The organism is Pseudomonas sp. GM79 (assembly GCF_000282495.1).
In the GTDB taxonomy this organism is placed as follows: domain Bacteria; phylum Pseudomonadota; class Gammaproteobacteria; order Pseudomonadales; family Pseudomonadaceae; genus Aquipseudomonas.
This window is the reverse complement of sequence record NZ_AKJE01000083.1, coordinates 1-53,313: the sequence shown is the minus strand read 5'-3', so window position 1 is coordinate 53,313 and position 53,313 is coordinate 1. Positions and strand designations below refer to the sequence as shown.

Annotated in this window: 48 protein-coding genes, 2 tRNA genes and 2 pseudogenes; 30 read left to right on the top strand and 22 right to left on the bottom strand. The window is 59.0% G+C overall.

All coding sequences use genetic code 11. From position 1 onward, the window contains the following. Positions 1 to 98 precede the first annotated feature (98 nt). Positions 99 to 239, top strand: coding sequence for a hypothetical protein (locus tag PMI36_RS31540; protein WP_157214970.1), 141 nt, complete (start codon positions 99 to 101; stop codon positions 237 to 239). Here the strand turns inward: PMI36_RS31540 and PMI36_RS07335 are convergent. Continuing rightward, a complete protein-coding gene (locus PMI36_RS07335) occupies positions 221 to 805 on the bottom strand; it encodes a YajG family lipoprotein (protein ID WP_007905851.1) in 585 nt (194 codons plus the stop codon). The two genes, PMI36_RS31540 and PMI36_RS07335, sit on opposite strands and share 19 nt — an antisense overlap. Positions 806 to 1,010: 205 nt before the next feature. Here PMI36_RS07335 and PMI36_RS07340 point away from each other — a divergent pair, with 205 nt between their 5' ends. Together PMI36_RS07340 and mqo are read left to right on the top strand one after the other, a co-directional pair. Beyond that, positions 1,011 to 1,244, top strand: coding sequence for a hypothetical protein (locus tag PMI36_RS07340; RefSeq protein WP_008012002.1), 234 nt, complete (start codon positions 1,011 to 1,013; stop codon positions 1,242 to 1,244). A 741-nt stretch (positions 1,245 to 1,985) separates the two neighbouring features. After that, a complete protein-coding gene (gene mqo, locus PMI36_RS07345; protein ID WP_008074229.1) occupies positions 1,986 to 3,494 on the top strand; it encodes a malate dehydrogenase (quinone) in 1,509 nt (502 codons plus the stop codon). Positions 3,495 to 3,665: 171 nt separating this feature from the next. On the opposite strand, the gene PMI36_RS07350 is transcribed toward mqo, so the two are convergent. Both PMI36_RS07350 and PMI36_RS07355 read right to left on the bottom strand, forming a co-directional pair. Then, positions 3,666 to 3,953, bottom strand: coding sequence for a PA4642 family protein (locus tag PMI36_RS07350; RefSeq protein ID WP_008074228.1), 288 nt, complete (start codon positions 3,951 to 3,953; stop codon positions 3,666 to 3,668). 63 nt (positions 3,954 to 4,016) lie between these two features. Then, positions 4,017 to 4,502: a hypothetical protein gene (locus tag PMI36_RS07355; protein ID WP_007905843.1), complete on the bottom strand. Its 486-nt coding sequence runs from the start codon at positions 4,500 to 4,502 to the stop codon at positions 4,017 to 4,019. Positions 4,503 to 4,653: 151 nt separating this feature from the next. Here PMI36_RS07355 and dauA point away from each other — a divergent pair, with 151 nt between their 5' ends. After that, positions 4,654 to 6,375: a C4-dicarboxylic acid transporter DauA gene (gene dauA, locus PMI36_RS07360; RefSeq protein WP_008074227.1), complete on the top strand. Its 1,722-nt coding sequence runs from the start codon at positions 4,654 to 4,656 to the stop codon at positions 6,373 to 6,375. Between the two features lie 100 nt (positions 6,376 to 6,475). On the opposite strand, the gene PMI36_RS07365 is transcribed toward dauA, so the two are convergent. Further along, positions 6,476 to 7,033, bottom strand: a complete 558-nt coding sequence (locus PMI36_RS07365; RefSeq protein WP_008074226.1) for a hypoxanthine-guanine phosphoribosyltransferase — start codon at positions 7,031 to 7,033, stop codon at positions 6,476 to 6,478. Between the two features lie 177 nt (positions 7,034 to 7,210). Here PMI36_RS07365 and upp point away from each other — a divergent pair, with 177 nt between their 5' ends. Then, positions 7,211 to 7,849, top strand: a complete 639-nt coding sequence (gene upp, locus PMI36_RS07370; RefSeq protein ID WP_007905839.1) for a uracil phosphoribosyltransferase — start codon at positions 7,211 to 7,213, stop codon at positions 7,847 to 7,849. Between the two features lie 2 nt (positions 7,850 to 7,851). Then, positions 7,852 to 9,126 carry a uracil-xanthine permease family protein gene (locus tag PMI36_RS07375; protein ID WP_008074225.1) on the top strand — a complete coding sequence of 425 codons (1,275 nt, stop codon included), beginning with the start codon at positions 7,852 to 7,854 and terminating at the stop codon, positions 9,124 to 9,126. An 86-nt stretch (positions 9,127 to 9,212) separates the two neighbouring features. Here the strand turns inward: PMI36_RS07375 and hemH are convergent, their stop codons facing one another. Then, on the bottom strand, positions 9,213 to 10,235 hold the full coding sequence (gene hemH / locus PMI36_RS07380; RefSeq protein WP_008074224.1) for a ferrochelatase: 1,023 nt from the start codon (positions 10,233 to 10,235) through the stop codon (positions 9,213 to 9,215). An 8-nt stretch (positions 10,236 to 10,243) separates the two neighbouring features. Further along, on the bottom strand, positions 10,244 to 11,152 hold the full coding sequence (locus PMI36_RS07385) for a TIGR01777 family oxidoreductase (RefSeq protein WP_008074223.1): 909 nt from the start codon (positions 11,150 to 11,152) through the stop codon (positions 10,244 to 10,246). Between the two features lie 196 nt (positions 11,153 to 11,348). On the opposite strand from PMI36_RS07385, the gene PMI36_RS07390 reads away from it, so the two are divergent. From PMI36_RS07390 to PMI36_RS07415, 6 genes are all read left to right on the top strand, one after another. Continuing rightward, positions 11,349 to 12,335, top strand: coding sequence for an NAD(P)/FAD-dependent oxidoreductase (locus PMI36_RS07390; RefSeq protein ID WP_008074221.1), 987 nt, complete (start codon positions 11,349 to 11,351; stop codon positions 12,333 to 12,335). Positions 12,336 to 12,476: 141 nt separating this feature from the next. Continuing rightward, complete coding sequence (locus PMI36_RS07395; RefSeq protein ID WP_008074220.1) at positions 12,477 to 13,436, top strand: YbgA family protein; 960 nt, start codon at positions 12,477 to 12,479, stop codon at positions 13,434 to 13,436. Beyond that, the gene (locus PMI36_RS07400; RefSeq protein ID WP_008074219.1) at positions 13,436 to 14,377 is read left to right on the top strand and encodes a MerR family transcriptional regulator; all 942 of its coding nucleotides are present in this window, start codon (positions 13,436 to 13,438) and stop codon (positions 14,375 to 14,377) included. Before PMI36_RS07395 ends, PMI36_RS07400 begins: the two co-directional genes overlap by 1 nt. Before the next feature lie 32 nt (positions 14,378 to 14,409). Beyond that, entirely contained in the window at positions 14,410 to 15,858 is a 1,449-nt protein-coding gene (gene phrB / locus PMI36_RS07405) for a deoxyribodipyrimidine photo-lyase (protein ID WP_032830577.1), read from the top strand. 56 nt (positions 15,859 to 15,914) lie between these two features. Next, entirely contained in the window at positions 15,915 to 16,691 is a 777-nt protein-coding gene (locus PMI36_RS07410; RefSeq protein WP_008074215.1) for an SDR family NAD(P)-dependent oxidoreductase, read from the top strand. 60 nt (positions 16,692 to 16,751) lie between these two features. Next, a complete protein-coding gene (locus PMI36_RS07415; RefSeq protein ID WP_008074213.1) occupies positions 16,752 to 17,057 on the top strand; it encodes a YkgJ family cysteine cluster protein in 306 nt (101 codons plus the stop codon). A gap of 136 nt (positions 17,058 to 17,193) precedes the next feature. Here the strand turns inward: PMI36_RS07415 and PMI36_RS07420 are convergent, their stop codons facing one another. The 6 genes from PMI36_RS07420 to hemA all read right to left on the bottom strand — a co-directional run bounded on the left by PMI36_RS07420 (position 17,194) and on the right by hemA (position 22,564). Continuing rightward, the gene (locus tag PMI36_RS07420) at positions 17,194 to 17,712 is read right to left on the bottom strand and encodes an acyloxyacyl hydrolase (protein ID WP_008074211.1); all 519 of its coding nucleotides are present in this window, start codon (positions 17,710 to 17,712) and stop codon (positions 17,194 to 17,196) included. Between the two features lie 119 nt (positions 17,713 to 17,831). Next, positions 17,832 to 18,623, bottom strand: a complete 792-nt coding sequence (murI, locus tag PMI36_RS07425; protein ID WP_008074205.1) for a glutamate racemase — start codon at positions 18,621 to 18,623, stop codon at positions 17,832 to 17,834. After that, complete coding sequence (locus PMI36_RS07430; RefSeq protein WP_008074203.1) at positions 18,616 to 19,371, bottom strand: molybdopterin-synthase adenylyltransferase MoeB; 756 nt, start codon at positions 19,369 to 19,371, stop codon at positions 18,616 to 18,618. Before PMI36_RS07430 ends, murI begins: the two co-directional genes overlap by 8 nt. Next, entirely contained in the window at positions 19,365 to 20,195 is an 831-nt protein-coding gene (prmC, locus tag PMI36_RS07435) for a peptide chain release factor N(5)-glutamine methyltransferase (protein WP_008074200.1), read from the bottom strand. The genes PMI36_RS07430 and prmC overlap by 7 nt, the downstream gene beginning before the upstream one ends. Then, positions 20,196 to 21,278 carry a peptide chain release factor 1 gene (gene prfA, locus PMI36_RS07440; RefSeq protein ID WP_008074198.1) on the bottom strand — a complete coding sequence of 361 codons (1,083 nt, stop codon included), beginning with the start codon at positions 21,276 to 21,278 and terminating at the stop codon, positions 20,196 to 20,198. It abuts the gene before it with no gap. Next, positions 21,275 to 22,564 carry a glutamyl-tRNA reductase gene (hemA, locus tag PMI36_RS07445; RefSeq protein ID WP_008074196.1) on the bottom strand — a complete coding sequence of 430 codons (1,290 nt, stop codon included), beginning with the start codon at positions 22,562 to 22,564 and terminating at the stop codon, positions 21,275 to 21,277. Before hemA ends, prfA begins: the two co-directional genes overlap by 4 nt. Positions 22,565 to 22,799: 235 nt before the next feature. Here hemA and PMI36_RS07450 point away from each other — a divergent pair, with 235 nt between their 5' ends. The 9 genes from PMI36_RS07450 (at position 22,800) to PMI36_RS07490 (ending at position 31,034) form a co-directional block, all read left to right on the top strand. Then, entirely contained in the window at positions 22,800 to 24,524 is a 1,725-nt protein-coding gene (locus PMI36_RS07450; RefSeq protein ID WP_008074194.1) for a tetratricopeptide repeat protein, read from the top strand. A 4-nt stretch (positions 24,525 to 24,528) separates the two neighbouring features. After that, positions 24,529 to 25,146, top strand: a complete 618-nt coding sequence (gene lolB, locus PMI36_RS07455; RefSeq protein ID WP_008074188.1) for a lipoprotein insertase outer membrane protein LolB — start codon at positions 24,529 to 24,531, stop codon at positions 25,144 to 25,146. A gap of 2 nt (positions 25,147 to 25,148) precedes the next feature. Then, positions 25,149 to 26,000, top strand: a complete 852-nt coding sequence (gene ispE, locus PMI36_RS07460) for a 4-(cytidine 5'-diphospho)-2-C-methyl-D-erythritol kinase (RefSeq protein ID WP_008074186.1) — start codon at positions 25,149 to 25,151, stop codon at positions 25,998 to 26,000. A gap of 36 nt (positions 26,001 to 26,036) precedes the next feature. After that, positions 26,037 to 26,111: transfer RNA gene (locus tag PMI36_RS07465), tRNA-Gln, on the top strand. A gap of 46 nt (positions 26,112 to 26,157) precedes the next feature. Beyond that, positions 26,158 to 27,099 carry a ribose-phosphate pyrophosphokinase gene (locus PMI36_RS07470; RefSeq protein ID WP_003171603.1) on the top strand — a complete coding sequence of 314 codons (942 nt, stop codon included), beginning with the start codon at positions 26,158 to 26,160 and terminating at the stop codon, positions 27,097 to 27,099. Between the two features lie 141 nt (positions 27,100 to 27,240). Continuing rightward, entirely contained in the window at positions 27,241 to 27,840 is a 600-nt protein-coding gene (locus tag PMI36_RS07475; protein WP_008074180.1) for a 50S ribosomal protein L25/general stress protein Ctc, read from the top strand. A gap of 168 nt (positions 27,841 to 28,008) precedes the next feature. Further along, the gene (gene pth / locus PMI36_RS07480) at positions 28,009 to 28,593 is read left to right on the top strand and encodes an aminoacyl-tRNA hydrolase (RefSeq protein ID WP_008074178.1); all 585 of its coding nucleotides are present in this window, start codon (positions 28,009 to 28,011) and stop codon (positions 28,591 to 28,593) included. A 23-nt stretch (positions 28,594 to 28,616) separates the two neighbouring features. Next, complete coding sequence (gene ychF, locus PMI36_RS07485) at positions 28,617 to 29,717, top strand: redox-regulated ATPase YchF (RefSeq protein WP_007905794.1); 1,101 nt, start codon at positions 28,617 to 28,619, stop codon at positions 29,715 to 29,717. A 303-nt stretch (positions 29,718 to 30,020) separates the two neighbouring features. After that, positions 30,021 to 31,034: a 1-aminocyclopropane-1-carboxylate deaminase gene (locus PMI36_RS07490; RefSeq protein ID WP_008074175.1), complete on the top strand. Its 1,014-nt coding sequence runs from the start codon at positions 30,021 to 30,023 to the stop codon at positions 31,032 to 31,034. Positions 31,035 to 31,049: 15 nt separating this feature from the next. Here the strand turns inward: PMI36_RS07490 and PMI36_RS07495 are convergent, their stop codons facing one another. Further along, positions 31,050 to 32,267: an MFS transporter gene (locus PMI36_RS07495; protein ID WP_008074174.1), complete on the bottom strand. Its 1,218-nt coding sequence runs from the start codon at positions 32,265 to 32,267 to the stop codon at positions 31,050 to 31,052. A gap of 324 nt (positions 32,268 to 32,591) precedes the next feature. Here PMI36_RS07495 and PMI36_RS07500 point away from each other — a divergent pair, with 324 nt between their 5' ends. The 3 genes from PMI36_RS07500 (at position 32,592) to ggt (ending at position 36,836) form a co-directional block, all read left to right on the top strand. Then, positions 32,592 to 34,649: a methyl-accepting chemotaxis protein gene (locus tag PMI36_RS07500; RefSeq protein WP_008074172.1), complete on the top strand. Its 2,058-nt coding sequence runs from the start codon at positions 32,592 to 32,594 to the stop codon at positions 34,647 to 34,649. A gap of 116 nt (positions 34,650 to 34,765) precedes the next feature. Further along, positions 34,766 to 34,842: transfer RNA gene (locus tag PMI36_RS07505), tRNA-Met, on the top strand. Positions 34,843 to 34,991: 149 nt separating this feature from the next. Beyond that, a complete protein-coding gene (gene ggt / locus PMI36_RS07510) occupies positions 34,992 to 36,836 on the top strand; it encodes a gamma-glutamyltransferase (protein ID WP_032830576.1) in 1,845 nt (614 codons plus the stop codon). A gap of 129 nt (positions 36,837 to 36,965) precedes the next feature. Here the strand turns inward: ggt and PMI36_RS32515 are convergent. From PMI36_RS32515 to PMI36_RS07520, 3 genes and pseudogenes are all read right to left on the bottom strand, one after another. Then, positions 36,966 to 37,397, bottom strand: a pseudogene (locus PMI36_RS32515) (methyl-accepting chemotaxis protein); the annotation flags it as partial. 108 nt (positions 37,398 to 37,505) lie between these two features. Beyond that, positions 37,506 to 38,192 (bottom strand): annotated as a pseudogene (locus PMI36_RS32510) (PAS domain-containing protein); the annotation flags it as partial. A 208-nt stretch (positions 38,193 to 38,400) separates the two neighbouring features. Next, entirely contained in the window at positions 38,401 to 39,714 is a 1,314-nt protein-coding gene (locus PMI36_RS07520; protein ID WP_008074159.1) for an MFS transporter, read from the bottom strand. A 281-nt stretch (positions 39,715 to 39,995) separates the two neighbouring features. On the opposite strand from PMI36_RS07520, the gene PMI36_RS07525 reads away from it, so the two are divergent. Both PMI36_RS07525 and PMI36_RS07530 read left to right on the top strand, forming a co-directional pair. Continuing rightward, positions 39,996 to 41,171 (top strand): hypothetical protein, encoded by a 1,176-nt coding sequence (locus tag PMI36_RS07525; protein ID WP_008074157.1) that lies wholly within the window; start codon positions 39,996 to 39,998, stop codon positions 41,169 to 41,171. A gap of 179 nt (positions 41,172 to 41,350) precedes the next feature. Beyond that, the gene (locus PMI36_RS07530; protein WP_008074155.1) at positions 41,351 to 41,875 is read left to right on the top strand and encodes an SET domain-containing protein-lysine N-methyltransferase; all 525 of its coding nucleotides are present in this window, start codon (positions 41,351 to 41,353) and stop codon (positions 41,873 to 41,875) included. Between the two features lie 7 nt (positions 41,876 to 41,882). On the opposite strand, the gene can is transcribed toward PMI36_RS07530, so the two are convergent. Further along, positions 41,883 to 42,527 carry a carbonate dehydratase gene (can, locus tag PMI36_RS07535; RefSeq protein ID WP_008074153.1) on the bottom strand — a complete coding sequence of 215 codons (645 nt, stop codon included), beginning with the start codon at positions 42,525 to 42,527 and terminating at the stop codon, positions 41,883 to 41,885. A 183-nt stretch (positions 42,528 to 42,710) separates the two neighbouring features. On the opposite strand from can, the gene PMI36_RS07540 reads away from it, so the two are divergent. Further along, the gene (locus PMI36_RS07540; RefSeq protein ID WP_008074152.1) at positions 42,711 to 43,115 is read left to right on the top strand and encodes a hypothetical protein; all 405 of its coding nucleotides are present in this window, start codon (positions 42,711 to 42,713) and stop codon (positions 43,113 to 43,115) included. A gap of 101 nt (positions 43,116 to 43,216) precedes the next feature. Here the strand turns inward: PMI36_RS07540 and rimI are convergent, their stop codons facing one another. Next, complete coding sequence (rimI, locus tag PMI36_RS07545) at positions 43,217 to 43,669, bottom strand: ribosomal protein S18-alanine N-acetyltransferase (protein WP_007896888.1); 453 nt, start codon at positions 43,667 to 43,669, stop codon at positions 43,217 to 43,219. Then, positions 43,662 to 44,402, bottom strand: a complete 741-nt coding sequence (locus PMI36_RS07550) for a hypothetical protein (protein ID WP_008074149.1) — start codon at positions 44,400 to 44,402, stop codon at positions 43,662 to 43,664. Before PMI36_RS07550 ends, rimI begins: the two co-directional genes overlap by 8 nt. A 206-nt stretch (positions 44,403 to 44,608) precedes the next feature. Between PMI36_RS07550 and mksB the strand changes: the two genes are divergently transcribed. From mksB to mksF, 3 genes are read left to right on the top strand one after another with little or no spacing between them, the layout of a single operon-like run. Beyond that, positions 44,609 to 45,886, top strand: coding sequence for an Mks condensin complex protein MksB (gene mksB, locus PMI36_RS07555; protein ID WP_008074147.1), 1,278 nt, complete (start codon positions 44,609 to 44,611; stop codon positions 45,884 to 45,886). Beyond that, positions 45,876 to 46,577: an Mks condensin complex protein MksE gene (gene mksE / locus PMI36_RS07560; RefSeq protein WP_008074145.1), complete on the top strand. Its 702-nt coding sequence runs from the start codon at positions 45,876 to 45,878 to the stop codon at positions 46,575 to 46,577. Before mksB ends, mksE begins: the two co-directional genes overlap by 11 nt. Then, complete coding sequence (mksF, locus tag PMI36_RS07565) at positions 46,574 to 49,414, top strand: Mks condensin complex protein MksF (RefSeq protein ID WP_008074143.1); 2,841 nt, start codon at positions 46,574 to 46,576, stop codon at positions 49,412 to 49,414. Before mksE ends, mksF begins: the two co-directional genes overlap by 4 nt. 222 nt (positions 49,415 to 49,636) lie before the next feature. Here mksF and PMI36_RS07570 read toward each other — a convergent pair whose 3' ends face one another. The 3 genes from PMI36_RS07570 to PMI36_RS07580 are packed head-to-tail and all read right to left on the bottom strand — an operon-like array spanning position 49,637 to position 53,202. Further along, positions 49,637 to 51,940, bottom strand: a complete 2,304-nt coding sequence (locus PMI36_RS07570; RefSeq protein WP_008074141.1) for a PqiB family protein — start codon at positions 51,938 to 51,940, stop codon at positions 49,637 to 49,639. Next, complete coding sequence (locus tag PMI36_RS07575) at positions 51,933 to 52,556, bottom strand: paraquat-inducible protein A (protein WP_007896874.1); 624 nt, start codon at positions 52,554 to 52,556, stop codon at positions 51,933 to 51,935. Before PMI36_RS07575 ends, PMI36_RS07570 begins: the two co-directional genes overlap by 8 nt. Next, a complete protein-coding gene (locus PMI36_RS07580; protein WP_008074140.1) occupies positions 52,543 to 53,202 on the bottom strand; it encodes a paraquat-inducible protein A in 660 nt (219 codons plus the stop codon). Before PMI36_RS07580 ends, PMI36_RS07575 begins: the two co-directional genes overlap by 14 nt. Positions 53,203 to 53,313: the final 111 nt, after the last annotated feature.

Here is a 53,313-nt window from a genome sequence, read left to right as displayed (position 1 = left end):
CGCTTGGGGCGAGACCTTTTGGGTACTTTTGGGGCGTTTGCCAAAAGTGCCTCGCCGTAAGGGCGAAACCCTAAGCCGCCGTTACCGCAGCAACGGATATGTACACCACCAACCAAAACATGGTCGGCCCACAGGCCGCCATGGCAATCAAGACCGCAAAGGACACAAAAAAACCCGGCGCCATCACTGACACCGGGTTCTTTAAACAAGAAGCAAACCGTTACTCGGCAAGCACCTGACCAATCGTCGGGTCCTTGAACAAGCGGGTCAACGCATCACTCAACACATCACTGACCAGCTTGGTATTGGTTTCCTGATTCGGCGCCATGCCAAAACGCTGATCGAGCGACGCGCCGTAGCGACCGCTATAACGACGGTTGGCATTCTGCACATCCGAACGGAACGTCGCGCCAATCGTTGCCTCAGTCACATACAGGCCTTCCTTGGGCGACTGATACTTCAGCTCGGCCAGGGTCACCGTCAATTGCGGTGCATTCAGCGCATTGGCCGTCGGGGTAAAGCCCAGCAAGCGCACGGCCGCTTCAGCCTGAGCCTGCAACTTCGGCAGAATCTGCGCGCCCTGCACGGTGATTGCACTGGTCTCCGGATACAGACCACCACGAGTCCCCAGCGTTGGCGACGGACGACCGTCCACCACACGCACCACCACCGGCTGGCCACGGCCGACCGGCGCCAGCTGAGCTGTCAGCTTGGGTTCCGGGTTCAGTTGTTGCGGGCTGTGGGCGCAGCCGACGAGGGTCAAACTGGTCACAGTGATCAAACCGAACAACAGGCGTTGCAACATGCTCTTCTCTCCAGAATCAGGCACAAACAGGCCCGCAGTATAGCGGTGCGCCACTGCGGCGAACTAGCTTCGCACAACGATTACTGAAATCTCTGACAAACACGGCGTAGCGCGGTTCCTGTCACACATCTGTCACCGACCTTACACATGCATGTCATGGCTCATTGGCAACCTTCACAGCAGTCACCCCACAAGGTACTTTGCCATGCGTTTTCTCATCTCAATGTTCGCGCCACGTCCACTGCATCGCTGTTTTGCCCTGCTCGACCGCGATGGCCGCTGCCAGGCATTCAAACAGTGCAGCCTGCAGCCCATGGGCGATGGTTGGGTCGAAATCGAAGAAATCCGCCTCAACTGGCTGCACCATCCCCTGCCCGCCAGCGCCCGTGTCAGCCAGCGCCAGCCACGTGCGCGCGCACAACAACTGTTGACCACCTGACCGGACGCCTAATAAAAGTCATTAAACACGACCATTTCCCTGCGTTTCTTAGATACAATCTCCCCCCGATTATAAGGACGTCTCCTGATCGGGCCTCGCAGCATCGTCAATGCCTCGGTATTGGCACCCCCGCACCGCCCACAGAGAGCCGCCCACACAGATCGAGTGAAGCTGGCGCGCTTGCTGTTCCCTAAGCAAAAACACCACTTTTCGCGAATCTGCAGAGCTGTCATTACGCTCGGTTACTGAGCTGTTTGCCCGTTTTGCTTGTCATGTATCCCATGGCGGCAATCCATCCGGGCACGGTGCCAGGCTGGGACAGCCCTTTTTTGAGGTTCACGTCTTCAAAAGAGCGTGAAAAAAACGGGTTTTCACAACTTCACAAGAGTGTGGCGAGCAAATGAATAGTTTTGCGTCTGAACATGCACCATTAGCGTCTACAACAGCCCAACGACACAGGACCGAGTATTCCTTGAACACCGGAGCCTGAAGCCTGTCCGCTACGGATTTGGTTGCACAAACGGATGTCTCGACCATAAGTCGAATTGCCAGCTGCGTGCCGAAATGAGTTCATGTGACTCTTGAAGCCAGGCCGCATGCATCCGTCGAAGTTGCAAAAAATTGCGAAGATTCGGACATGGCGATCCTGGCCATGGGTACCTGGGGCATCACTGACATCGCCCCGGAACGCCTGGCAGCTATGCCGACAATTTGGTGCTGCAGATTTTGGAGACGCGTTAAATGGCGCATAACGAAGCAGTCGACGTAGTACTGGTTGGGGCCGGCATCATGAGTGCCACCCTTGCGGTACTGCTCAAAGAGCTCGACCCCGCGATCAAGCTGGAAGTCGTCGAGCTGATGGATTCCGGTGCCGCGGAGAGTTCCAATCCGTGGAACAACGCCGGTACCGGTCACGCCGGGCTGTGTGAGCTGAACTACACGCCGCAGGCCGCCGACGGCACCGTCGACATCAAGAAAGCCGTGCATATCAACACCCAGTTCGAGGTGTCGAAGCAGTTCTGGTCCTACCTGACCAAGAAAGGCACGTTCGGCTCGTGCAAGTCGTTCATCAGCCCGGTGCCGCACCTGAGCTTCGTGCAGGGCGACGACGGCGTCTCCTTCCTCAAGGAACGTTTCAAGACGCTGAGCAAACATCACGCCTTCTCGGACATGGAATACACCGAAGACAAGGCCAAAATGGCCGAGTGGATGCCGTTGATGATGCCGGGCCGCCCGGCTGACGAAGTCGTCGCCGCCACCCGCGTGATGAACGGTACCGACGTCAACTTCGGCGCCCTGACCAACCAATTGCTCACGCACCTGACCAGCGCACCCGATGCCCAGGTCAAGTACTGCAAGCGCGTCACCGGCCTGAAGCGCAACAACGGCGGCTGGACCGTCAGCATCAAGGACGTCAATACCGGCAACAGCCGTGATGTTGACGCCAAGTTCGTGTTCCTCGGCGCTGGCGGGGCGGCACTGCCGCTGTTGCAAGCCTCGGGCATCGAAGAAAGCAAAGGCTTCGGCGGCTTCCCGATCAGCGGCCAATGGCTGCGTTGCGACAACCCGGAGGTGGTCAAGCACCATCAGGCCAAGGTCTACAGCCAGGCGGCGGTCGGTTCGCCACCGATGTCCGTGCCGCACCTGGACACCCGAGTGGTCGATGGCAAGAAGTCCCTGCTGTTCGGGCCTTACGCCGGTTTCACCACCAAGTTCCTCAAGCATGGCTCGTTCATGGACCTGCCGATGTCAGTCCGCGCCGGCAACATCGGCCCGATGCTGGCCGTGGCCAAAAACAACATGGACCTGACCAAGTACCTGGTCAGCGAAGTGATGCAGTCGATGGAACAGCGCCTGGAATCCCTGCGTCGTTTCTACCCTGAAGCGAAAGCCGAAGACTGGCGCCTGGAAGTGGCCGGTCAACGGGTGCAGATCATCAAGAAAGACCCGAAGAAAGGCGGCGTTCTGCAGTTCGGTACCGAACTGGTCGCAGCCAGGGACGGTTCGCTTGCGGCACTGCTCGGCGCCTCGCCAGGCGCTTCGGTGACTGTTTCGATCATGCTTGAGCTGATCGAAAAATGCTTCCCGAACAAAGCCTCCGGTGAATGGGCTGCCAAACTGGCGGAAATTTTCCCGGCTCGGGAAAAAGTCCTGGAAACCGACGCTGCGCTGTATCGCAAGATCAATGCGCACAACAACGTCGCGCTGGAACTGGTTGAAGCCAGTAACGAGACCGAAAGCTACGCTTGATTCGGCCGCATAAAAAACGCCCCGTCCTCATTGAAGGCGGGGCGTTTTTTTGTGCCGCTAAAAAGATCGCAGCCTCGCTTCGCTCGACAGCTCCTACAGGTATGAGCGAACTATTTGTAGGAGCTGTCGAGCGAAGCGAGGCTGCGATCTTTTGATCCTGATCTTTTGATCTTAACCGCGAGCCTTGTCGATCAACTCGATGTATTCGGCCGCGTTGCGCTGATCCTTGATCAGGGCAACGAAGTCATTGCCGTGCACATCCTTGCCATCCAGGTCCAGACCAGCTTCAACAAAGAACGTCAGAAAACGCTCGAAGTCATCGATGCGCAGGCCACGGTAAGCCTTGATCAGTTTGTGCAGCGACGGTGAAGTGGCGTCGACCGGCTCAAAATCGAGGAACAGCTTGATCTGTGCATCGCCGATCTCGTCACCAATCACTTGCTTCTTATCTTTACGCATTGCCGACTCCAGCTCGCAGACATTTCACGGGGCGGGCAGTTTACCCCTGCCCGGGCGTAAGGCTCAACGCGGACGAACGCTGCCAGTGTGCAGATCGGCCCAGATATGGCCGTTGGCGTAGCTGAGGAACTGGCAATACACCGTGTCGTTGCGCAACAAGTCGATTACCACCCGGTACTGGGCCATTGGGTAGAAGAGCGTCAGGGTTTTGCTTTTTTCGTCGTAGATCGGCTTCTTCAGGCTTTTGCTTTCGCCATCGAAGTTGACCAGCACCTGGCTGATGGTCGCGCCCTTGTTCAAGGATTTGCCCTTGAGGCGGATCAGCAATGGCGATGTGACCGGGATCGGCTGTTGGTTGGACTGGCGCTGGCTGCCGATCACCACCGAATACTCGGTAACCTGCAACAGTTGCTGCTGCTCGGGCTCAGCGTCACGCAGGGTCAAGTCGTCCGGGGGCAAAAACTGCGAATGCATCGGCGACGGGGCTGCGGCCAGGGGCAGGCTGAGGGTCAGCAACAGGGCGGCGCAGCTGCGGATCAAAAGGCTCATGACAGGCTCCGGGGGCGGGGCCAAGCACTCTAGCATGAGGATCTACCCGGCGAATAACCGATCCAGGTCAATACTCTGGAAGACAAGGCTGGGCATACTGAAAGAGCTTTCAGCCCCATTTCGACAGTGCACCCTCTGTTGTGGAGTACCCATGTCATTCTCCATGCCCCTGTTATTCGCCGCCTGGCGTCAGACTTGGCGCGCAGGCTATAGCCTCAGACGTTTGCGCGGCGATATCAGCGCCGGGGTGACGGTCGGGATTATCGCCATCCCTCTGGCCATGGCCCTGGCGATTGCGGTGGGGGTAGCGCCCCAGCAAGGTCTGTATACGGTGCTGATCGCCGCGCCCCTGATCGCCCTGACGGGAGGCTCGCGCTTCAATGTCAGCGGGCCGACAGCCGCATTCGTGGTGATACTGCTGCCGATCAACCAACAATATGGTCTGGGTGGCCTGCTGCTTTGCACCATGCTAGCCGGGGCAATCCTGATTGCCTTGGGGCTGATTCGGGCCGGACGGCTGATTCAGTACATCCCTTACCCAGTGACCTTGGGCTTTACCGCCGGGATCGGTATTGTCATCGCCACCCTTCAATTAAAGGATTTGTTGGGCCTGAGTAACACCGGGCATGCCGAACATTACATCGAGCAATTAGGCGGGCTGCTCCAGGCGTTACCCAGCGCTCGTCTGGGGGACGGGATCATCGGTGTCATGTGCCTGGCGGTGCTGATCGTCTGGCCGCGTTTTGTGCCGAGGATTCCGGGGCATCTGGTGGCGCTGGCCGTCGGCGCATTGCTGGGGGTGGCACTGGAAAGCGGCGGGTTAGCGGTTGCGACGCTGGGGGAGCGCTTCAGCTATATCGTCGATGGCGTCAGCCATCCCGGCATACCGCCATTTCTGCCGAGCTTCGACTGGCCGTGGAATCTGCCGGGGCCCTACGGCCAGCCGCTGCACCTGTCTTACGACCTGATCCGCCAATTAATGGCGCCAGCCTTTGCCATCGCCATGCTCGGTGCCATCGAATCATTGTTGTGCGCGGTGGTGGCCGACGGCATGACGGGCAGCAAACACGACCCTAACGCCGAACTTCTGGGTCAAGGCCTGGGCAATCTGGTCGCACCGCTGTTCGGCGGCATTACCGCCACCGCGGCAATCGCCCGCAGCGCCACCAACGTGCGCAGCGGAGCGTTTTCGCCATTGGCGGCGATTATCCACAGTGCGGTGGTGTTGCTGGCGATACTCGCCCTCGCGCCCCTGTTCAGCTACTTGCCGATGGCGGCGCTGGCGGCATTGCTGGTGATGGTGGCGTGGAACATGAGCGAAGCCCGGCACGTCGTGCACACCTTGCGCATTGCACCGCGCAGCGATGTGCTGGTCTTGCTGACCTGCCTGAGCCTGACGGTGCTGTTCGACATGGTGCTGGCCGTCGCCGTCGGCCTGCTGCTGGCCGCCGGTTTGTTCATCAAACGCATGAGCGACCTCACGGACACCGCCGAACTGCCTCGCGAGTTCCATCAAGCCTTACAGGATATGCCGGAGCATGTTCGTTGCTATGCGATACGCGGGCCGCTGTTTTTCGGTGCTGCGGAAAAAGCCCTGGGCGTACTGCGCAAATTCAGCCCGGAGGTCAAAGTGGTGATTGTCGAGATGAGTGCCGTGCCCATGCTGGACATGACGGCGTTGGCGGCCTTCGACAATATCCTCAGGGATTACCGCACCGATGGCATCGGCCTGATTCTGGTCGGAACCGCTCCACGGGTACGCCTGAAACTCAGGCGCGCGGGCATCCATCGGGAACAGAGACAGTTGGCCTACGTGAATAATCTGGAACAGGCTCGACGCAAAAGCGAACGCTGGCTCGCCGGACAGGGCTGAGCGCGCAGTTCAAGCAAGCTGCGCACGCATCCCGATGTGAGGCCTTGCATTCAAGCCTCAACATACCTGGCGGCCAATCGCCCCCAGACAATCATCCTGTTTACATGCCTTTAACGGCAAAAATCCCGTTGGCGTTACGCCAGTAGCCTTTGTAGTCCATGCCGTAACCGAAGATGTAACGGTCGATGCACGGCAGGCCGACGAAATCGGCTTTCAGGTCCGGGCGAGCCTTGCGGTCGTGGTCCTTGTCGATCAGCACGGCGGTGTGCACTTTGCGGGCACCGGCGTGTTTGCAGAAGTCGATGATCGCGCCCAGGGTATGACCCTCGTCGAGGATGTCGTCGATGATCAGCACGTCACGGTCGATGAACGAAACTTCCGGCTTGGCTTTCCAGAACAGCTCGCCGCCGCTGGTTTCGTTGCGATAGCGAGTGGCGTGCAGGTAGGACGCTTCCAGCGGGAATTGCAGATGGGTGAGCAGCTTGCCGGCGAAAATCAGGCCGCCGTTCATCACACAGAACACCACCGGATTGCTTTCAGCCAGTTGTTCGTTGATGTGTGCACCGACGCGGGCGATGGCCGCCTCGACTTCAGCTTCGGTGTACAGGCAGTCAGCCTCTCGCATGATTTGACGGATATGCTCGAGATCAGCGGACATGGCGCTCTCCAAGGGGGTTTGAGGGGGAGGGACGGATTCGGAAAAGCGGGCAAAGGTACGCATCAAGCGAGGCCAGATCAAGCGTTTGTGGACTAACGTTCTGTATGTCTATAGGACAACACCCTCGGATAGATTAATCTAGGCCGGTTTTTTTGCCCGCCGCCGGAGCCTTTCCCCATGCCCATCCTTGAGATCCGCCATCCGCTGATCCGTCATAAACTTGGCCTTATGCGCCGCGCCGACATTAGCACGAAGAATTTCCGTGAGCTCGCTCAGGAAGTCGGCGCCCTGCTGACCTATGAAGCCACCAAAGACTTGCCGCTGGAAAGCTACGACATCGAAGGCTGGTGCGGCACGGTGTCGGTCGAGAAAATCGCCGGCAAGAAGATTACCGTGGTGCCGATCCTGCGTGCCGGTATCGGCATGCTCGAAGGCGTGCTCAGCCTGATCCCGGGCGCCAAAGTCAGCGCCGTGGGCGTGGCCCGCAACGAGGAAACCCTCGAAGCCCACACCTACCTTGAGAAACTGGTACCGGAAATCGACGAGCGTCTGGCGATGATCATCGACCCGATGCTCGCCACTGGTGGCTCGATGGTCGCCACTATCGACCTGCTGAAAAAGGCCGGTTGCAAGGACATCCGCGCGATGGTCCTGGTGGCTGCCCCTGAAGGCATCGCCGCTGTAGGCAAAGCTCACCCGGACGTGATGATCTACACCGCCTCCATTGACGAAAAACTCAACGAACACGGTTACATCATCCCAGGCTTGGGCGATGCCGGTGACAAGATCTTCGGCACCAAGCAGAAGGACGCTTGAGCATGCAGCAAGAGTTCAACGATCCGCTCTGGCGCACGGTGCTGTCGGGTGCACAGATGCTGTTCGTGGCCTTTGGCGCGCTGGTGTTGATGCCGTTGATCACCGGCCTCGACCCGAACGTGGCGCTGTTCACCGCAGGTTTGGGGACGATTCTGTTCCAGATCGTCACCGGGCGTCAGGTGCCGGTGTTCCTGGCATCGAGCTTCGCCTTCATCACGCCGATCATTCTCGCCAAGGGCCAGTTTGGCCTGGCGGCGACCATGGGCGGGGTGATGGCGGCCGGTTTCGTCTACACCTTCCTCGGCCTTGCCGTGAAGATCAAAGGCACCGGGTTCATCGACCGCCTGCTGCCACCGGTGGTGATTGGCCCGGTGATCATCTCCATCGGCCTGGCCATGGCACCGATCGCCGCCAACATGGCGATGGGCAAGGCTGGCGATGGCACTGAACTGATTCCTTACCAGACAGCGATGTTGATCTCGATGCCGGCGCTGCTGACCACCCTGATTGTCGCGGTGTTCGGCAAAGGCATTTTCCGCCTGGTGCCGATCATCTCCGGCGTATTGGTGGGTTTTGCCATGGCGTTCTACTTCGGTGTGGTCGACACCGCGAAGATTGCTGCTGCACCGTGGTTTGCGATTCCACAGTTCACGGCGCCGGAATTCAACTGGCAGGCGATTCTGTTCATCGTTCCGGTAGCCCTGGCCCCGGCCATCGAGCACATCGGCGGCGTGATTGCCGTGGGTAGCGTGACGGGGCGCGATTATTTGAAGAAGCCCGGCCTGCACCGCACATTGCTCGGCGATGGCATTGCCACCACCGCGGCCGGTCTGTTCGGCGGCCCGCCCAACACCACCTACGCCGAAGTGACTGGCGCGGTGATGCTGACCAAAAACTACAACCCCAAAATCATGACTTGGGCGGCGATCTTCGCAATCAGCCTGGCGTTCATCGGCAAGTTCGGCGCCCTGCTGCAAAGCATCCCGGTGCCGGTGATGGGCGGGATTCTCTGCCTGTTGTTCGGTTCGATTGCTGCGGTGGGGATGAACACCATGATTCGCCACAAGATCGACCTGGGCGAAGCACGCAATCTGGTGATTGTCTCGGTGACGCTGGTGTTCGGGATTGGCGGAGTGCTGATCGGCACCGGTACCGGCCCGGACGATTTCGGCCTCAAAGGCATCGCGCTGTGCGCGGTGGTGGCGATTGCGCTGAACCTGTTGCTGCCGGGCCATGACAGCTGGAAGCACAAGAAGGCGGATGAGCCGCTGATCTAAGCAGGTCTCAAGAACGCCATCGCGGGCAAGCCCGCTCCCACAAGGTCAGCGCAAAACCTGTGGGAGCGGGCTTGCCCGCGATGCTTTTAAAGGGCCAACGGCGCCCGTTCACACAATGCGTTCAACGCCTTGGCCCACTGCGCATCATCATTGAGGCACGGCACCAGCACCAACTCCTTCCCTCCCGCTTCGCGGAACTGCTCCTTCCCGCGATCACCGATCTCTTCCAGGGTTTCGATGCAATCGGCGACGAACGCCGGGCACATCACCAGGACTTTCTTCACGCCGCTTTTGGCCAACTCATCGAGGCGTGCTTCGGTGTAGGGTTCGATCCACTTGGCCCGGCCCAGACGCGACTGGAACGACACCGACCACTTGCCGTCCGGCAGGCCCATGCGCTTGGCAAACTCTGCGGCGGTGCGCAGACACTGACCGCGATAACAGGTCGCGACCACTTCCGGCGGCGCACCGGCGCAGCAATCGCCACCACCTTCGAAGCTGTGACCCGGATTGAGCTTCTTCAGGTGCCGCTCCGGCAAACCATGAAAGCTCAGCAGCAGGTGATCGTAAGCCTGCTGCAAATATGGCGTAGCGCTGGCCACCAGGGCATCGAGGTATTCTGGCTGATCGTAGAACGGCTGGAGGATCGAGAACTGCACGTCGAGTTTCTTCTCCCGCACCACCCGCTTGGCCTCTTCGATCACCGTGGTCACGGTGCTGTCGGCAAACTGCGGATAGAGCGGCGCCAGGGTGATTTTTTTGTGACCCTGAGCCGCCAGACGAATCAGCGTCGACTCAATGGATGGCTCGCCGTAGCGCATCGCCAGCTCCACCGGCCCGTGGGACCATTGCGCGGTCATGGCCCGTTGCAGACGACGGCTGAGCACCACCAGTGGCGAGCCGTCCGCCCACCAGATCGACGCATAAGCGTGGGCCGATTGCTCTGGGCGCTTGATCAGAATCAACGACACCAGTAAACGCCGCACCGGCCACGGCAGGTCGATCACATACGGGTCCATCAGAAATTGATTGAGGTAGCTGCGCACATCCGCCACCGAGGTGGAAGCGGGTGAACCCAGGTTGACCAGAAGCAACGCGTGATCGGTCATGCAACGTCCTATTTCTCAAGGCGGCTGGACACATCGTCCAACGCCGCGCGCAAATCAGTGAACTGGAAAGTGAAGCCCGCTTCCAGCAAGCGAGCCGGCATGGCCTTCTGGCCACCCAGCAGCAACAATGACAACTCGCCCAGGCCCACCTTCAACACGAGGGTTGGCATCGGCATGAACGCCGGACGATGCAACACGCTACCCAACGTTTGGGCGAATTCGCGATTGCGCACCGGCTTGGGCGCGCAGGCATTATATGGACCGCTGGCCTCATTGCGGTGTAGAAGAAAATCAATCAGGGCTATTTGATCCTTGATATGAATCCACGACATCCACTGCCGACCACTGCCGAGAGGCCCGCCCAGCCCCAGTTTGAATGGCAACAACAGCCGCGACAAAAAGCCGCCCTCGGCGGACAGCACCAACCCGGTACGAATGAGGATCACGCGAATGCCCAAGGCTTCGGCGCGTTGCGCGGTTTCCTCCCAGGCGACGCACAACTGGCTGGCGAAATCATCAATGACCGGTGGAGATTCTTCAGTCAACTCCCGCTCACCACCGTCGCCGTACCAACCGATCGCGGAGCCAGAAATCAATACCGTCGGTTTCTGCTCGCGGCTTTCGAGCCAGGCCAACAGGGTTTCGGTCAGGGTGATCCGGCTGCTCCACAACAACGCCTTGCGTTTGTGCGTCCAGAGCCGATCGGCAATCGGTGCGCCCGCGAGGTTGATAATTGCATCCACCGGTTCTTGACCCAGGTCCTCAAGCCGTGCGATTCCACGTACCTGAGTGCCACAGACTTTGGCGACTTTTGCAGGCGTGCGACTCCAGACCGTCAGGCGATGTCCCTGGCTCAACCAGTGTCGGCAGAGTTGACGTCCTATCAAACCAGTACCGCCGGTCAGCAATATGTGCATGACATCTTCCTCGCGTGGCGTTTTACCCTGATCACTAGTCTATTTTTATAAGCAGGGATCTTTGGTATTGGGCAGGCTCTGTGCTTAACAATAGGCCAAGCTGTCAGAACGAGGACGCTAAAAGTTATACCAAAAAACAATATTGTACAGGTTTGAACCACGGCGTAGTCTGTACAGAAAGGTAAACGAGGCCCCTATGACTGTACCTATCGCAATCATCGGCACCGGCATCGCCGGACTCTCAGCCGCCCAGGCCCTGACGGAGGCCGGGCATGTCGTTCAACTTTTCGATAAAAGCCGCGGCAGTGGCGGACGCATGTCGAGCAAGCGCAGCGATGCGGGTGCTCTGGACATGGGCGCGCAATATTTCACTGCTCGCGACCGCCGCTTCGTCACCGAAGTCCAGCGCTGGCAAACCAATGGTTGGGTCGCCGTATGGACGCCGCAGCTCTATACCTTCCACGGCGGCCAGCTCAGACCTTCGCCGGATGAACAGACACGCTGGGTCGGCACACCACGCATGAGCGCGATCACGCGCGGCCTGCTCGGTGATCTGGAAGTGCATTTCGCTTGCCGCATCACCGAGGTCTATCGCGGTGAAGAACATTGGCATCTGCAAGACGCCGAGGGCTTCACCCATGGCCCGTTCAGTCATGTTGTGATCGCCACGCCAGCCCCTCAGGCAACCGCGCTGCTGGCGACCGCACCGAAACTCGCCGGAGCCGCCGCCGGGGTAAAAATGGAACCCACCTGGGCCGTCGCACTGGCGTTCGACACGCCACTGGAAACCGCCATCGAAGGTTGCTTCGTGCAGGACAGTCCGCTGGACTGGCTGGCGCGCAACCGCAGCAAACCAGGACGCGACACCACCCTCGATACCTGGGTGCTGCATGCCACCAGTGCCTGGAGCCGGCAGCATATCGACCTGCCCAAGGAAGCGGTGATCGAGCAATTGCACGGTGCTTTCGCCGAGCTGCTGAACGATGCCATGCCTGCTCCGACCTTCAGCCTCGCTCACCGCTGGCTGTACGCCCGGCCGGCCAGCAGCCATGAATGGGGTGCCCTGGCTGATGCTGATCTGGGCCTGTATGTGTGCGGCGACTGGTGCCTGTCTGGCCGTGTCGAAGGTGCCTGGCTCAGTGGTCAGGAAGCAGCCCGCCGGCTGCATGAACACCTGCAGTGAATTGAATCGCTGCTGTCGACATGGGCAGCAGCACCGCAAAAAACTTATACAAAAACTTTGACTTGTACACCTTTGAATCTATGATGAAGTCATGTTGTACAGATCTAATAATCTGTACAGGTCTGGATTCGAGGCGCCCCGATGCCCCCTACAGCCATGAAACCCAAAATCGCCATCAGCGCTTGCCTGATGGGAGCCGAGGTGCGTTACAACGGTGGGCACAAGGCGTCACCTCTGTGCAGCCGCATCCTCTCTGACTATTTCGATTTCGTCCCGGTGTGCCCGGAAGTCGCCATTGGCCTGGGTATCCCTCGCGAACCGATCCGCCTGGTCGGCAACCCCGAGCACCCGGAGGCTGTCGGCACCGTCCACCCTGAGATCAACGTCACCCGACCTCTGGCCGAGCACGGTCAAAAAATGGCGCTGGAGCTGGATGACATCTGCGGCTATATCTTCATGCAGAAATCCCCTTCGTGCGGGCTGGAACGGGTCAAGGTCTACCACGCCAACGGCGCACCAGTGGACGGCGGTAGCCGTGGTATCTACGCCCAAGCCTTCTGTGCATTGCATCCTGATTTACCGGTGGAAGAAGACGGCCGCCTCAACGACCCGGTGCTGCGGGAAAACTTCCTCACCCGCGTGTTCGCCTACAGCGCCTGGCAGCAATTGCTGCAAACAGGCCTGACCCGGCGCGGCCTCATTGACTTTCACTCGCGCTACAAATACCTGCTGATGGCCCACAACCCGGTGCAATACAAAACCCTGGGCAACTTGTTGGGCAACATGGGGCAAACCGATCCGCAAGTGCTCGGCCCACGCTATTTCAGCGAGCTGATGGCGGCCCTGAAAAAGTGCGCCACACGCCGCACCCACACCAACGTGCTGCAGCACCTCAGCGGTTATCTCAAACAGGCCATCAGCACTGAAGACAAACAGGAAGTGCAGCACGTCATCGGCCAATACCGCAGGGGCATCGTGCCGCTGGTGGTGCCATTGATGTTGCTCAAACACTACTTTCGCCAATACCCGGATCCGTACATTGCGCAACAGGTTTACCTGCAACCGCACCCGGAAAACCTCAGCCTGCGAAACGCGATTTAATGAAAAATCCACCGGATTCCAGCGCCAGCGAAGACCTCGGCACTGACTTCAAGAAGGCCTTGGACGCTGGTTGGCTGCCCATTCGTGAAGTGTCCCGGCAGACCGGAGTCAATGCTGTCACCTTGCGCGCCTGGGAACGGCGCTATGGGCTGATTGTGCCCCAGCGTACGCCCAAGGGGCACCGGCTGTTCTGTGCCGAGCACGTGCAACGGATCCTGACGATCCTTACCTGGCTCAATCGCGGGGTGGCTGTCAGCCAGGTCAAACAATTGCTCGACACGCCACAGGGGCTTACCGCCCCCATCGGGAACGATTGGCTGGTGCTGCGCAAGTCATTGCTGCAAGCGGTCACTCAGCTGGCCGAACGCACCCTCGATGACACGGTAAATCAAGCGATGGCGCTGTATCCGCCACGCACCTTGTGTGAACAATTACTGATGCCGTTGCTGGCGGAACTGGAGCAACGCTGGCAAGGCCAGTTCGGCGCGCAAATGGAGCGGGTGTTTGTTTATTCCTGGTTGCGCAGCAAATTCGGCGCGAGGATCTACCATAACAACCGTCAGTTGCGCACCGCGCCGCTGTTGCTGATCAATTACTCGGACCTGCCACTGGAGCCTTATCTGTGGCTCACCGCCTGGCTGATCAGCAGCATCGATTGTCCGGTAGAAGTCTTCGACTGGCCGCTCCCCGCTGGCGAACTTGCGCTGGCGGTCGATCACCTGCAAGCCCGCGGCGTACTGCTGTATTCCAGCAAAGCCATGAATCTTTCACAGCTGACGAAACTTTTGAATGGCGTCAGCTGCCCAAAAATGATTGCCGGGGCAACGGTGTGCATCCACCACACCGAGTTATCCGCAAGAACCGCCGCCATTGCTGACTTGTCCCTGGCCGAAGACCCATTATCGGCTCATCAGGGCCTGATTCAGCGCGGGCTCATTTAATGGCGTATTTCAATGATCGTGCGGATACCACCATGCAATTGATCTGGCTGCGCAGCGACTTGCGTCTACACGACAACACCGCCCTCTCGGCCGCTGCAGCCCGCGGCCCGAGTGTGGCGGTGTATTTGCTGAGTCCGCAGCAATGGCTGGCGCATGACGATGCGCCGTGCAAAGTGGATTTCTGGCTGCGCAACCTTGGCGAGTTACGCCATGCGCTGGACGCCCTGAACATCCCGCTGCTGATTCGCAAGGCGTCCCGCTGGGATGAGGCACCGAAGGTCCTGCTCGAGTTGTGCCAGCAATTGAAAATCGGCGCAGTGCACGTCAACGAAGAGTACGGCATTCATGAAACCCGTCGTGATGCCGCGGTGGCCCAAATCCTGAAAGCCCAAGGCATCGACTTTTACAGCTATCTTGATCAATTGTTGCTCAAGCCTGGCACCGTGCTGACCAGAACCGGCACCTATTTCCAGGTCTTCAGCCAGTTCCGCAAGGTCTGCTACGAACGCTTGCATGCATCATTGCCGAGATTGGTTACCGCCCCCGCCATCCAGGCGCCGCTGGGTATCGCCAGTGACGAACCGCCCTCTCGTGTCGAGGGCTTCGACACGCCCAGCGACAGTTTGCGTGCTCTCTGGCCGGCCGGCGAAACTGAAGCCCGACGCCGCCTCGAGACTTTTACCGACACACAGATCGACTATTACCACAGCGAGCGTGATTTCCCGGCAAAACCCGGCACCAGCCAGCTCTCGGCCTATCTCACCGCCGGGGTCATCTCCCCTCGCCAGTGTCTGCACGCCGCGTTGCAAAGCAATCAGGGGGAATTCGAAAGCGGCAAGGTCGGTGCCGTCACCTGGATCAACGAGTTGCTGTGGCGAGAATTCTACAAACACATTCTGGTGGGCTACCCACGGGTTTCCCGGCACCGCGCCTTTCGCCCGGAAACCGAAGCCCTGGCCTGGCGTGATGCCCCGGAAGACCTCAAGGCCTGGCAACAAGGCCGTACCGGCCTGCCGATCATCGATGCCGCCATGCGCCAATTGCTGGAAACCGGCTGGATGCACAACCGTTTGCGCATGATCGTGGCAATGTTCCTGACCAAAAACCTGCTGATCGACTGGCGTGAAGGCGAGCGTTTCTTCATGCGGCATCTGATTGACGGCGATCTGGCGGCGAACAACGGTGGCTGGCAGTGGAGTTCGTCCACCGGCACCGATTCGGCACCCTACTTCCGGATTTTCAACCCCTTGAGCCAGTCGGAAAAATTCGACGCCGAAGGGGTTTTCATCAAACATTGGTTGCCGCAGATCAACGAAATGAATAAAAAAGACCTGCACAATCGCGCGAGACTCGACGGATTATTCGGTGTGACGGATTATCCATCGCCGATTGTCAACCTGAGCACTTCCCGCGAACGGGCCTTGGCCGCGTTCAAGAACCTGCCGTCGCGACAGGGTTTATCGCCACCGGAATCACCTTGATAGCGCAGTTTTACGTATGAACATGGGATTGAATCAGGAAGATAAAGGAGATTGAGATGAGTCGTACACCTCCAAGGCGATACTGGTTGACCGGCGCAAGCAACGGTATTGGTGCCGCGTTGGCCGAAGAAATACTGAAAACCGGTGCCCATCTGGCCGTCAGCTCCCGCTCATTGGCGCCATTGAAAGCCTTGTCTCAGCGTTATCCCGGGCAAGTGTTGGTGGTTGCCGGTGATTTGACCAACAGCCAACGGGTGCGCGAAATCGGCGAGCAGATTGCCAGCCAATGGGGCTCTCTGGATACCATGATCCTCAACGCGGGGACCTGCGAATACGTCGACGTCAATCAGTTCGACTCATCAATCATCGAGCACATCGTGCGTACCAACCTGCTTGCCAGCAGCTATTGCATCGAAGCTGCCCGCCCCCTGCTGCGAGCGGGCACTGCGCCGCATCTGGTGGCCCTGGCCAGCTCGGTGACCTACCTGCCTCTGCCACGGGCCGAAGCCTATGGCGATTCAAAGCCCGGATTGCGTCACCTTTTCGAATCCTTGCGCATCGACGTGGCGCCGGAAAACATCGAAATGACCGTAGTCAGCCCAGGGCTTATCGATACCCCCCTGAGCAACGAGGTTTCACAACACCTCGATTGGTCGGCGGACAAAGCTGCGCGGTACCTCTTCAACCTGCTCAAGCATCGGCCACTGGAGCTCCCTTTACCGGAACTGCTCATGCCTGTCCTTTGGCCTCTGCCGCAAAAGCCCGGCCAGAGGGGACTGGAAATCGGCAAGCGCATGGAGCGAAACAACCCGCCAATCGAAGATCTGCCGTGAAACTTGAGCGTCTGTCAGGCCTTTCACACAGCGCGGCCCCACTGGCTTACACTGCGCGCCATGAAAACTATTCCCCATACGCAAATCGCCGAACCGGCGATCACCTGCTCGACCTGCGCGGCCTGCTGCTGCCAGCTTGAAGTCATGTTGATCACCGACACCGGCGTGCCCGAGCGTTTTATCGATACCGATGATTGGGGCGGGGAAGTCATGCTGCGACTGGATGACGGCTGGTGCGCCGCGCTGGATCGCGACAGCATGATGTGCACCATCTACGAAAAACGTCCGCTGATTTGCCGGGAATTCGAAATGGGCGCACCGGAATGCATCACCGAACGCCAGGGGATTGCGACGGCGTATCGGTGAGCGAATACAGCAGGCCATGAAGATCCAATGTGGGAGCGGGCTTGCTCGCGAAAGCGGATTGTCAGTCAACATCAATGTTGAATGTTAAATCGCATTCGCGAGCAAGCCCGCTCCCACATTAAAAGTGCAGTAATGCTTACAACGGCATCGTGTAATGCAGCGAATAACTCTCTACACCATCGTTCGGGCTGCTGATCCCGGCATTGGAATAGTGCGTGGCGCGAATCCCGACTTCATGTCCGCCGGTAAAGCGCAGACCAAACCCGAAACGATCTTCGAACTGAAAGGCCCCGCCAAGTTTGTTGTCCTCGACTTCAGTGTTGGCAAACACCGCGATGCCGATACCCGCTTCAACGTAGGGTTTGATGGTCTGACCGGCAAACTCATACACCAGCACCGGCGAGAACGACACACTGTGATTGCTCGACGTTTCATCGCCCTCCCAGTAGGTGTAAGCACCGCTCCAGTAGCCGGTCAAGCGACCGATATCACTCTGCAGCCAACTCTTGTCCCAGTCGAATTGCATGCCCAGTCGGTAAGTCATGGTCGAATCGCTGGTCTGGCCGACCCCGAATTCCACCCCTGCTGCCTGCGCGGTAAAACTGTGCCCCATCAATGCGGTCGCAATCGCGGCCAAGCAGAATAGTCGCTTCATTAGAAACATCCTTTTCCGAACAATTTCGTATGGTTTTTATGCTGCCCAACAGACAAAGCTATAGAAGTTGAAGCTTGATCAGAAGTTCAGCTCAATTATTCGTGTCATCTCTTTTTTATCTACAAGTCGAAGCTTTGCACAACACCCGTCGAATGCCACAAAACCGGCAAGATATTTCTGAAATGTTCCGTATCCGCGCTCGACCAGAACCGGGTAGCGCGAGCAGGTCCCTCGGCCAGCAACTCACGCTCGGCCAACAATCGTTGAAGCTGCCGTGCCACAGCGGCACCGGTATCGATCAGGCTGATGCTCTGGGGGAGCATCTGCTTTAGCAGTGGCTTTAGAAAGGGATAATGCGTGCAGCCAAGAATGATCGTGTCTGCACCGGCAGCCAGCAGCGGATCGACATACCCTTGCAGCAACTGACGCAATGCCTCGCTGTGCAAATCGCCATTTTCAATCAGCTCCACCAGTCCGGGGCATGGTTGGGTGATGACTCGCACATCGACGGCGAAACGGTCGAGCAAGGCGGCGAACTTGGCACTCTGTAAAGTGCCGGTGGTGGCGAGTACGCCAACTACACCGCTGCGCGTCGCCGCAGCCGCCGGTTTGACCGCGGGCTCCATGCCGACAATGGGCCACTCGGGGAAATCGCGCCGCAAGTCCGCAACACCCGCGACGGTCGCGGTGTTGCAAGCGAGCACCAGCGCCTTGGCGCCCTGCTGCTGAAAAAATTGCGCCATGACACTGCAACGCTGACTGATGAATGCCGGTGATTTCTCACCGTAGGGAATATTCCCGCAATCGCCGAGGTACAAAAGAGACTCGTTGGGCAGCAACTGCTGGATCTCGGCCAGCACGGAAAGTCCACCGACGCCGGAATCGAATACAGCAATCGGCGCTTCACGCATGGCTTGACCCGCAGACGCTGCAGCCCGGATCACGCTTGACCCGCAATTCACGGAAGCGCGTGCCCAAGGCATCGATCAATAACAGGCGCCCCACCAGCGGCTCGCCGAACCCCACCAGCAATTTCAGCGCTTCGAGGGCTTGCAAGCTACCGACCAGGCCCACCAGCGGACCGAGTACGCCGGCCTCGCTGCAAGTCAGCTCGGCTTCGCTGCCGTGCCCGTATAAACAGTGGTAACACGGGCTTTCCGGACGGCGGGAGTCGAAGACCGACAATTGCCCTTCCAGCCGAATCGCCGCGCCGCTGACCAGCGGTTTGCGCGCAGCCACACACGCGGCGTTGACCGCTTCGCGGGTGGAAAAATTATCAGAACAGTCCAGCACCAGATCCACCGCCGCCACTGCCGCCGCCAAAGAGTCTTCATCCAGGGCGGTGCGATGGGCAATCAGCTGAATCTCGGGATTAATCGCGCTCAGGCGCTGGATCGCCGAATCGACCTTGCTCAGGCCGACGCTGTCGGTGTCGTGAACGATCTGACGTTGCAGATTGGTCAGGTCGACCGTGTCGAAGTCCGCCAGATGCAACTCACCGACACCGGCCGCCGCCAGGTACAGCGCCACCGGTGAGCCCAGACCTCCGAGGCCGACAATCAGCACACGGCTTTCCTTGAGCCGTAACTGGCCGTCGATGTCGACGTGTTGCAGAAGAATCTGCCGGCTATAGCGCAGTAATTCCTGATCATTCAGCACGGCAAGCGCCCCAGACTGATGCGTTCGTGACCGCCCAGATCGGTGCGGCTGTGGACCTCTTCAAAGCCGCGGGTCAGCAGCAAATCGCGCACGGCCTCGGCTTGATCGTAACCATGTTCGAGCATCAACCAGCCACCTGCCTCAAGATGATCCGGCGCCTGATCGACGATCAGACGTAAATCGTCGAGTCCATCGACGCCAGCCACCAGAGCACTGGCCGGTTCGAAGCGCACGTCGCCCTGCGCCAGATGCGGATCGGTCGAAGCAATGTAGGGCGGATTGCTGATGATCAATTGAAAGCGCTGGCCTTCCAAAGCACTGAACCAATGACTGCTCAGCACCGTGGCGTTGTTCAGGTGCAGCCGCTGGCGATTGCGCTCGGCCAGGGCGACGGCTTCCAGCACGCGATCCACGGCGGTGACTTTCCAGGCTGGACGCTCGCTGGCCAGCGCCAGGGCAATGGCGCCGCTGCCGGTGCCCAAATCGAGCACCAAGGCCTGTGTGGCCGGCAACAGTTGCAGCGCGGTCTCTACCAGTAATTCGGTGTCGGGACGCGGAATCAGCGTGTGGGGCGCGACCTCCAGGTCGAGCTTCCAGAAGCCCTGCTGCCCCAGAATGTAAGCCACCGGCTCACCACTACGGCGGCGTTGCAGGTACTCGGCAAATTTCAGTGCCGCTTCGCTCGGGACTATCCGCTCAGGCCAGGTGTGCAGAAAACTGCGGGATTTACCCAAGGCAGCCGCCAGCAGCAATTCGGCATCCAGACGCGCGGTGGGCGAGTCGGGCAAATCAGCGGCGCGCAACAAACTGGCAATGATCGTCATTTACTCACCTATCGCTGCCAATTGGTCGGCCTGGTACTCGGCCAACAGCGGTTCGATCACCGCATCCACGCCACCGGCGAGAATTTCGTCGAGCGAATACAGCGTCAGGTTGACCCGGTGGTCGGTGACCCGGCCCTGGGCAAAGTTGTAGGTGCGAATGCGCTCGGAGCGGTCACCGGAACCCACCAGCAATTTACGCTCGCTAGCGATGGCGTTCGCGGCGGCGCTGGTCTGCTGATCGTTAAGCTTGGCCGACAGCCAGGACATCGCCCGGGCGCGATTCTTGTGCTGGGAACGCTCTTCCTGGCACTCGACGACAATACCGGACGGCAAGTGCGTGATGCGGATCGCCGAGTCGGTCTTGTTGACGTGCTGACCACCGGCACCGGAGGAGCGATAGGTGTCGATCCGCAGGTCTGCCGGGTTGATCTCGATCGCTTCCTGCTCGTCCGGCTCGGGCAACACGGCCACGGTGCAGGCCGAGGTGTGGATGCGGCCCTGGGATTCAGTGGCCGGAACCCGCTGTACGCGATGCGCGCCGGATTCGAATTTCAGCTTGCCGTAAACGTTCTCGCCTTCGACCCGGGCAATGACTTCTTTATAGCCGCCGTGTTCGCCTTCATTCTCCGAGAGAATCTCTACTCGCCAGCCACGCCGTTCGGCGTAACGCGAATACATGCGGAACAGGTCGCCGGAGAAAATCGCTGCCTCGTCACCGCCGGTGCCGGCACGGATTTCGAGGAATACGTTGCGCCCGTCGTTCGGGTCTTTGGGCAGCAGCATGCGTTGCAGTTGGGCTTCGATTTCGATCAGCTGCTCTTTGGCTTCGCGGACTTCTTCCACGGCCATTTCGCGCATGTCCGGATCGCTGTCCTTGAGCAGCGCCTGAGCCCCTTCGAGGTCACCCTGCACTTTAAGCAGCTGTTTATAGGTGCCAACGATCGGCTCGACTTCCGCGTATTCCTTGGAATAGGTACGGAACTTGTTTTGATCGGAAATGACCTCGCCGTCGCCAAGCAGGGCGGTCAATTCCTCGAAACGGTCCTGGAGGATGTCCAGCTTATTGAGCAGTGACGCTTTCATTGCGGTTTCTTATCCGAAAAGCTATCCGATGAGCCCTCACCGAGGGCAAAGAGTTCCTGGGCCATGGCCAGCGCATCGAGGCGGCCTTCGGCAGAGAGCTTTTTCAACTGCACGCTCGGTGCGTGCAAGAGTTTATTGGTCAGGCCGCGGGCCAGTTGCACCAGCACGTCTTCGGCGCTGCTGCCATTGGCGAGCATGCGCTGGGCTTTTTGCAATTCTTCGTCACGCAGACGCTCGCTTTGTTGACGATAGGCCTTGAGCACATCCACCGCCGCCAGTTCGCGCAGGCGAACCATGAAATCTTCGGCTCCGACCGATACCATCTCTTCGGCGGCTTGGGCTGCGCCCTGACGGCTCTTGAGGTTTTCGGCGACCACTTCGTGGAGATCGTCGACGCTGTACAGGTAAACGTCGTCCAACTCACCGACTTCCGGTTCGATATCCCGAGGGACGGCGATATCCACCATGAAAATCGGCTTGTGCTTGCGCAATTTCAAGGCACTTTCCACCGCCCCTTTACCGAGAATCGGCAACTGGCTGGCGGTGGAACTGATGACGATGTCGCTGCGCACCAGTTCTGCCGGGATGTCCGAGAGCAGCACTGCGTGGGCGCCGAACTGTTCGGCCAGGATGCTCGCGCGCTCCAGGGTGCGGTTGGCGACCACAATTCGCTTGACCCCCAGCTCATGCAGATGGCGGGCGACCAGGGTGATGGTCTCGCCGGCACCGATCAGCAAAGCCTGGCTGCGTTGCAAATCACTGAAAATCTGTTTCGCTAGGCTGACCGCGGCAAACGCTACGGACACCGGGTTTTCGCCGATAGCGGTGTCGGTCCGCACCTGTTTGGCCGCATTGAAGGTGGCCTGGAACAGCCGCCCGAGCAGCGGACCAATGGTACCGGCCTCGCGAGCGACAGCGTAGGCCGATTTCATCTGACCGAGAATCTGCGGTTCACCCAACACCAGCGAGTCGAGCCCGGAGGCAACCCGCATCATGTGACGAACTGCCGCATCATCTTCATGCACATAAGCGCTCGCTCGCAGCTCATCGAGACTCAAATGATGATAATCGGCCAGCCAGCGCAACACGATGTCAGCCGAAAGGTGATCCTGTTCTATATACAGTTCACTGCGATTGCAGGTGGAGAGGATCGCAGCTTCGCGGCTGTCGGTGAGTCGGCAGAGCTGCTGCAAGGCCTCAACCAGCTGCTCAGGGGTAAAGGCCACGCGCTCGCGGACGTCTACTGAAGCAGTCTTGTGGTTAATACCGAGTGCAAGGAAGGCCATTCAAGGTCGCTGATGGTGACGTGAAGCCGACAATTGTCCTACTTCGACAGAGCCAGAACAACCATTCGATATCTATCGCGCCCGCAAGAGCTGCCGAAGGCTGCGATCCGTTCTCGTTTACAAGGGCGCCGGGTCTGCGAGGATTGCCCGCGCGGGTAAATTGGCCGGGCGGTTATGTTTGACCCAAGGCTTGTGTCATGATGATCCGACCGCAGGTTAGTCGTCCTTTTCCTATATGAATAGATCTTCCGCGTTGCTCCTCGCTTTAGTCTTCCTCAGCGGCTGCCAGGCCTTGGCGCCCGTTTCATCGGACGGTACGCCGCCGGTCGAAGACAGCACTCCGGCCCCTGAAAAGCCCAAGGTTTACAGCTCGTTCAGCGAAGAAACCATCTTCAGCCTGTTGAGCGCCGAACTCGCAGGCCAGCGCAATCGTTACGACATTGCCCTGGACAACTACGTGACCCAGGCCATCAATACCCAGGATCCGGGCATCTCCGAGCGGGCATTTCGCATTGCCGAGTATCTGGGTGCCGATCAGGCTGCCCTCGACACCGCACTGGTCTGGGCCAAAAACGCCCCGGACGATCTCGAGGCGCAACGGGCGGCTGCCGTGCAACTCGCCCGCGCCGGGCGTTATGACGACTCCATGGTCTATATGGAGAAAGTCCTGCAAGGCAAAGGCGACACGCATTTCGATTTCCTCGCCCTGTCCGCAGCCGATACCGACCAGGAAACTCGCAACGGTCTGATGAAAGGTTTTGACCGCTTGCTGCAGCGCCATCCGCACAACAACCAACTGATTTTTGGCAAGGCCTTGTTGCTGCAACAGGACGGCGATACCAAGGGCGCCCTGACCCTGCTCGAAGACAATCCGCCGGACGAGGGCGAAATAGCGCCAATCCTGCTGCGCGCGCGCCTGCTGCAAGGGCTCAACCGTGGCGATGAAGCCTTGCCGCTGCTGCAAAAAAGTATCAAGAAGTACCCGGACGACAAACGCCTGCGCCTGACTTACGCGCGCATGCTGGTTGAACAGGACCGCATGGACGACGCCAAGGTCGAGTTCTCGAGCCTGGTGCAGCAATACCCCGAAGACGACGAATTGCGTTATTCCCTGGCACTGGTCTGCCTGGAAGCCAAAGCCTGGGACGAAGCCAAAGGCTACCTGGAAGATTTGATCGCCCGGGACAGCCACGTCGACTCTGCTCACTTGAACCTGGGGCGCATTGCGGAAGAGCGTAACGACCCGCAGGGCGCACTGATCGAATACGCCCAGGTCGGGCCGGGCAACGATTACCTGCCGGCGCAATTGCGTCAGGCCGATATTCTGATGAACAATGGCAAGACCGCCGAAGCCCAAAGCCGTCTGGCAGCGGAGCGCGGCGAGCAACCTGATTACGCGATCCAGTTGTATCTGATCGAAGCCGAAACCTTGTCCGCCAACAAACAGGGCGACAAGGCCTGGAAAATCTTGCAGCAAGCCCTGCAGCAATACCCGGACGACCTGAATCTGCTGTATACCCGGGCCATGCTGGCAGAAAAACGCAATGACCTGGCGCAGATGGAAAAAGATCTGCGACTGATCATCAAGCGCGATCCGAACAACGCGATGGCGTTGAACGCCCTCGGCTACACCCTGTCCGACCGCACCACACGCTACGCCGAAGCCAAGGCCTTGATCGAACAGGCGCACCAGATCAACCCTGAAGACCCGGCCGTCCTGGACAGCCTCGGATGGGTCAATTTCCGCCTGGGCAACCTCGATGAAGCCGAGCGCTATTTGCGCCAGGCGCTGGAGCGCTTCCCCGATCAGGAAGTTGCCGCGCACCTGGGCGAAGTCCTGTGGGCCAACGGCAAACAACGCGAAGCCAAGCAAATCTGGAGCAAGTTCCTCAAGGAACAACCCGACAGCCCTACCCTGCGTGGCACCATCAAACGCCTGACCGGATCAGAGACTCTTTAAAATCATGTTTTTGCGCCACCTCATTATTTTCAGCTTCATCGCCCTGCTCGCCGGTTGCGCGGGCTTCGTAGCCCGCGAATCGGTCCAGGGTCAAGGCAACAAGGCCCAATGGCGCGAGCACAAACAGCAACTGACCGGCCTCGATGGCTGGCAGATCAACGGCAAAATCGGCATCCGCGCACCAAAAGATTCGGGCAGCGGCACGTTGTTCTGGCTGCAACGCCAGGATTACTACGACATCCGCCTTTCCGGTCCGCTGGGTAGGGGCGCGGCCCGCTTGACCGGTCGTCCGGGCAAAGTATCGCTGGAAGTGGCCAATCAGGGCCGCTATGACGCGCCGACCCCGGAAGCCCTGGTTGAAGAACAACTGGGCTGGAAATTGCCGGTATCCCATCTGGCATGGTGGGTTCGCGGGCTCCCGGCCCCGGACAGCAAAAGTCGCCTGACCCTCGACGTCGACAGCCGTCTGGCCAATCTCGAACAGGATGGCTGGCAGGTCGAGTACCTCAGTTATGCCGAGCAAAACGGCTACTGGCTGCCCGAGCGGATCAAACTGCATGGCACCGACCTTGATGTCACGTTGGTGATCAAGGAATGGCAACCACGCAAACTGGGGCAGTGAACATGACTGCGCCACGCCTGACATTGCCCTCGCCCGCCAAGCTCAACTTGATGCTGCACATCCTCGGTCGTCGCGAAGACGGTTACCACGAGTTGCAGACGATTTTTCAGTTCCTCGATTACGGCGATGAAATCACCTTCGCCGTTCGCGACGATGGCGTGATTCGGTTGCACACCGAATTCGCCGACGTCCCTCACGACAGCAACCTGATCGTCAAAGCCGCAAAAAAACTTCAGGCGCAATCCGGTTGTTCGCTGGGTGTCGACATCTGGATCGAAAAAATCCTGCCCATGGGCGGTGGCATCGGTGGCGGCAGTTCGAATGCGGCAACCACGTTGCTGGGCCTCAATCATCTTTGGCAACTGGGTTGGGATGAGGATCGACTGGCCGCGCTGGGCCTTACGCTTGGCGCCGACGTCCCGGTTTTCGTGCGTGGCCACGCGGCCTTCGCCGAGGGCGTGGGGGAAAAACTCACCCCTGTAGAGCCCGAAGAACCGTGGTATCTCGTACTGGTGCCGCAAGTATCTGTAAGTACAGCAGAAATTTTTTCAGATCCACTGTTGACACGTAACACTCCTCCCATTAAAGTGCGCCCCGTTCCCAAGGGAAACAGTCGAAATGACTGCTTACCGGTGGTAGCAAGGCGTTATCCAGATGTACGTAACGCATTGAATTTGTTAGGTAAATTTACCGAAGCAAAACTCACCGGAACTGGAAGTTGTGTGTTTGGGGGCTTCCCAAGCAAAGCTGAAGCTGATAAAGTCTCGGCCCTTCTGACAGAGACCCTTACAGGGTTTGTAGCAAAAGGAAGCAACATTTCGATGTTGCATCGCAAGCTGCAAAGTCTGCTCTAAAGGAATCGATTACTGGGTAATCGTTGCAACAGATACAGGGGCGTCGCCAAGCGGTAAGGCAGCAGGTTTTGATCCTGCCATGCGTTGGTTCGAATCCAGCCGCCCCTGCCATTTTTCTATACTCATCCAGGTTACCCTCAGCCTTCAGGTACTGCGCGTGTCCAAGATGATGGTCTTTACGGGGAACGCTAACCCCGATCTGGCTCGGCGTGTTGTACGTCAGCTGCATATCCCTCTCGGTGACATCTCTGTCGGTAAGTTCTCCGACGGCGAAATTACTGCCGAGATCAATGAAAACGTTCGCGGTAAAGACGTTTTCATTATTCAGCCGACTTGCGCTCCGACCAACGATAACCTGATGGAACTGGTAGTGATGGCTGATGCCTTCCGCCGCTCCTCGGCTACTCGTATCACTGCTGTTATTCCTTACTTTGGTTATGCCCGTCAGGATCGCCGTCCGCGTTCCGCACGTGTGGCTATCAGCGCGAAAGTCGTTGCTGACATGCTTACCGTAGTCGGCATCGACCGTGTTCTCACGGTTGATTTGCATGCTGACCAGATTCAGGGCTTCTTCGATATTCCGGTAGATAACATCTACGGCTCCCCGGTACTGGTGGATGACATTGAAGATCAGCGCTTCGAAAACCTGATGATCGTGTCCCCGGACATTGGTGGCGTCGTGCGTGCACGGGCTGTTGCCAAATCCCTGGGCGTGGATCTCGGGATCATCGACAAACGCCGTGAGAAAGCCAATCACTCTGAAGTGATGCATATCATCGGTGATGTCGAAGGGCGTACCTGTATTCTGGTCGATGACATGGTCGATACCGCCGGCACTCTGTGCCACGCGGCCAAGGCCTTGAAAGAGCATGGCGCTGCCAAGGTTTTCGCCTACTGCACGCACCCTGTGCTGTCGGGTCGGGCGATCGAAAACATTGAAAATTCCGTGCTGGACGAGCTGGTGGTAACAAATACCATCCCGCTGTCCGCTGCAGCACAAGCCTGTGCACGTATCCGTCAACTGGATATCGCGCCGGTAGTTGCCGAGGCGGTCCGCCGCATCAGCAATGAAGAATCGATCAGCGCGATGTTCCGATAAGGGCCCTGCCCTTTCATTACATCTCGTTGACGAAAAGCGCCCCGCCCCGGCATTCCTGTCGGGGCGGGGCTTTTTTGCCCATATCGCCTTTAGCGCTGGTCGCAAACGCTGGGGCGAATGTGGTTATTTTGGAGATACAACATGAACGATTTTACTCTGAATGCTGAAGTGCGTTCCGACCTGGGGAAAGGTGCGAGCCGCCGCCTGCGTCGTCTCGCAAGCCTGGTTCCAGCTGTAGTTTACGGTGGCGAAAAAGCCCCTGAATCCATCAGCATGCTGGCTAAAGAAGTTGCCAAACTGCTCGAAAACGAAGCGGCTTACAGCCACATCATCGAGCTGAACGTTGGCGGCACCAAGCAAAACGTAATCATCAAAGCCCTGCAGCGTCACCCGGCCAAAGGCCACGTGTTGCACGCCGACTTCGTACGCGTAGTTGCCGGCCAGAAACTGACCGCTATCGTTCCAGTGCACTTCATCAACGAAGCTGCTCCGATCAAGAAAGGCGGCGAAATCTCGCACGTTGTTTCTGAAATCGAAGTTTCGTGCCTGCCGAAAGACCTGCCTGAATTCATCGAAGTTGACCTGGCTGATGCCGAAGTCGGCGCGATCATTCACCTGTCTGACCTCAAAGCCCCTAAAGGCGTTGAGTTTGTTGCTCTGGCTCACGGTAACGACCTGGCTGTTGCCAACGTTCACGCTCCACGTGTTGCTCCAGAAGCTACTGAAGGCGCAGCAGAGTAATTTCACTCTGTTCGCCGGAGTGACCGGAACATCGCGGACTAGAGCGTAGCGAGAAAGCGGGCGAGAACGCGGAGTTTACATAATGGTAAATGAGCACTTGTCGTCCACTTTCGCCGCACACCCTGATCGCGGCGATGTTATCCATCACTTCAAGGAAGGGCCCCTATCGTGACTGCCATCAAACTGATCGTTGGCCTGGGAAATCCAGGCGCTGAATACGAACAGACCCGGCATAACGCAGGGGCCCTTTTTGTTGAGCGCATCGCACAAGCACAGGGCGTCAACCTTGTGGCCGATCGCAAATATTTCGGCCTGACCGGGCGCTATTCGCATCAGGGTCAGGATGTTCGTCTGCTGATTCCCACCACCTACATGAACCGCAGCGGCCAGGCCGTCGCGGCACTTGCCGGCTTCTTCCGCATCAAGCCTGAAGAAATCCTGGTGGCGCATGACGAACTCGATCTGCCTCCGGGCGTTGCCAAGCTCAAACAGGGCGGCGGCCATGGCGGTCACAACGGGTTGCGCGACATCATCGCGCAACTGGGCAATCAGAATACCTTTCACCGCTTGCGGCTTGGCATTGGCCACCCGGGCGTTGCCAGTATGGTTTCAAATTTCGTCCTGGGTCGTGCGCCACGCGCCGAACAGGAAAAACTCGATGCCAGCATCGACTTTGCCCTCGGCGTGCTGCCGGATATCCTCGCCGGGGAATGGAACCGCGCGATGAAAAACCTGCACAGCCAGAAGGCCTGACTCTAACTCCTCGGGGAAACACCATGGGATTCAATTGCGGCATCGTCGGCCTGCCTAACGTCGGCAAGTCCACCCTGTTCAACGCCCTGACCAAATCCGGGATCGCGGCCGAGAACTTCCCCTTCTGCACGATCGAGCCGAACACCGGCATCGTGCCGATGCCGGATCCGCGTCTGGAAGCCCTGGCAGCCATCGTCAATCCAAAGCGCATCCTGCCGACCACCATGGAGTTCGTCGACATCGCCGGCCTGGTTGCCGGCGCCTCGAAAGGTGAAGGCCTGGGCAACAAGTTCCTCGCCAACATCCGCGAGACCGATGCCATCGCTCACGTGGTCCGCTGCTTCGAAGACGAGAACGTGATTCACGTCTCCAACAGCGTCGACCCGAAACGCGACATCGAGATCATCGACCTGGAACTGATCTTCGCCGACCTCGACAGTTGCGAGAAGCAACTGCAGAAAGTCGCCCGTAACGCCAAAGGTGGTGACAAGGACGCCGTAGTCCAAAAAGCCCTGCTGGAGCAGTTGATCGCTCACTTCACCCTCGGCAAGCCAGCGCGCACGCTGATGAAGAACATGGGCGCCGACGACAAAGCGGTGATTCGTGGCTTCCATCTGCTGACCACCAAGCCGGTCATGTACATCGCCAACGTTGCTGAAGACGGTTTCGAGAACAACCCACTGCTGGACATCGTCAAAGCCATCGCCGAAGAAGAAGGCGCCATGGTGGTTCCGGTCTGCAACAAGATCGAAGCCGAAATCGCCGAACTGGAAGACGGTGAAGAGAAAGACATGTTCCTCGAAGCCCTGGGCCTCGAAGAGCCTGGCCTGAACCGCGTAATCCGCGCCGGCTACGAAATGCTGCACCTGCAGACCTACTTCACCGCCGGTGTCGAAGAAGTCCGCGCCTGGACCGTCCGCGTCGGTGCCACCGCACCACAAGCCGCTGGCGTGATCCACACCGACTTCGAAAAAGGCTTCATCCGCGCCGAAGTCATCGCCTACGACGACTTCATCCAGTACAAGGGCGAAGCCGGCACCAAAGAAGCCGGCAAATGGCGTCTGGAAGGCAAGGATTACATCGTGAAAGACGGCGACGTGATGCACTTCCGTTTTAACGTGTAACGGTGACCGTGGATTTACACGGACCTCGATAGACTGAAAATCCCCGTAATCACTCGCTGATACGGGGATTTTTGCGTCTTGGGCTCACGGGTTGTTGATCAGAACGACCATCTGCTCACTCCCTATTGGTCTGGAAGCGGCGACATACTGAAAACTGCCCCATTGAAACTCGACATCGGGCACAGACCCTTCCTCGCAAGCAGTGAGTTTCACCGCAGATCGCCCCCCCCCGGCGACACGCGTTCTCACACAGGCGCTCTGCTAGACTAAAAAAACGGCTTATCCGTGATCAGGGGAACCGTCATGCTGGAGACATTCGAGCGCTATCCACTCATGTTTGGCCCAACGCCGATCGAGAAACTGAATCGTCTATCGGCCTGTCTCGGTGGCAATATCGATCTCTATGCCAAACGTGAAGACTGCAACTCTGGACTTGCGTTTGGCGGCAACAAGATCCGAAAGCTGGAATACATCATTCCCGATGCAATCGCTTCGCAGGCAGACACGTTAGTGTCCATCGGTGGTGTCCAGTCGAACCACACGCGCCAGGTCGCAGCTGTCGCGGCCAAACTCGGTATGAAGTGCCGTCTCGTTCAAGAAAGCTGGGTTCCATTCCCGGATGCAGTCTACGACCGGGTTGGGAATATTCTGATGAGCCGCGTGCTGGGAGCGGAGATTGAATTCGTCGACGAAGGTTTCGATATCGGTATCCGCGAGAGCTGGGAGCGGGCGCTGGAGGACGTCAAGGCCAAAGGAGGCAAACCCTATGCTATTCCCGCCGGTGCGTCCATGCACAAATATGGAGGTCTCGGCTATGTCGGCTTCGCCGAAGAAGTACGCGAGCAAGAAGCCAGGATGGGGATCAAATTTGATTACATCATCGTCTGCACGGTGACTGGCTCCACCCATGCGGGCATGCTGGTTGGGTTCGCCAAGGATGGACGTGCTCGCAATGTGATTGGTATTGACGCCTCTGCCACGCCTGAGCAAACCAGGGCACAAGTATTGGCAATCGCTCAGCATACGGCGCAGCTTATTGGGCTTGGCCAGGAAATCACCGCTGACGATGTTGTCCTTAAAGAAGACTACGCCTATCCGGCCTACGGCATTCCATCAGAAGAAACCAACGCAGCCATCCGTTTGTGCGCTCGCATGGAAGGCATGATGACGGACCCGGTCTACGAGGGAAAATCCATGCAAGGCCTCATTGATCTTGTCCGCCAAGGGTTTTTCCCGACGGGGTCGAAGGTACTTTATGCACATCTTGGCGGGGTACCAGCGATTAACGCGTATAGCTATATCTATCGAAACGGCTGACTTTGCCGGTCCGCCTCAGACTTTTCGGGTTCTTGGCAAGAAGATCGCCAACACCCCAAGCAGCGGCAAGGACGAGCACAGGAAGTACACATATTCAATGCCGTGAATATCCGCCAGATGCCCAAGCAATGCCGCGCCAATCCCGCCGAAACCGAACATCAGACCGAAGAACACCCCGGCAATCATCCCGACATTCCCCGGCACCAGTTCTTGCGCATACACCACGATGGCCGAGAACGCCGAGGCGAGGATGAATCCGATCACCACGCTCAGGACGCTGGTCCAGAACAGATCGACGTGGGGCAACATCAGGGTGAACGGTGCGACGCCAAGGATCGAGAACCAGATCACCGCCTTGCGCCCGATCTTGTCGCCAATCGGCCCGCCGAAGAAGGTCCCTGCCGCTACCGCACCGAGAAACAGGAACAGATGCAGCTGCGAACTGGCCACCGACAGGTCGAATTTTTCAATCAGGTAGAACGTGAAGTAACTGGTGAGACTGGCCATGTAGAAATACTTGGAGAACACCAGCAATCCAAGCACTACCAGCGCGCTGATCACCCGGCCTTTCGACAAGCCGTGAGTCGCTGCCTGACCTTGTTTGAGTTTGAACAGGTTCAGGTGGTTGGCATACCAACGGCTGATCCGATACAGCACGAACAGCGCAAACAGCGCGAACAATCCGAACCAGGCCACATGCCCCTGACCGTAGGGAATGATGATCGCCGCCGCCAGCAACGGCCCGAAAGCCGAACCCGCATTACCGCCGACCTGAAACGTCGACTGCGCCAAGCCGAAACGCCCACCCGAGGCCAGTCGCGCCACACGGGAAGCTTCCGGGTGAAAGGTCGATGAACCGACACCGATCAACCCCGCCGCCAGCAGAATCATCGGAAAACTTCCGACCACAGACATCAGCAGAATGCCGATCAATGTGCAGACAGTACCGGCCGGCAACAGCCAGGGTTTGGGATGACGATCAGTGTGGTAACCGACCCATGGCTGCAACAGCGAGGCCGTCAGTTGAAAGGTCAGGGTGATCAGACCGATCTGGGTGAAGGTCAGGCCATAGCTGGCCTTGAGCATCGGATAGATCGACGGCAATACCGCCTGAATCAGGTCGTTGATCAAATGCGCCAGCGCTACCGCGCCGATGATGCGCATGACCAACGGACTGCTTTGTGAAGTGGCGGGCGCCGACGTCGCGGCGGACTGAGCGTTGCTGATGGCCATGAGAGTTTCCGTACTGCGGATGGGTGCGCACTGGCAGGTCGGTCAATGTGCCATTTTTCGGTGCAGGTGCGCTATCCCCTTAGCCTGCTAACGACTTCAAAAAAAGAAGGTGATAGCGCAACGCCATGGTCTGAATCTTGCCTTGCTTATCCGCTTCAACGCGGCCCCTTACAAAGGGAACCGAGAATGGGAAGTTTCGCTACAGAGTCGGCCTACAGAGCGGACCGAGGTGAACTTTCGAGGCCTTTTAGAAGGGCACAAGTCGCGGTCGCAATGACCTCGATGCACGCCAATGGGGCGTGGTGTCCAGAGGAGTCATGGGGCATGCAGGCTTTTTTATCACCGGGGATCGGGCTGCTGGGGCGATTCGGCTTCGCGCGCAAATTTCAGCTGCTGTTTCTGCTGTTTATCCTGCCACTGGCGGGCAGCCTGTGGATGATCGGCCAGGACCATCGTGACAAGTTGAGCCTGATCTCTGGCGAACGCGCCGGGGTTCGGCAATTGCTCGCCCTCGATGCGCTCGACAACCTGCTCGCCGCCCAGCGTGACCGCGCAGCTCGTTGGCGCGCCACCGAAACCAATCGCCAACCGACACCCGCAACCATCGCGGCGATGGCAGCGTTCGACGAGGTTCAGCCGGCCGTCGCCCAAGCCATTACGGACTTGGGCAATACCCTGAAAACCGAAGGCGCCGAGGGTCAAACCCTCACCCGCTATCAGGCTCTGCAAACCGCCCTCACCGGCCTGGACTCGAAAAGCCTGAGCAACGTCGGTTGGTGGCCAGACGGTTACGATCGCTTCACCCATGCCTTGAGTGCTCTGCAAGCCTTGCGCGAACAAATTGCCATGGACACTCGCCTGACCCTCGCACCGTGGCTGGAAACCTGGCTGCTGACGCAGATTTCCACTCAACACGCACCGGACCTGATCGAACGGGTCGGGCGTCTCGCCGCGGTCGGTCAGGCCTCAGTAGTATCCGGGCAGTTCACTCTGCAAAGCCGTCTACAACTGCGGGACTTGCGTAGCCGCATCGGCGATGCGCGGGAGCAGCTTGTTAAAACGGCTGGCCTGCTGGAAACACGCCTGCCCAGCGCCCTGCAAACCTGGGCCGGGCAATACCACGACAGCCTCAAACACCTGGACGCCGGTTTGAAAGTGCTGGATGAGGGCGTCTTCGGCGGCAGCATCAACCTCAAACCGGAAGACTTTGAACGCAGCCTCGACGCCCTCCTTGGCGACCTCGCCAAGTTGCGCCAGCAATCGTTGGTTTCCCTGGATCAACGACTGGATTATTACCACGGCTCGGCCATTCGCCAGTTCATTCTGGTGGCGACAATTTTGGGCTGCCTGCTGCTGGCCGCGCTGTACCTGTTTATCTGTTTACAGGCCTCGATCCGTCGCAGCGCCAGTGGCATCACGCTCCTGGCCGAAGCACTGCGTGACGGCAACCTGAGCTTGCAAGTACCGGTGCAGGGCCGCGACGAACTGGCGGCGATCAGCACCGCCTTGAATGTCGCCGTGGTGCAACTGCGCAACAGTCTGTTGGGGGTCGATCACGAAACCCTGCAACTGAGCAACGCGGTGCGCGCGCTCAACGATCACTCCAGCGGCGCGCTAGGCGAAGTCGAGGCTCAGCAGTTGCAGATCAGTCAGATCGCCGCTGCGGCCACGCAATTGGCGGCGACCTCGCAAGGGGTCGCCCAGAGTTGCGAACAGGCCTCAGGCAGCGCTCAGCACACCCAGCGCATCGCCGCCGACAGCAGCCGAGACAGCCAACGCACGACAGCGAGTATTCAGCAGCTCAATCAGCGTTTGAACGACACCGCGGCGGCATTGGGTCGGGTCAGCGAGCAAGGACAGCAAATTCAATTGGTGGTCGATACCATTCGCGGCGTCGCCGAGCAGACCAACCTGCTGGCCCTCAACGCCGCCATCGAGGCCGCACGGGCCGGCGAGCAAGGTCGTGGTTTTGCCGTAGTGGCCGATGAAGTGCGCAGCCTGTCGCAACGCACCCAGTCCTCCACTGCGCAAATCGCCGGCACCGTCGACAGCCTGCGCAGCACCGTCAACGAAGCGGTAAGCCTGATGGAAGCCGCCTGCGGCCAGGCACAATCGGACGCGCAAGCCGTCACGGGCCTCGGCGAGCGCCTGGGGGAAATCGCCAGCGCGGTGCAGAGCGTCACCGACACCCTGGCGCAGATCGCCACCGCTGTCGAAGAGCAAGCGAGCACCGCCGATGAAGTCAGCGGCAACATCCAGCAAGTCGATCAGGCGGCGGTACGCTTGCTTGAAGGCGCACGGGCGGTGAACCTGGCTGCGGACACCTTGAGCCAGGGCAGCAAGGCCTTGAGTGCGAATACCGGGAGATTTCAGCTCGGTTGACGCCCTCCGCTGACCCGACTTTTCGGGTCAGCGGGATAAGCGGTTGAAAGTGTGGAGAAATATTTTAAATTTACGCTTGACGCATCTTCGTTCCAGGTGAATAATGCGCGCCACTTGGCTACATAGCTCAGTTGGTTAGAGCATAGCATTCATAATGCTGGGGTCCGGGGTTCAAGTCCCTGTGTAGCCACCAAGTACTAAAAACGGCTTACCGAAAGGTAGGCCGTTTTTTTATGCCTCGAGAAAAGTGGCATTGTTTCAGGACAGCGGACCTGATTTGCGTCGCGTCTCCCAGGCCGATAAAGTCCCCGGACATTTTATCCCATGGACGGAGTGCCCCGCGTGTTCTCAGCCTTCCACTTGAGTCGCTATCGCCTGTCAGCTTTTTCGCTGATCGCCACCGCTTTAACCCTCGCCGCGTGTAATACCCTGCCCTCTTCGCCGCCAGTCTCTACTCTGCCGGTCGCGCCAGAAATCGCCTCTGGTTATCGCACCGACCTGCAGACCCGGCATGCCTCGAAACACATGGCCGCAGCCGCCAACCCGCTGGCAGCCGAAGCCGGGCGGGAGATGCTGCGTCAGGGCGGCTCGGCGATAGATGCGGTCATTGCCATGCAAGCGGTGTTGACGCTGGTCGAACCGCAATCATCGGGTATCGGCGGTGGCGCGTTGATTGTGCTGGGGGATGGCAAGGCTGTACGCACCTATGACGGGCGCGAAACCGCTCCGGCCGGCGCCACCGAGAAACTGTTCCTGCAAGCCGACGGTAAACCAATGCCGTTCACCCAGGCACAGATCGGCGGGCGCTCGGTGGGGACGCCGGGTGTATTGCGGGCGCTAGAGCTGGCCCATCAGAAACACGGTCGCCTACCGTGGACGAAGCTGTTCGAATCCGCGATCAAACTCGCGGAACAAGGCTTCGCCATCTCGCCACGACTGCATCAGTTAATCGCGGCGGACTCGTTCATACCGCGCTCACCGGACATGGCCGCCTACTTTCTGAATGCCGATGGCAGCCCGAAAGCCGTCGGTACGCAACTAAAAAATCCGGCACTCGCCGCAGTGTTCAAGCGCATCGCCAAGGAAGGTCCCGACGCACTGTACAAAGGCCCGATCGCAAATGAGATCGTCGCCAAGGTTCAGGGCCACGCCAACCCCGGCAGCCTGTCGCTGAACGACCTCCAAGGCTACAAGGCCAAGGAGCGCGCGCCGCTGTGCACCGACTACAAACGCTGGCAGGTCTGCGGCATGCCGCCCCCATCGTCGGGCGGGATCGCCGTGGCGCAAATTCTTGGCACCTTGCAGGCATTGGAATCCCGCGACCCGCGTTTTGCCCTTGCACCACTCAAACCGCTCAAGACCAGCAAACCGGCAGGCATCGAACCCGCCCCGGAAGCTGTGCACCTGATCGCCGAAGCCGAGCGCCTGGCTTACGCCGACCGAGCGCAGTATGTCGCCGACACCGACTTCGTACCTGTGCCGGTAAAAGGTCTGATCGACCCGACTTATTTGACCAGCCGCGCCTCCTTGATCGGCGATCGCAGCATGGGTATGGCCAAACCCGGTACCCCGCCGGGCATTCGGGTTGCCTACGCGCCGGACCGCTCGCCACTGCGCATCTCCACCTCCCAAGTGGTGGCGGTCGATGACTCAGGCGGCGCCGTGTCCATGACCACCACCGTGGAGGCAGCATTTGGCTCGCACCTGATGGTCCAGGGTTTCCTGCTCAACAACCAGATGACCGACTTCTCGTTCATCCCCGAAGAAAACGGGCAAAAAGTCGCCAACCGTGTTGAACCGGGTAAACGCCCGCGCTCGTCCATGGCACCCACGCTGATCTTCGACCGTCAGAACGGCGAGTTCCTGGCCACCGTCGGCTCCCCCGGCGGCTCGCAGATCATCGAGTACGTGGTCAAATCCACCATCGGCCTGCTCGACTGGAATCTCGATCCGCAAGCGGCCATCAACCTGCCCAATTTCGGCAGCCGTAACGGCCCGACCGAACTGGAACAGGGTCAGTTCAGCACAGAGCTGATTCAGGCGCTGAAGGACAAAGGGCACAGCGTGAACGAGATCGACATGACCAGCGGGACTCAGGCGATTGTTCGGGTCAAGGATGCGCAAGGGAAAGCGGCGTTGGCCGGCGGGGCCGATCCGCGACGTGAGGGAGAAGCGTTGGGGGATTGAGTCGTACGCAAAACTGAGGAAAGGCTTACCGGGCGGTAGGCCTTTTTTTGTTAGCGAAGAATCCTGGTCTGATCAAGCCGCAAAAGCAGGCGTGACCTTTTTAGGGCTATTCACGCCGCACAGCGAGCATCAAGTTGATAATTGATTGGCAAACTGCCCAACCGCGTTCACCACTTTCTGCGCCCCGTCCTGAATCTCGACGATCACTGTGCCCGCCTCCGCTGCCAGTGCCAGCCCCTGTTCGGCCTGGAGTTTGCCATCGGTCATCAGGGCCACGGCGTTGCGTGCCATGTCCTGGTTCTGGCGTACGACGCCGACAATTTCATCGGTCGCCTGGCTGGTGCGCGAGGCCAGTTGCCGGACTTCATCAGCCACCACGGCAAAACCTCGACCCTGCTCACCGGCGCGAGCGGCTTCGATGGCCGCATTGAGCGCCAGCAGGTTGGTCTGTTCGGCGATGCCACTGATGGTTTTGACGATGGTGCCGATCACCAGTGATTGCTCGTTCAGCGCCTCGATGCCTTCGCCTGCGGTTTGCATGTGTTTGGCCAAGTCACGCATGACGTCCACCGCTTGAGTCACCACGGTGGTACCGCGCTGGGCGCTGCTGTCGGTTTGCAGCGAGGTGCTATAGGCGATGTTGGCCGCTTCGGCGACGGCCTGTTCCTGATTGACTTGCTCGGTAATCACCGTGGCGAACTTCACCACTTTGTAGAGTTTGTTGTTGGCGTCGACCACCGGATTGTAGGAAGCCTCCAGCCAGACCACGCGGCCGTGGCTGTCGACGCGCTTGAAGCGATCAGCCACAAATTCGCCGGCGTTCAAGCGGCGCCAGAAGTTCTGATACTCGGGGCTGTTGTATTCCTCTGGCTCACAGAAGGTGCGGTGATGTTTGCCCTGGACCTGCGCCAGACTGTAACCCATGCCGTTGAGAAACCGCTCGTTGGCCATCAGCACGTTGCCATTGAGGTCGAACTCGATGACCGCCGTAGAGCGCACTAGCGCGCCGATCAGGTTCTCATGCTCACGAGACGCCTCGATGGTGCGGGTCAGGTCGCTGGAGTAAATCGAGAAGTGTTTGATCCGGCCATCCGCGGAGCGCACCGGCTGCATGATCGACCGCAGCCAGGCTTCGGCACCATTGCCCCGCAATAAACGAACCGTGCCGGCAAAATGCTCGCCACGGGTTAGCGCAGTCTTGAAGCGGCGGTGGAATTCGTCCGACTTCACATGAACCGGGACGATGTCTTCGATGTGTCGGCCGATCAGTTCGTTGCCCTTGTAGAGCATTTCACCCATAAAGTTCTGGTTGACCGATTGAATCCTGCCATCGGAATCAAGGGTCAGGACCAGCATCTCGCTGTCCAGGCTCTCCTTGACTTGCTGAAGGCTGGAGAGTTCTTCGCGAAGAGCCGACAGCTCCTGCTTCAAGCGTTTGTTGAACATGGGAAGCACCGATGGACAGGGATAAAAAGCTGGATACAGCCTAGCCATCGGCCTTGGGTATATTTTCTGAAGAGTGTTTCAGGGTTGTCCTACAAAAATAGTGGCAAAACGAACATCTTTATACCGCGCCGGCTACCGAACAGCGCCCAATTCGCGGTACTCGCGTGCCGAAATACGCCGCGCTGCTGATGCCCACCGCCCCCATCACTGCGCAGAAAATCACACAAATCCACGGACTCCACGGCATCAGACCGATCAACAACAGCGGTGTGACGCTGGCCCAGGCGGCGTAGGCAATGTTGTAGGTAAAGGAAATCCCCGAGACGCGAATCCGCGCCGGAAACAGGCTGACCATCACCGACGGCACTGCGCCGACTACCCCGCAAGAGAGGCCTGCCACTGCATAGGCCAGACCGAGCCACTGGCCTTCAATGATCAGGCAGGTGTAGAGCACGCCAATACCCAGAGGCAGCAGCAGGCTATACAGCATCACCGTGCGCCAGGCGCCGATGCGATCGACAAGCAGCCCCGCGAGCACACAGCCGATGTTCAGAAACACGATGCCCAAGGCACTCAGGGCGAAGGTATGACTGGCGGTCATGCCGAAGGTTTTTTGCATCATGGTCGGGGTAATGACCACGAATACCACCACGGCCGAGGTCAGCACGCAGGTGAGGATCATCGCCGGCAGCATCGCCAGGCGGTGCTCTCGCAGGACCGTGCGCAGCGGCAGTTCGACAGTAGCCTCGCGCTGGGCCTGCATCGCCATGAATACCGGGGTTTCACTGAGCCAGCGACGTAGCCAGACACCAATGACGCCAAACACACCGCCAAGGAGAAACGGGTAGCGCCAGGCGTAATCAAGGATTTCCGCCGGGGTGAACGTCTGAGCCAGAAAGGTCGCCGTCAGGGCTCCGATCAAGTAGCCCAAAGTCAGCCCCGCCTGCAGGAAACCGAGGGCATAGCCGCGATGCCCGACCGGTGCATGTTCGGCGACGAATACCCAGGCGCTCGGCACTTCACCGCCCACCGCCGCGCCTTGCAGGACCCTCAGGGCCAACAGCAACAGCGGTGCGAAATAGCCGATCTGGGCGTAAGTCGGCATGATCCCGATCAGCAGGCATGGCAACGCCATCATCAGGATGCTCAGGCTGAAAACCTTCTTACGCCCCAGTCGATCGGCGAAATGCGCCATCAGGATTCCACCCAACGGACGCGCCAGGTAGCCGGTGACGAAAATCCCGAAGCTTTGCAGCAGGCGCAGCCATTCGGGCATTTCGGGCGGGAAGAACAATTGGCTGAGGGTCAGCGCGAAAAATACGAAAATGATGAAGTCGTAGATTTCCAGCGCGCCACCAAGGGCTGCAAGCCCCAGGGTCTTGTAGTCCGAGCGGGTGAAGGGCGTCGGGCGCGCGTCGGTGTTGGCAGTCATGGCAAAGAACTCTGGCAGGCAAAAAACCAAGGCGCCCATGGTCTACGCAAATGCGCTTGTGGACAACCCATCAGACCCTGGTCCCAAACACCCAAAACAACGTCAGCACTGGCCCACTCTTCCATCCCTCACTGCCAGCGCCCCGACGAAAGATGCTTTCGCGGATGAAGGATGCTCTCAGACTGGCGATCTTTTCATGTGGGTACTGGACCGTTCGACACAAGTAGTTTCAGTATGTACTCGCCCCGCCTCCGAGGGCTCACGCTGAAAAGGATCTGAGCATGTTAAAACTCGCAGGACTCACCCTGGCCGCACTCACCCTGAGTACCGCCGTCCACGCCGATGTCGATCTGAATCTGGGCAGTACCGAACGGGTCACCCGGCTGTTCTCCTACCCCAACAACTGCAACGTCATCTGCTATCGCGACTGGACGCTGGAGCAGACCGTCGAGCATTACCTGACCCAAAGCGTACAGCGCGATGGCTACAAAACCGCAAAAGTGCTGGTAAAGACCGACAACAATCAGCTCTACGCCACTATCAGCGGTGTGCCCAAAGGCTATGACAAGCCATTGACCGCGTTGCTCAATGCCGGAGATTTGGCTTACAACGGCGCCAGCAAACTGAGTGCCGATAAAAAATGGACCTATAACTGGTACTTGTTCCTGCCGCTGGGCATGGCGCTGGAAAATCGCAAAAGCATCGAACTGCTGCACTTCCCGCCGGATTACTCGCTGACCCAAGCCCAGGACTACCTGGAGTCCAAGACGACCGACCGTTGGGCCACGCTGCTGACTGCCAATGGCATCCCCGACGACCAGACACCGGGCTATCAGACCATCATCGACATCGCGCCGATTGCCGCGCCGTCCAGCGCCGGTAAGGACCTTGAAGGCGTCTATGACTACTTCAAGGATTACCAGACCACCATGGTCAAGGAAGTCAGCCAGAACGCCAGCGGCGCAGCATTGCCAATGGTCGCCTTCGGCGCACCGGTACGTAACTGGATCAAGCAACAATATGGGCCGACCGTAGACGTGCTGGGCCAGGCAACCATCAGCCCGAGCGAGGGTGTGAAAGTACCCGTACTGGGTTCCAACCACCCGAGCTACATCTGGTACGCCGCCGATCCCGAGGCCTATAGCGGCAGCGATGCCCAGGCCAAGGCCGATGCTGCGGGGCTGAAAGTCATGGGGCAGGATTTGAGCGCCGCGTGCTGGCAGGCCGGGATGGGCAGCAAACCGGGCACTGACCCTACCGTTCAGCTGAAAAGCTGTACTCAGACCTGGCAAGTGACCCAGAAAGAAAAAACCTGCGAACTGTTCTACACCTCGATCCGCAACCTGACGCCTGAACAGGCCGTGGCCAAGTGCTCGACAGCGCAGGTCAAATCTCAGTTGAAACAGTTGAAGAGTCCAGCCCTTGTGACCTCCTCCGCCCCTGCTCCACACTTGTAAAACGATAAAGCTCTTTCTCGCGTGAGCCATGGCTGACGCGGAAAAGAGCCTTTTTCGCCTGTCATATTTGACAGTAGACTGATCGTTTCATTTGCGAGATCTTGGGGCATACCATGTGCTGCAGGGCTGACAGGATGTCAGTAGACGGCGGTCGTAGCACTCGCCTGACAAGGATTGTTATGAGAGCTCATGCAGAACAGGCAATACCCCCACCGCCATCGAATGGCATCTATCCGTTTGTAGAATTGCCCCTTCGTCTTGGGTTCCCCTCCAAAGACGACTTTGAAATCATCTACAACGCTCAGGGATTGGCAGTGGCTGTCGTGGCACTGCGCGAGTTCCCGCGCATCAGCCGAATCTGCCGGGTTTCCGGACATTTGCTGCCCTATCGCTGCCGACACACTCGGCAACTGGCTCCAGGAATCCACCTCTACGATCCGCGCTTCTGCGGCCTGCTGAGCCACTCCTGCGATCCCAACGTCTTTCTCGACATGAGCGAGCTGTGGTTATGGGCACTCAAGGACATCAAAAAAGGTGATCGACTGACGATGGATTTCGCCGCGACAGAAGACAAACTGCAGCGGCAGTTCGCTTGCCGCTGCGGTTGTCCCTGCTGCCGGGGCTGGATCATCGGCTATGACGAGTCGCCGAACGCCAATGGAGAACAGTTTTTTCAACACTGGCGTCGACGAAGTTCCAGCTGAAAGGCTCTTACAACGTTTCGACCGGACGCAAACGGTACTGCGGCGGCAACTGTTCGAAACCGCTGATGGTGGCGTTCAGGCTTTTCCAGCGTCCATCCTTGATGCCATAGATGCAACCATGGATCGACAGGCTCTGACCACGGTGCCAGGCGTTTTGCACAATGCTGGTATGACCGACGTTGGCCACCTGCTGGATCACGTTGAGCTCGCAAAGGCGGTCGACCCGCTCTTCTTCGGTGGACAACTTGGCCAGTTCGTCGCGCTTTTCATAATAGAGATCGCGAATCGAGCGCAACCAACCGTCGATCAGGCCCAACTGACGGTCCTGCATCGAGGCGCGTACACCGCCGCAGCCATAGTGGCCGGTCACCAGAATGTGTTTGACCTTGAGCACATCGACCGCGTACTGAATCACTGACAGGCAGTTGAGGTCAGTGTGCAGCACCACGTTGGCCACGTTACGGTGGACGAACAGATCGCCCGGCAACATGCCGACGATCTCGTTTGCTGGCACGCGCGCATCGGAACAGCCGATCCACAGGTATTCCGGGGTTTGCTGACGGGCTAGCTTGGCGAAGAAATCAGGATCTTCCTGCTTGATCGCATCGGCCCAGCGCTCGTTGTTATCAATCAGATCTTGTAAGTCGTTCATGCAATGAAGCCTCGAGAATGATGCGCTGGTTTGACAGACAACCGCCTGTCGGGGTCACGCGCGCGATGCAGATACCCCCTGATGCCCTGATGCCTATAACGGCGAGCCGACGTTCCCTGCCGGTGGAATTCTCGCAAGCCCAGTGGGTCAACTGTAGTAAGGCCTACAGTATGAGGGAATGCCATGACTGATTCACGACGTCCGTTCGATAAGGCGCAACCCGAGCCCATCGATGACAACGAAGACCGCATGGGCTCAGTGCATGAGCTGGATTTCGACGAGGAAGAACCAGGCACCAGAATCGGCGACCTGATCCCCGAACGCGAGCGTGCGCAGAAAATCCCCGACGAACGCGTCCGTGAAGCTGGCATGACCGGGGGCTCGACCGATGACCATGAATCCACCGACGATGACATGAGCCCGGAAACCTTGATCCGTGAAGACGGCGCACGGGACGCCCATGAAGAGGGTGAAGGCGGCCAGGCGGATTGGGATTTGAGCATTGTCGATGAGGACGACATCGGCGGGGGCAATGGGTTGGACGAAGCAGAGATGGCGCAGCGCGATCCAATGGATGGCAAGCGTTGATCGTTGTCGTCAGTGAGGACGCCTTCGCGGGCAAGCCTCGCTCCTACGGGTTCTGTGCCTCGGCCCGTAGGAGCGAGGCTTGCCCGCGAAGCTTTCAAGGCTCAATCCACTAATGTACAGGCCATGACCACGGCATCTTCGCGCCCGCCAACAGCGGGGTAGTAATCGCGCCGACGTCCGATTTCGTTGAATCCATACCGCTCATACAACCGAAACGCCGCCCGGTTGCTGTCGCGCACCTCCAGAAAACATTCCCGCGCCTCTGCCTTGTAGGCAATCGACATCAAATGCTCCAGCAGCGTCAAACCCAGGCCTCGGCCCTGATTTTCCGGTTTGACGGTGATGTTCAGCAAATGCGCCTCGTCGAGAATGATCTGCACCACGCCATGACCGACCTGCTGCTGCCCTTCGAACATCAGCCAGATCTGGTACTTGCCCAGACCATCGAGAAAAATCCCGCGGGTCCAGGGGTGGCTGTAAGCCGCGTATTCAATTTTCAGTACAGTGTCCAGGTCCGCCTCGGTCATCGGGCGGAACGATACAGCGTCACTCATTCGATTCTTTCCAGCGCGCCATCAGCCGACGCATGGCTTGCCAGACATCAGCCTTACGCTGTGGCTCTTCCATTAATAATTCCAGACCCGGCAGGGCCCAGACCGAACCCAGGCCTTCGACCTGAAGTTCACGGTTGAAGGATTCGGCGTTCGCCTCACCAGCAAAACGCACCGCCGGCAAGCCGATCAGCCACAGGCAGACGCATGGCGCGTCTTCCAAACGGGCCGACAGAAAGCCTTGTACGAAATCCCGAGCTGCTTCCGGCCCTTGATCCATGGTGCCGCGAGCCAGCAGTGGCCAGCGCACCGGCTCGCCGACGATCTGCGGGCTGTCTGGCAGACCGGCGGCGCGCAGCATGTCCTTGAGCAAAAGATAGGCCGGATCGCGGGTCTGGAAGCTTTCGCCTGTGGGTAACTCCACCAGCAACAGGCAACGACCTGCGCGCAGCAATTGAAGGGCGAAACGCGGTGGCGGAACGACCGGTGCCTTGATCGCGACCGGGGCCTCTTCTTCTTCGACCTTGGCGTTCGTGCGGGTGCTGGCCAACGATGGCCGTGGCACCTCGATCTTCACCCGCTCGGCCGGTTTGACCACGGGCTCCATCGGTGCCTCGGCCACAGGAGCCGGCGCAACCGGGGCGACGACCAACGGCTCGGGCATCTCCAGCAGTTCGGGCCGCGAGGGCGCAGCAAAGGGCAATTCGGTGCGCGGCAGCCAGTTGACCACCTGCATGGCGGTCAAATAAGCGCGGCGACGGGACTCGATAAGCAAAGGTCGGCCACTTGTGGATAACTAAAGTGCGGTGATTCTACCGCCCTTCGCTCAAGATCGCCCACGCTTGATCGATAGAAAGCCAACTGTCCGTCCCGAGAGTGAATCGCAACGGGCGTGATGCAGTACAATCGCGACTTTTAATCGCCAACCAGCCGGCCATTCCGATGATCGAACCCAAGCGCGTCTTGCGCGCCCTCGCTGAACACTGGGCACTTCTGGAGCCACTGTGCGAGCACTTCGACCAAGGCACCCTGAGCCTCAACGAACTGCGCACGCAACTGGCCGCCCAGCAACTCGACAGTACGCCGCAGGACATCACCAGCCTGCTGGACGTGTGGATCCGCCTCGACATTCTGGTTCCCGTGGCGAAAAGCCCGAACCGTTTCGAGCTCAACGCGCAGATCCACGATTTCCTCGCTTACCTGCGCCGTGAGCACCGTCTGGGCCTGTGCCTGGAAATCGAAGCCTATTTGCGCCATCTCGAGCGCCTGGCCGGTTACATTCAGGACGCCTTCGACATTCGCGACGGCAATGATCTGGCGCGCCAGTTGCGTCTGCTCGACATGCGCGTGCGCGATGTGCTGAAAAAACTCGACAACGACGAACAGGCGTTGGTGGCCGTCGCCGAACGGGCGAAAACCAGCGATCGGCAGATCCCGCTGCGTCAGCGCTACGCTGAAGTGCTGGCGACCTGGGACGAATACGTCGAGCCGATGATTGAACTGGTGAATGCCGACGGCGCCTTCGAACAAGGCGTGCGCAAGGTCGAAACGGTCTTGCTGAAGATGCTCTCCGAACAGCAGCGCCTCGGCCATCTGGTCGACGACGACATGCTGCTGCGCACCCACGCGCGCATCCTCGAAATGCAGACCAGCGCCCAACTGACGCTGCGTCATGCCCGTGAACTGCTGCTGCCGCTGCGTGAAGAAGCCCGCCGGCACAACGCCGTGACCCGTGGCGCGGCGCTAGCCTTGTCGGCCATTCGTCGTAAAGGCATCGATGCGGTACCGCAAGCCGCGATGCCGATGTTCACCCGACCGCAAAGCACCTTCCTCGGGAGCGCCAGTCAAGTCGAAGCCTACGTGTACGCCTTGGCCCGTTTCGAACCCAAACCGGCGCGTTTCCCCAAGGCGCACAAGACCCAGAAAGGTGAAGCCCCGCGCGCGCCACGCACGGTTCGGGAAATGCTCGAACGCTGCGAAGACGCCCTGCCGATGCCGGACCTGATGACCTGGCTGCTGGAGCAGGAGCCGGACGGCGCCACCGACGAATTGCTCTACTGGTTCTCGCGCCTGTCGCGGGAAAAACGCTTCAAACGCGAGCGTCTGGAACGCCGCGATTACCACACTCACGAGCACCAGGTCAGCCTGCGCTCCTTCGCCCTGCTCTCGGCCGGCGACACCGCCGCCGAGGATTCTGCGAGCACCCCATATGCATCTTGATCTAAACGAACTGTCCCAGCTGGCGCCGATCTTTCGCGAGCTGTTCAAGGGCTACCACGTCAGCCGCCGCGATCCGGAGCTGTACGCGCAACTGTCGAACTTCCAGGACCAGTACCGTACGTTGTTCAAGGCGCTGGGCTTTGAACTGGTCTGCGACACCCGTGGTTTCTATTACTTCGTTCCGGACCTGGCTGCGGCGGCAGTAAACAAGACCGCGCAACGTCTGGCGCTGTTCACCTTCATCCTCGTCGAGCATCTGGCCGACCAGGGCCGCGACCCGATCTCCGTGCTCGACGGCGGCAGTCTCGGTCGTGATGAACTGCCATCGCTTCTGGAAAAGTACCGCGACCTGTTCATCCAGGCCGAGGTCCAGACTCAGGACGAACTGGAAGAAAAGATCATGCGCCGCATGACCCAGCTCGGTTTCGCCAGCGAAGAGCCCGGTATCTATCGTTTCCTGCCACCGATGCACCGTTTCCTCGACGTCTGCCTGTCGGTTCAGCAGGACCGCGATCTGGCGGCCAGCCTGCACAGCGTGTTGCCATTGCCGGTCCCGGTGCTTATCGATGACGACAGCGACGAGAAGCTGCTGCAAACAGACGACCCGCTGGATCTGAGTGACTTCGCTGAAGAAAGCGAAGAAGACGCCATGGCCCGCGCCATTGCCGAAGAACAGGAGACCGACGCATGAGCAAGGAACGCTACGGCATTCGCCGCTTTGCCCTTTTGAACACCGCCGGTTACAGCCTCGGCCTGTTCCCGCTGGAAGAACCGCTGTCGGTTTACGGCGCGAACAACCTCGGTAAATCCGCATCGATCAACGCCTTGCAGTTCCCGATTCTGGCGCGCATGTCGGACATGAGTTTCGGCAAGTACAGCCTGGAACAATCCCGGCGCTTCTACTTCGCCTCGGACACCAGTTACATCCTGGTGGAAGTCTCCCTGCCCCACGGCCCGCACGTAATCGGCGTGGTCGGACGCGGCCCGGGCGGCGGTTTCGGTCACCAGTTCTTTGCCTACGCCGGCAAACTCGATCTGGCCCATTACCAGAAAGACGACACCTGCCTGCGGCAGAAAGAGCTGTTCACCAACCTTGAGCGCGAAGGCCTGAAAGCCTATGAACTCAAGCCGGATGAACTGCGTCGTTTGTTGGTGGGCGGTCACACCTCGATTCCGCTGGACCTGACGCTGATCCCGCTGCGCTCCACCAGCGAGCAGAGCCTGAAGACCTTCCGCGCCCTGTTCATCAACTTGCTGCACATGCGCGAAATCACCGCGGCCAAACTCAAGCAGTTGTTCCTCGATGCCTTCGAACACAGCCTGCGTTCCGGCAGCGTCGACTACATCGCCGCGTGCGAAGAAGCCTTCCGCGATGTTCGTCGCATGGAGCAGGACTACAACTCGCTGGTTACCGCCGGCCCGCTGGTTGAAGCGCTGGCCGCAGGCGTGGCCCAGCGCAATATCCTGCGCGGCAAACTGCATCGCCTGTCGCCGCTGCTCGACTCCCTGCTCGGCACCTGGTCGGACTACGCCAGTGCGCGCAAGGAAGAGCTGACGATTCAGGCCGAGCACTACCGCAACGAGCAGGACGCGCTGCAAAACGATCAACGCGGCGGCACTCAGGAGCTGATGCGTCTGGAGCGGGAAATCACCGGCATCCAGCGCTGGCTCGGCGAATTGTCGGTGCTCAAGCATCGCTTCGCGCTGGTCGATGACGTCAAAGTCCTCGAGCAGCAACTGCTCGCCGCCAAAGACGCGCACGACGAACTGGCCGGTGCACTGGCCCAGTCGCGGCAGTTCAGTGCCGAAGACCTAGAAGAGCGTCTGCGGGATCTGGAAAAACGCCTCAAATCGGTTAAGCAGCAACTCGACCACGCCGACAACAACAGCTACGCCCGCCTGCGCGAAGAGTTTTCGCAGCAGGACGTCGAGCGCCTGATGCGCCTGTTCAACAGCGCGTTGTTCAGCCTGCCACTGGGTGAACATGGCATTACGCTGGACGAGGACGGTCAGTGGGTCAAATCCTTGGAGCTGATCCTCGATGGTTTCAAAGGCGAGCGTTTCGAAGTGCCGGGCCTGTCCATCGACATCTCGCACATCGAGCCACCAGCGCTGCAAGCCCTGGCTGACCGCGCAGCGCTGCGCGATCAGAAAGACCGCCTGGAAAAAGAACTCAAGCAGCTGAAAACTCAAGCTGCCGTGGCAGCCGACCGCGCGGCCAGCAAGACCCAGACTGAAGCGCTGTACCAGCAAGTGCTGGATGCGCAGAAAGCCCTGGAAGATTTCCGCCGCGCGCAAACCCTGAGCGCCGAGGAAGGCGACAAGCTTGAGCAGTTGGCGCAGATGGAAGCTGCTCAGGACGAATTGAAGCGTTCCAGCGATGCCTTCACCGAGCGCGTCCAGCAACTGTCGGCCAAGCTGCAACTGGTCGGGCGGCAGATCGGCGACATGGAAGCCAAGCAACGCACCCTCGACGACGCCCTGCGCCGCCGTCAGCTGTTGCCGGCGGACCTGCCATTCGGCACGCCGTTCATGGACCCGGTCGACGACTCCATGGACAACCTGTTGCCGTTGCTCAACGACTATCAGGACAGCTGGCAAGGCCTGCTGCGCAGCGACGGGCAGATCGACGCGCTCTATGCTCAGGTTCGCCTCAAGGGCGTGGCCAAGTTCGACAGCGAAGACGATATGGAGCGTCGCCTGCAACTGCTGATCAACGCGTACGCACACCGCACCGACGAAGCCCTGACTCTCGGCAAGGCCCGTCGTGCAGCCGTCACCGACATCGCCCGGACCCTGCGTAACATTCGCAGCGACTATGACAGCCTCGAACATCAACTGGCGCTGTTCAACCGCGAGATCAACAAGCGTCAGGTCTCCAACCTGCAAAGCTTCCGCATCGTGCTCGCGCCGAACAAGGAAGCGCTCAAGCACATTGACCAGATCATCCACAGCGCCGGTCAGTACGAAGAAGGTGAAACCCTTTCCGTCTTCGACCTGAGCCAAAGCGCCGATCAAGACAACAAGAACGAAGAGGCCAAGGAATACCTGGCGCGGCTGGTGGCGGCAAACCACAACCAGCTCGGCCTCAAGGATCTGTTCGAGCTGGCGTTCGAGATCACCAAGGTCAACGGTCAGCCGGTGATCCACACCGACATCGACGGCGCGGCGTCCAACGGCACCACCATGACCATCAAGGCACTGACCAACATGTACTTGTTGCTGCACTTGATGGACCGCGACCAGGCCGGTCGCGTACGCCTGCCGTACTACCTCGACGAAGCGGCGGACATCGACGAGAAGAACCAGGCAGCACTGCTGGAAACCAGCCTGCAATTGGGCTTCGTGCCGATTCTGGCGAGTGTGAAGCCGCAAGTTTGCGCCAGTGTCGCCATCGATCTGGAAGGCGGCAGCGGCCCGAACGGCATTTACATCGACGAGGCGGACTGGAAGTACATTCGTCGCCACGATGAAGTGAAGGCAACCGTTGTTGTACAAGCTGATGAGCCAGAGCTGGATGCGGTCTGACGCTTAAACCGAAGCATAAAAAAGGCCGCGATCCAAATGGATCACGGCCTTTTTGTTTTTGGGTACATTCCTAAAATTTTGGGTGAACTTGAGGGCCTCTTCGCGGGCAAGCCCGCTCCCACAGGGTTTTGTATTGAACCCGGATTTTGGGTACGCCACCCGATCACTGTGGGAGCGGGCTTGCCCGCGAAGGCGTCTTCTCAGACGCCCAATCAACCTGAATTACTTACCGAGAGAAATCTTCGGCGCCCAGGTCAGCCACTCATCTTCGAACTGGTCGAACAGCGGGAATGTTTGCTCGGGCCGCGCCGGAACGCCCATGCGGTCGCCATCCGGTGTAGCAAACGCAATGCCGCCCTGGACCAGCGTCTCCAGCGATTCGGTGCGTATTGTCGCGCCTTTGAACAAGCCGTAGTCAAAACCAAAACCACTGGTGTTCCAGAACCGCGTGCCACTGCGCACCAGCGGCGCATACTTCGGTTCGATCAGGATGTGCACCAACACACGATCAGCCGTCTGGCCCAGTTCATAGCCGGTCACCTTGCCTACCGTGATTTCGCGATAGGTAACGGGGACGCCTGCCTTCAGCGAACCCCGGCGAGCAGCGCTCAACACCAGGCTTAAACCAGCCTCTTCCTTGGCGATTTCCGGAGGATTGGTCAAGGCCACGAAAGTCTTCTGTGGGCCGAGGTTCTTCGGCGCCGGTTGTACTTCGATGTATTGCCCGGTGACCAAAGTGTCGAGGTTCGAGGTTTTAATCAGACCGAGCTCAGGTTTAACCACCCAGAACTGACTGCCGACCCGAGCGATACGCTCCGGCACTTCGGTGATCCGCGCGGTCAGCAGTACTGATTGAAGGTCATCACTGAGGTCGACGTCCTCAATCTTGCCAACGTCCAGGCCTTTGAATCGAACCGGCGTGCCATTGCGCAGGCCATCGGCGCGATCGACTTTGATCGTCACCACCGTGCCTCTCTGCGTTGCCTCATCATGGTTGGCATGCAGGCGGAAACGCGGAATACGCTTTTGCAACGGCGCTTTGGCTTCCGGGGTTTCGAAGGCGATGCCACCGGCCATCAGGCTCTGCAACGACTCACTTTTGACCTGGATGCCGCCGGTTAATCCACCGGTGAGCGTAATGCCGCTGGCATTCCAGAAACGCGTCGAGGCGTTGACCAGCCCTTCGTATTCCTTCTCGATATGCACCCCGATCACCAGCTGCTTTTTGGTGCGGGAGAATTGATAGCTTTGAACCGAACCGACCTTGACCTGTTTGTAGAGAATCGGACTGCCGACTTCCAGAGACCCCAGGTTTTCGGTGAACAACACCAAATGCAGGCCTGGCGAACGCAGGTCCAGCGGCGGCGCCTTGGGCCGGGCTTCGAACTCGCGCTGCGGCGCACCGCCCTTGTCGCCTGGGCGCACAGCGATGTAGTTACCTTTGACCAGCGCTTCCAGGCCTGTAATACCGGCGAGCGAAATCGATGGTTTTACCACCCAGAACTGAGTGCCGGTAACCAGATAGTCCTCGGCCAGCGGATCGAGCGTCAACTCGGCGGTCGCACTGGACAGGTCCGGATCGACCTTGAGCGTTTTTAAATTGCCGACCTGGATGCCTTTGTACATCACCGGCGTACGACCGGACTGCAGGCCTTCGAAATCGCTGAGTTTGACCTTGACCCGAATACCGGCTGCAGCCGCATCGAAATCCTCATAGAGACGGAACGGCAGGCTTGGATCGGTAGGCGGGCTGTCCTTGCGATTTTCCGGAGTGGCAAATGCAATACCACCAGCGACGATGCTGGCGAGGGACTCGCTACGTACTTTTACACCAGAAAGGTTGGCGTCGATACTGATGCCGCTGGCATTCCAGAAACGCGTGTGTTTACGCACCAGGCTGGCGTAGGTCGGCTCAATGAAGACTTTGAGTTCGACAGTGCTTTGGTCTGCGGACAGCACATAGCTTTTGATCTGACCGACCTGAATCTGCTTGTAGAACACCGGGCTGCCGCGATTCAGCGAGCCGAGGCGATCAGCCTTGATGGTCAAGTGCAGGCCGGGTTGCGCGTCCGATAGCGGAGGCTCCTGGGCCAGGGCTTTGAACTTGCGGGTCGGCTCGCCTTCGCCTGGGCTAACGGCCACATAGTTACCCGAGACCAGCGTCTCCAGGCCCGTGATACCGGCCAGACTCACACTCGGTTTGACCAGCCAGAACCGCGTGCTGGTCTTGAGGTATTGCTCCACGTCCTTGTTCATCTCGATGGTAGCGATCACTCCTTTGGAGCTGCCTTCGTCATCGAGTTTGAGGGCTTTCACCTTGCCGACCGACATGCCTTTGTAGACAACTTCGGTCTTGTTGGCCTGAATGCCTTCGCCGCTTTCGAAGCGCACCTGAATCTCGATGCCCGTCTCGCTGTAGGCACGCCAGCCGAGCCAGCCGCCGATGATCAAGGCGATCAGGGGCAACACCCAAATAGCTGACCAGTTCGAGGCCGGTCGGGTTTTCGCTTTAGGCAAATCAGTCATGGTCGTCGTCCGACTCCGTGTTATCCCAAATCAGTCGGGGATCGAAAGTTACTGCGGCAAGCATCGTCAGAATCACCACACTGGCGAAGGCGATGGCGCCAAGATTGGCTTCGATGCTGGCAAGCCGTCCAAAATTCACAACCGCCACCAGAATGGCGATTACAAAGATATCCAGCATCGACCAGCGGCCGATGAACTCGATAAAGCGGTACATCAGAATGCGCTGGCGTGCCGAGAGCGGCTGACGGCGCTGCACCGAAAACAGCAGCAATGCGATGCCCACCAGCTTGAACGTGGGAACCAGAATGCTGGCGATAAAAACCACGGCGGCGATTGGAATCATGCCGTGCTGAACCAGCTGGATCACACCGGACATAATGGTGCTCGGATCGCCCTGCCCCAGGGAATTGACGGTCATGATCGGTAGCACATTGGCCGGGATGTAGAGAATCGCCCCCGTGATTAATAACGCCCAAGTACGCATCAGACTGTTCGGGCGGCGGGCGTGAACCAGCGCACCGCAGCGAGTGCAAACCTGCTCGTCGGTATCGGCTTCCTGTTTATTCAATTCGTGGCATTCGGCACAAATCAAAATGCCTGCATCAATCGCCCGCATGGGCATCCTCTCCTGATAGAGCCTGCCAGATCTGGTGCGGTGACATCACTACTTCCAGCCAGACCTGAACCAACAACAAACTGATGAAGCACACAAGACCAAGACCTACGGTAATCGCCGCCATATCGGCCAATTTGACGATCGCAACCAGTACGCCCATGAGGTAAACCTCGAGCATCCCCCAGTCCCGTAGATGGTGATAAATGCGGTAGAGCAGCAGGCCATAACTGCGTCCGATATCGAAGCGAATACTCAGCAACACGAACAGCTGGCAAAGCAGCTTGAGCAGCGGAATCCCCATGCTGCAAAGGAATACTACTGCCGCTACGCCCTGCATACCGGTATCGAACAGACCGACAACGCCACTCCAGACAGTATCGTGCGACGACTGTCCGAGTAGATGGAGCTGCATGATGGGTAAAAAGTTCGCCGGGATGAACAACAACAGCGCGGCAATGACCAAGGCGAGACTGCGCTGCACGACATTGTGTCGATGGGCATACAGCTCATAACCGCAGCGTACACAGATGGCTTTCTCACCATGAGCAAGCTCAGGCTTGCGCATCAGCAAGTCGCACTCATGACACGCTACCAAGTCGTCCAGCGGTAAATCTGACAGCCCTGGGGCGTCAACCGGATCTGGCATAAAGGCTCTGGCTCCAAATAAGTTGGACCTATTCTAGTGTCCTGACTCGAAAATAACTGTGCAATTTTGTATTGTCGCCAGAGTGCTCTTTTCCTGCGGGCAAAACAAAAC

Bases quoted from the DNA above. Each gene is read 5' to 3' on its own strand.
- PMI36_RS31540 (WP_157214970.1), top strand. From the start codon at position 99: ATGTACACCACCAACCAAAACATGGTCGGCCCACAGGCCGCCATGGCA.
- PMI36_RS07335 (WP_007905851.1), bottom strand. From the start codon at position 805: ATGTTGCAACGCCTGTTGTTCGGTTTGATCACTGTGACCAGTTTGACC.
- PMI36_RS07340 (WP_008012002.1), top strand. From the start codon at position 1,011: ATGCGTTTTCTCATCTCAATGTTCGCGCCACGTCCACTGCATCGCTGT.
- mqo (WP_008074229.1), top strand. From the start codon at position 1,986: ATGGCGCATAACGAAGCAGTCGACGTAGTACTGGTTGGGGCCGGCATC.
- PMI36_RS07350 (WP_008074228.1), bottom strand. From the start codon at position 3,953: ATGCGTAAAGATAAGAAGCAAGTGATTGGTGACGAGATCGGCGATGCA.
- PMI36_RS07355 (WP_007905843.1), bottom strand. From the start codon at position 4,502: ATGAGCCTTTTGATCCGCAGCTGCGCCGCCCTGTTGCTGACCCTCAGC.
- dauA (WP_008074227.1), top strand. From the start codon at position 4,654: ATGTCATTCTCCATGCCCCTGTTATTCGCCGCCTGGCGTCAGACTTGG.
- PMI36_RS07365 (WP_008074226.1), bottom strand. From the start codon at position 7,033: ATGTCCGCTGATCTCGAGCATATCCGTCAAATCATGCGAGAGGCTGAC.
- upp (WP_007905839.1), top strand. From the start codon at position 7,211: ATGCCCATCCTTGAGATCCGCCATCCGCTGATCCGTCATAAACTTGGC.
- PMI36_RS07375 (WP_008074225.1), top strand. From the start codon at position 7,852: ATGCAGCAAGAGTTCAACGATCCGCTCTGGCGCACGGTGCTGTCGGGT.
- hemH (WP_008074224.1), bottom strand. From the start codon at position 10,235: ATGACCGATCACGCGTTGCTTCTGGTCAACCTGGGTTCACCCGCTTCC.
- PMI36_RS07385 (WP_008074223.1), bottom strand. From the start codon at position 11,152: ATGCACATATTGCTGACCGGCGGTACTGGTTTGATAGGACGTCAACTC.
- PMI36_RS07390 (WP_008074221.1), top strand. From the start codon at position 11,349: ATGACTGTACCTATCGCAATCATCGGCACCGGCATCGCCGGACTCTCA.
- PMI36_RS07395 (WP_008074220.1), top strand. From the start codon at position 12,477: ATGCCCCCTACAGCCATGAAACCCAAAATCGCCATCAGCGCTTGCCTG.
- PMI36_RS07400 (WP_008074219.1), top strand. From the start codon at position 13,436: ATGAAAAATCCACCGGATTCCAGCGCCAGCGAAGACCTCGGCACTGAC.
- phrB (WP_032830577.1), top strand. From the start codon at position 14,410: ATGCAATTGATCTGGCTGCGCAGCGACTTGCGTCTACACGACAACACC.
- PMI36_RS07410 (WP_008074215.1), top strand. From the start codon at position 15,915: ATGAGTCGTACACCTCCAAGGCGATACTGGTTGACCGGCGCAAGCAAC.
- PMI36_RS07415 (WP_008074213.1), top strand. From the start codon at position 16,752: ATGAAAACTATTCCCCATACGCAAATCGCCGAACCGGCGATCACCTGC.
- PMI36_RS07420 (WP_008074211.1), bottom strand. From the start codon at position 17,712: ATGAAGCGACTATTCTGCTTGGCCGCGATTGCGACCGCATTGATGGGG.
- murI (WP_008074205.1), bottom strand. From the start codon at position 18,623: ATGCGTGAAGCGCCGATTGCTGTATTCGATTCCGGCGTCGGTGGACTT.
- prmC (WP_008074200.1), bottom strand. From the start codon at position 20,195: ATGACGATCATTGCCAGTTTGTTGCGCGCCGCTGATTTGCCCGACTCG.
- prfA (WP_008074198.1), bottom strand. From the start codon at position 21,278: ATGAAAGCGTCACTGCTCAATAAGCTGGACATCCTCCAGGACCGTTTC.
- hemA (WP_008074196.1), bottom strand. From the start codon at position 22,564: ATGGCCTTCCTTGCACTCGGTATTAACCACAAGACTGCTTCAGTAGAC.
- PMI36_RS07450 (WP_008074194.1), top strand. From the start codon at position 22,800: ATGAATAGATCTTCCGCGTTGCTCCTCGCTTTAGTCTTCCTCAGCGGC.
- lolB (WP_008074188.1), top strand. From the start codon at position 24,529: ATGTTTTTGCGCCACCTCATTATTTTCAGCTTCATCGCCCTGCTCGCC.
- ispE (WP_008074186.1), top strand. From the start codon at position 25,149: ATGACTGCGCCACGCCTGACATTGCCCTCGCCCGCCAAGCTCAACTTG.
- PMI36_RS07475 (WP_008074180.1), top strand. From the start codon at position 27,241: ATGAACGATTTTACTCTGAATGCTGAAGTGCGTTCCGACCTGGGGAAA.
- ychF (WP_007905794.1), top strand. From the start codon at position 28,617: ATGGGATTCAATTGCGGCATCGTCGGCCTGCCTAACGTCGGCAAGTCC.
- PMI36_RS07490 (WP_008074175.1), top strand. From the start codon at position 30,021: ATGCTGGAGACATTCGAGCGCTATCCACTCATGTTTGGCCCAACGCCG.
- PMI36_RS07495 (WP_008074174.1), bottom strand. From the start codon at position 32,267: ATGGCCATCAGCAACGCTCAGTCCGCCGCGACGTCGGCGCCCGCCACT.
- PMI36_RS07500 (WP_008074172.1), top strand. From the start codon at position 32,592: ATGCAGGCTTTTTTATCACCGGGGATCGGGCTGCTGGGGCGATTCGGC.
- PMI36_RS07520 (WP_008074159.1), bottom strand. From the start codon at position 39,714: ATGACTGCCAACACCGACGCGCGCCCGACGCCCTTCACCCGCTCGGAC.
- PMI36_RS07525 (WP_008074157.1), top strand. From the start codon at position 39,996: ATGTTAAAACTCGCAGGACTCACCCTGGCCGCACTCACCCTGAGTACC.
- PMI36_RS07530 (WP_008074155.1), top strand. From the start codon at position 41,351: ATGAGAGCTCATGCAGAACAGGCAATACCCCCACCGCCATCGAATGGC.
- can (WP_008074153.1), bottom strand. From the start codon at position 42,527: ATGAACGACTTACAAGATCTGATTGATAACAACGAGCGCTGGGCCGAT.
- PMI36_RS07540 (WP_008074152.1), top strand. From the start codon at position 42,711: ATGACTGATTCACGACGTCCGTTCGATAAGGCGCAACCCGAGCCCATC.
- rimI (WP_007896888.1), bottom strand. From the start codon at position 43,669: ATGAGTGACGCTGTATCGTTCCGCCCGATGACCGAGGCGGACCTGGAC.
- PMI36_RS07550 (WP_008074149.1), bottom strand. From the start codon at position 44,402: ATGCAGGTGGTCAACTGGCTGCCGCGCACCGAATTGCCCTTTGCTGCG.
- mksB (WP_008074147.1), top strand. From the start codon at position 44,609: ATGATCGAACCCAAGCGCGTCTTGCGCGCCCTCGCTGAACACTGGGCA.
- mksE (WP_008074145.1), top strand. From the start codon at position 45,876: ATGCATCTTGATCTAAACGAACTGTCCCAGCTGGCGCCGATCTTTCGC.
- mksF (WP_008074143.1), top strand. From the start codon at position 46,574: ATGAGCAAGGAACGCTACGGCATTCGCCGCTTTGCCCTTTTGAACACC.
- PMI36_RS07570 (WP_008074141.1), bottom strand. From the start codon at position 51,940: ATGACTGATTTGCCTAAAGCGAAAACCCGACCGGCCTCGAACTGGTCA.
- PMI36_RS07575 (WP_007896874.1), bottom strand. From the start codon at position 52,556: ATGCGGGCGATTGATGCAGGCATTTTGATTTGTGCCGAATGCCACGAA.
- PMI36_RS07580 (WP_008074140.1), bottom strand. From the start codon at position 53,202: ATGCCAGATCCGGTTGACGCCCCAGGGCTGTCAGATTTACCGCTGGAC.